This is a genomic window from Antarcticirhabdus aurantiaca, assembly GCF_009765365.1.
GTDB lineage: Bacteria > Pseudomonadota > Alphaproteobacteria > Rhizobiales > Rhizobiaceae > Antarcticirhabdus > Antarcticirhabdus aurantiaca.
The window spans coordinates 107,501-164,716 of the sequence record NZ_VTOM01000008.1 but is presented as its reverse complement, the minus strand read 5'-3'; the positions used below and the strand labels follow the sequence as shown (position 1 = coordinate 164,716).

Here is a 57,216-nt window from a genome sequence, read left to right as displayed (position 1 = left end):
TCGACACGCCGCCGATGCCGGGTTTCGACATGTCGGGCACGGGCTTCCTCGTCTCGGAGGACGGCTGGCTCCTGACCAACGCCCACGTCGTTCGGGCCTGCAAGTCGGTGCTCGTCGCCGGCCACGGTGCCGCGGTCGAGACGCGCGTCGACGAAGATCACGACCTCGCGCTGATCCGGGTCGAGGGTGCGCTCGATGCTGCGCCGCTCGCCATCTCCGAGGAAAAGCCGCGCCTCGGCGAGGACATCCTCGCGCTCGGCTTCCCCCTGCGCTCGATCCTGGCCGACTCGCTCAACGTCACCCGCGGCAACGTTTCCTCGCTGCTCGGCCTGATGAACGACGAGCGCTACCTGCAGATCTCGGCCGCCGTGCAGCCCGGCAATTCCGGCGGGCCGCTGGTCGACCTCGCGGGCCGCGTCATCGGCGTCGTGACCGCCAAGCTCAACGCGGTGGCCGTCGCCGACGTCACCGGGGACATCCCGCAGTCGGTCAACTTCGCGATCCGCCCGGATGCGGCCGCCGCCTTCCTCCGCCAGAACGCCGTGTCCTTCACCGTGGCCGATCCGGCAGCGACGCCCGAGAGCGTCCCGGACGCGACGGCCCGGGTCAAGGACGCCATCATGCCGGTCCTGTGCATCAACAATTGAAGTGCCGGGACGAGCGATGACGCGGGGCGCGGCATGGATGCCGCGCCCTTCTTTTTCGTCCATCGGTCAGGGTCTGACCAGCGCCTTGGCGAGCTTTGCGGAATCGACCGGCTTCTCGCAGAGCGGCACGCTCTGATAGGTCGTGGGAATCGACCAGCGCTCGTAGCCCGTCGAGAAGACGAAGGGCACGCCCCGCGTCCGGAGCGCTTCCGCCAGCGGAAACACCATCTCGCCGCGCAGGTTGATGTCCAGAACGGCGCCGTCGAGCGGCTTGTCGTCGCCGAGGAGTTCGAAGGCCTCGGACAGCGAGGGCACCGGCCCGACCACCTCCGCGCCGAAGAACTTGAAATCCAGCGCCATCTCGTCGGCGACGAGAAACTCGTCTTCCGCGATCAGGATGCGCAATCCCTTGAGGTTCGGCGGCTGGACGAAGCGGCGGTCGGCGAAGCCTGTCGTCATTGCGTGTCTCCCCTCTGCCGCGACGACCCGAGCGGGAGGTCGATCGTGCAGCGCACGCCTCCTTCGGACAGTTCGTACGCGACGGCGGCGTGCAGTTGGTAGGGCAGCGAGCGCTCGATCAGCAGCCGCCCGTAGCCGCCGCCGCGCGGCGGCGCGTCGGGCGCTGGCACGTTCGGCACGCCGCTCTCGATCCACTCGACGTGGAGGCGACGGGCCCCCGCCTCGTTCAGGTCCGCACGCCAGCGCACCGACAAGCGGCCGTCCGGCGCGGCGAGCGCGCCGTACTTCACGGCATTGGTGGCAAGCTCGTGGATGGCGAGAGCGAAGGTCTGCACGCTCGCGGAGCGCAGGCGGACGTCGGCCGGTCCGTCCAGGACGATCCGGCCGCCGACGTCCTCCAGCGCGCCGCGCGCGCCGAGTTCGGTGAGGATCAGCGTGTCGAAGGTGACGCGCTCGCCGTGCTCCAGCTTCGACAGGAGCCCGTTGATGCGCGACAAGGCGGCGAGCCGCTCGCGAAAGGGCGGAAGAAAGGCTTCGAGGGAGTTCGCGCCCGCCGCCGTGCGGTCCGCCATCGCGCGGACGACGCCGAGAAGGTTGCGGGTGCGGTGCTGCAGTTCGGCGAGAAGAAGGGTTTGGCGCTCCTGAAGCTGGCGCATGTCGTCGACGTCGGTCGACGTGCCCAGCCACTCGATGATCCGCCCGGTCTCGTCGCGGATCGGCAGAGCGCGCGACTGAAACCAGCGGTAGCGCCCCTCCCCCGCGTCGTAGAGGCGCGTCTCCATGTCGAGGTAGGAGGAGCCGTCGGCGTTGCGCCAGCCCTCAAGGGCCGGCCCGCGGTCGTCGGGATGCAGCGCCGCCAGCCAGCCGAAGCCGTGGCTCAAGGCGCCCTTCTGTCCCGTATACTTGCCCCATTGGGGGCTCGCCCAGGTCCATTCGCCGCCGAGCGCCGCCCGCCAGATGAGCTGCGGAATACCCTCGACAACGCTCCGCAGGCGGCGGCGGTTGTCGCGCAGGCGCTTTTCCGCCTCGCGGCGCTTGGTGACGTCCGCGCCGATCTTGATGAAGCCGTGCCCGTCGCTCGAACCGCTGCTGCGCAGGCGGCGAACCGACCCCTCGATGAAGATCCGGCGTTCGTCCTTGCGCAAGTGCCAGCGCGTGTTGGTCGCGACGCCGTGACGACGCGCCTCGTCCCGCTCGCGCTGCGGCGCCTCATTGGCGCGGTCCTCGGGCGTGAAGGTGATCGCGACGTCCTGCCCGATCATCTCCGCCTCGCTCCAGCCGAACACCGCCTGGGCGCCGGCTGGCCAGGACGTCACGATTCCGTCGGCGTCGATGGTGAAGATCGCGTAATCGAGCGCGCTTTCCAGGATCAGCCGGTGCCGCTCCTCGCTCGCCTCCAGCGCCTGCTCGGTGCGATGGCGAGCCGTGGTGTCGACGCCGAGGCTCAGGAAGCCGCCGACGGCTCCGCTCTCCAGCCGGATCGGTGTCCAGCTCGCCACGACCTCGGGGCGGCTCACACTGTTGCCGGGACCGGCGAGGTCGGGAAGCCGGCCGTCCAAGGCCTGCGTCGCGCCGGACAGGACGGCTTCGATACGGGGCCGAAGCTCCTCGAAGATCTCGGGCCAGACCTCCGCGAAGGGCCGGCCGAGCCCCACGGGATGCCGGTGTCCCATGAGGGTCGCATAGCCGTCATTGTAGAGAAGACGACATGCCGGTCCCCAGGCGACCGCGGCCGGCTCGCGCATTTCGAGCGCCAGCCCCAAGGTCGTCTTCAGGCTCGGCGGCCAGCTTCCGATCGCTCCCAGCGGCGTGTCGCACCAGTCCCGCTCGCGGATATAGCGCGCCATGCCGTTGTCCCCGGGTGGCCAGCGCTCCGAACCGGCCCCTTCGCCAGCATCCATGATACTTGCCCCGCGCGCGGATCCGCCCCGTCATTCATAGGATGGCACTGGCAAGTATTTACAACAAAAGGACGCTTAGCCGCAAAATCGTGCGCGGCTGCCCATATGTTCAGGTTATGCCAAACCGTGCTCCGGACCGCCACGATCGCCCGTGGCGGTCCGCCATGGGCGACGGATCGGGCGCGACGCGGGGCGCGTCCGGGTCGCTTCAGCGCCAGCCGAGCGCGGGCGCCACATGGGTCAGGATCGCTTCGACGACGTGGGCATTGTAGTCGACGCCGAGCTGGTTCGGCACGGTGAGGAGCAGCGTGTCGGCTTCCGCGATCGCCTCGTCGCCGCGCAGCTGCTCGATCAGCCGATCCGGCTCGTCCGCATAGGTCCTGCCGAACACGGCCCGCATGTTGTCGATGACGCCGACCTGATCGCTGTCGTTGCCGCGCCCGAAAAAGGCGCGATCCTGGTCGTTCACCAGGGCGAAGATCGAACGCGACACGGAAACCCGCGGCTCGCGGGCATGTCCGGCTTGCTGCCAGGCCTCGCGGAAGCTGCGGATCTGCTTGGCCTGCTGGACGTGGAACGGCTCGCCCGTCTCGTCCTCCTTGAGGGTCGAACTCTGGAGGTTCATGCCCTGCTTCGCCGCCCAGACGGCTGTCGCGTTGGAAGCCGATCCCCACCAGATCCGGTCGCGCAGGCCATCCGAATGCGGCTCAATGCGCAGGAGACCCGGCGGGTTCGGGAACATCGGGCGCGGATTGGGCTCGGCGAAGCCTTCGCCCTTCAGCACCTGCATGAGGACTTCCGCGTGGCGCCGGCCCATGTCGGCATCGGTTTCGCCCTCGGCCGGCGCGTAGCCGAAGTAGCGCCAGCCGTCGATCACCTGCTCCGGCGAGCCGCGGCTGATGCCGAGCTGCAGCCGGCCGCCGCTGATGAGGTCGGCCGCGCCCGCATCCTCGGCCATGTAGAGCGGGTTCTCGTAGCGCATGTCGATGACGCCGGTACCGATCTCGATGCGCCGGGTGCGCGCGCCCACCGCCGCCAGCAGCGGAAAGGGCGAGGCGAGCTGGCGGGCGAAGTGATGGACGCGGAAATAGGCGCCGTCGAGGCCGAGCTCCTCCGCGGCCACCGCGAGGTCGATGGACTGCAACAGCGTGTCGCCGGCCGAGCGCGTGCCCGACCGCTGCGACGGCGACCAGTGCCCGAAGGACAGAAATCCGATCTTTTTCATGCGGCGTCTCCTGCAAGGCGCACCGGTAGCCGAGCGTTCGGCCCTCGCCTTTCGGCAAGAGATACGTGGCCGGCCACGCCGGCATAACCCTCGGGGATCGCGATGCAGAGTTCGCGATCATCGAACGCTCGCGCAGCGCGCATCCGGATCGGATAGCGTCGCGTCCGCAAACAACGTCCATCGGCCGCATCCGCAGACACGTTCGGCGCCCGCTTCGATCACGCCCAGTCGCTCGCACTACGTCGATTCGGATGAGCATCTCACCAGATCTTATAATTTTATAATTTTCATGCACCCCAATCCGGCACCAAAGACTGCGACCTGGACACTACATGCACGCTGCACGCGACCAACACCGCCTAACTAATCTTGCAGGAACAGCAGCGTCTCCGGACGAATTGTTCGGGATATGCAGGAGGTTTCCAGCGATGACTAGAGACCGATCCAATACGATTCGCGGCGAACAACAGGACGAGAAGCGTCTTCTGAGCACCGAGGAGATCGTCAAGCGTCCCTTCGAGCCCGATCCCGACGCGCTCCCGACGAGGTTCAGGCTCGACGATCTCGGCAGGGCCACCAACTGATGCAGGGCGACCGGCGCCCGCGTCCGGGCTGCGGCAGGCGAGACCGCCCGAGGAGGCCAGGATGACGAGTGTCGACATCGGTTCCGCGAAGGTCACGCTCCCTGGAGCCGACAGAACGGTCCGGGAGCGTCGCTCCCGCGCGGCCCGGCCGCACGTCGTGGTCGTCGGCGCCGGCTTCGGCGGCCTGGAGGTGGCGCGGGCGCTGGGCGCGGCCGGCGTGCCGGTCACGGTGATCGACCGGCGCAACCACCATTTGTTCCAGCCCCTTCTCTACCAGGTGGCGACGGCCGCGCTGTCGGCGCCCGACGTCGCCGAGCCGATCCGCAAGATCCTCGGGCGCTATCCCTCGGTCCAGGTGCTCTTCGGCGAGGTGGAAGCGATCGATCCCGCCGCGCGGACGCTGCGCCTCACCTGCGGCAAGGCGATCGGCTTCGACAGCCTGGTGCTCGCCAGCGGGGCGACCCACAGCTATTTCGGACACGACGAATGGGCGCGCTGGGCTCCCGGCCTCAAGACGATCGAGGACGCGCGCACCATCCGCTCGCGGCTGCTTCTCGCCTTCGAGCGCGCCGAGCGCGAGACCGATCCCGCCGAGCAGCACCGGCTGACGAGCATCGCGATCATCGGCGGCGGCCCGACCGGCGTCGAACTCGCCGGCTCGATCGCCGAACTCAGCCGCTACACGCTCGTGCGCGACTTCCGCAACATCAGCCCGGCGGCGACCCGGATCAGCCTGATCGAAGCCGGGCCGCGGCTTCTCGGCGGCTTCTCGGAAAAGGCGTCCGCCTATGCCCGGGCGCGCCTCGAAAAGCTGGGCGTCACCGTCCGCACCGGCGAGGCCGTTGAGGACATCGGCGAAACCGCGATCACGGTCGGGGGACGGCGCGAGCCGGTCGGCCTCGTGATCTGGGCGGCGGGCGTGCGCGCCTCGCCGCTCGCCCGTCAGCTCGGCGCGGCGACGGACAGGGCCGGGCGCATCGTCGTGGAACCCACCCTCGCCGTGCCCGGCCTTGAGGGGATCTACGCGCTCGGCGACGTCGCGAGTTTCGCGGCCGAGGACGGACGGCCGCTTCCCGGCCTCGCGCAGGTCGCCAAGCAGCAGGGCATCCATCTCGGCCGCGGCCTGGCGCGCCACGCGGAGACGGGCGCGCCGATCGAACCGTTCCGCTACGAGAGCCGGGGAAACGCCGCGATCGTCGGCCGGCACGCCGCCGTCTTCGAGCACGGGCGCCGCAAGATCAAAGGCTTAGCTGCCTGGATCGCCTGGGCGATCGTCCACGTCTACCTGCTGGTCGGCTTCCAGCATCGCCTTCTCGTCTCGATGCAGTGGTTCTGGCGCTATCTGACCTACGAGCGCGGCGCCCGGTTGATCGCCGACGACGTTTCGGAACAGCCGGGTCCCTCGCTGCCCCGCTCCCGCGGCCCGACCGCGCCCGTGACGGCGGCCGGCCCCGGGCCGACACCCGCGCCTCGCCAGCTCGCCTCCTGAGCGCTCGCGACGGCGCGCGGAGAAGCGGCGAGCGCCGAACAGGGCGGCGCAAGGTCCGGGGCGGAACGTCCTTGTCTCGCCCGGCGCGCGCCGCTAGGCGTCGAGACGACCGATCCCAACCGCCTTTCCCGACGAGCTGATGACAACCCTTCCGACGTCGTTCCGCATGGAGCCAGAAGCCGAGGCGGCGCAGGCGCCGGCGGCAAACAACGAACCGCGCGCCGCCACCCGGCACGCGCGGGCGGACGAGCGTTCATCGGCATGAGCCCCGCCTCGGTTCTGCGCCCGGAAGGCTACCGCTCGGCGTCCTGCTCCTGCGGCCAGCTGCGGATTCTCGTGCGCGGCGAGCCGCTCGGCGTCGGGGTCTGTCACTGCCTCTCCTGCCAGCGGCGCACCGGAAGCGTCTTCGCGACGCTCGCGGCCTTCTCCCCGCCCTACCAGGTGAAGGGAACCGCCACCGACTACGTGCGCCTGGGCGACGGCGGCACGGCGTTCCGCTTCCGCTTCTGCCCGGTCTGCGGCACCAACCTCTTCCACACGGAGGACGGCGTCCCGGACTCGGCCGTCCTCATCGCGGTCGGCGGCTTCGCCGATCCGAGCTTCCCGGCGCCCGAGGATTCGATCTACGACTGCCGCCGTCATTCGTGGGTTCGCATGCCCCGGGGCGCCACCGTCTACGACAAGGACCCCGCCTAACGGGAGGGATCGGCGCTCGATCATCGCCGATGTCCCGGCTCTCCGGGCCCGGAGAAGGGACGCAGGAGTTGCGCCGCGTCGGTGCGCGACGTGATAGGAGCGGCGAAGCGCGCCGCCGCGCGGACAAGTCAGGAGTCGAGCGTGACGAACAGGCAGGATCGGCGCTACGCGGCCAAGCTCGCCCGGCAGGCCGCCAAGCGGGGCAAGACGCCCGCGGAGCGCGCTCTGTTCGGGGCGGCGGCGGCCTACTCGGCCGACCGGCCGATGGAACTCGACTTCGCACTTCCCGATCTCGACGAAGCTTGGCGGCGCCTGGAGCCCGAACTGCGCGACCTACTGGAGGACGGCTACGACGAGTTCCGGCGGGACGTCTTCGCGGAGGCCGCCTGGGGGCGGATGGTGGCGACCTCGCCGTCCGGAAACGAGCACGAGTTCGATCTCGAGCCGATCCTCTTCCCCGTCACCGGCACGCGCGGCGACATCCTCACCTTCGCGAACGATCCGGCGAGCCTCGCGGTTCTCGCCGCCTCGCTGCGCGCCTCCGGCATGTTCGCCGAGGAAGCCGCGATCGTCATCCTGCCGACGCTTCTGGCGCCGGACGCCGCGGACCTCCTGGCCGTCGGACCCGCGACCGCCGCGCGCCTGACGACGGACCTTGCCGCGCTGTTCCAGGACACGGCGTCGAGCAAGGCGGACGCTCTTGCCGCGGCCGAGGAGGCGGTGCGCTCCGCGGACCTGCCCCTGATCGCGGCGGGTGCGGACGGGGAGCCGGTATCCTGCCTGCTTCTCGGGATCTGCCTCGCGCCGCCCGAGGACTGGGACGTGTCGGACGAGGAGGCCGAAGCGCGAAGCCTCGCGATATCAGCCACCCGCGCGTCCTGGCTCGACAGCTTCGCCGCGGAACTGCCCTTCCGCCTCGGCGAGCCGGTTCTTTGGCACGAGGCCGGGTCCTCGCTCGCCTGGCACGCCGCGCTCGGGGAGATCGAAACGGCTTCGGCCCGCCGCGGCCTGAGCGAGCCCGCTACCCGGATCCATGCCTGCCTCGTTCCCGAAACGGGCGACGCCGTTCTCGTCGCGCAGAGCTGCGACACCTATCTCGGCCCGTTCCACGCGCCCGGCCCGCTCGTCATGACCGACGTCGACGGCTTCGCCGGTCTGGCCGAGCATTATGCCGGCGAACTGGTCGAATACGAGCGGGTCGAGGAGGTTCTCCGCCTGACCGCGGGCGCGTAACGGCTCCAGAGGCCGCAGCCTCGAACCCGGTCGGTTCGATGGCCGAGACGGCTTCCGGTGCCCGCTCGTCCCCTCGCCTCAGGCGCCCGGCGGCATGGATCGGCCGTGCTGCCGCTCCACTTCGGCATCGATGCGCCTGGCCTGCGCGTCGATCGCCGGGGTCAAAATCTCGGCGAAGTCCTCGATCGTGTAGAACGGGCGGATCTCGACGTCCGAATCCGACAACTGCGGATTCGGGCAGCGCTTCACCCACTCGACGGCCTGTTCCATCGAGTCGACCTCCCAGATCCAGAAGCCGGCGACGAGTTCGCTGATCGCCGCGAACGGTCCCTTGGTGACCGTGCGCCGGCTGCCCGAGAAGTGGACGCGCACGCCCTGCGACGTGGGCTTCAGCCCATCGCCGGAGACGAGGACGCCGGCCTTCGTCAGCTCCTCGTTGAAGTTCATCATCGCTTCGAGCAGTTCGGGCGGCGGCATCCGGCCCGCCTCGCTGTCGGCATCCGCCTTGACCAGCACCATCACGCGCATCGCGTCCCTCCCAGTCGATGTTACGAGCACGGAGGATCAAAGCTCGCCCGGCGCCTGCCAGCAAGAGTTTTCTCCGCGGACCTCCGGACCGCGAGCTGAACTCCTTTTGTTCAGGCGGACACTCGCAAGCGGCAAGTCGGCCGAACGTCCCGATCGCGACGGAGGCCCGACGGAGGAAAAAATGTCCAGCAACGAAGCCGGGAGAACGGCCGCTGTTCTCCCCATGCCCAGGCTTCAAGCATTTCTACGTACCAAGGCGGTGGAAGGGAACGTTAGGAGGAATCCTGGATACTAGAGGCATGATCAGCAGGATTGTGCCCTCCATGTCTTTCCATCCCTCGCGGAGGCGCGCGCTCGGCATCCTCGCGGTCGCCTCGTTCCTAGCGGCCACCTCCCGCGCCGTTGCGGCACCCTCCGTCCTTCCCCGTCCGCTCGGCAAACCGATCCTGCGCGTCGGCGGGAGGATCAAGGTCGTCAACGACGGCATGGAAGCCGTCTTCGACAGGGACATGCTGGAAGCGCTCGGCGCCCGCAGCTTCGCCACCGCCACCCCCTGGACCGAGGGCGTCCCCGTCTGGGAGGGCGTGCCGCTCTCCGTCCTCATGGACCACCTGGGTGCCGAGGGCACGACGATCCGCGCCACGGCCCTCAACGACTACGTCACCGAACTCCCCATGAAGGAATTGGCCTCGGATGGGGCGATCCTCGCCATGCGCCGCGACGGACAGCCGATGCCCGTCTCCGACAAGGGTCCCCTGTTCGTCGTTTATCCGTTCGACCAGCGCCGGGATCTGAAGCGCCAGGACGTTTTCGCGCGCTGCGCCTGGCAGCTCGCGCGCCTCGACGTCTTCTGATCATCCGCCCCATGGCCCGCATGCGTCGCAGATTTCGCTTCCGAAGCGGCTGGGAGATCCCGCTCGTCGGCGCCACATCGGCGATGGCGCTGGCCGCGATCGGCATGCTGTTCGCGGGCGCCCAGCATGTCGGCCGGATCTCGAGGTCGACCGAGAACAACGTCGTCTACCAGGTCATGGCGACCGCGCCCGAACTGACGCGGCTCCAGGCGACGATCGCCGCCCGCTTCATGCCTCACAGCGAGGTGACCGACGAGGACGTCGCCCTTCGCCTCGACATCGTGCTCAACCGCATGGAGGTTCTGGCGGCGAACGACTCCCAGGAATTGAGCCGGGACGATCCCGAAGCGTCGTTCCTGGTGGAGGAGATGCGAAGCGTCGTGCGGTCCGTCACGCCCACGATCGAGACCCTGCGCACCGAAACCGATGCGCTGAAGGCCCTGGCCGCCCTCGAGCCCCTGAACGCCAAGGCGGCGCGCTTGGCATCTCTCACGACGTCGATCGCCTCGCGCCGGGTCGCCGAAGGCGAGTGGCGGCTGAGCTGGATCTTTCGCACCATCACGGCGCAGGTCGTCTGCCTGACCCTGTCGGGCCTGGCCCTGGTCCTGCTCCTGCGCCGGATGCGGCAGCGGGCCCGGCATGCCGCCGAGATCGATCCCCTCACTGGACTGGCGAGCCGCGGCTCCTTCAACGAAGCGCTCGAAGGGGCCGCCGAGGCAAGCCCGCAACTCGGCTCGATCGCCGTGCTCATGCTCGATCTCGATCTGTTCAAGCATGTCAACGATACGCTCGGCCACGCCGCGGGCGACGCGCTGCTGCGCGAGACCGCCGAACGCCTGCGGCCCGTCCTGACGGATGCCGCCTCCCTCGCCCGGCTCGGGGGCGACGAGTTCGCAGCGCTGTTCGTCGGACCGGGCGCCGGAAACCGGGCAACCGAATGCGCCCGGCACGTCATGGGCTGCTTCGACCGGCCGTTTCTTCCCGCGGGCGTGCCCGTCGCGATCTCGGCGAGCATCGGCGTGTCCGTGCTCGGCGCCGACGACAAGGGACCGGCCGATCTCCTCAAGGGGGCGGACCTTGCCCTCTACGCCGCGAAGGACAAGCAGCGCGGCACGCTGCGGATCTGCGATGCCTCGCTCAAGACGGCCTATGCCGCGCGTCGCGCGCTTTCGATGGACCTGGAGCACGCGGTCGAGCGCGGCGAGCTGTTTCTCGCATTCCAGCCGATCGTCAGCCTCGTCACCGGCCGGACGGAGAGCTTCGAAGCGCTGCTGCGCTGGCGGCATCCGTCCCGGGGCGTCGTTTGGCCGGCCGACTTCATCCCGATCGCCGAGGACACCGGCCTCATCCTGCCCATCGGACGATGGGTGATCCGAGAGGCCTGCCGCAGCGTTTCGGACTGGCCCGACGATGTCCGCATCGCCATCAACCTCTCGGCCCGTCAGTTCTCGGACCCGAGCCTCATCGCCAGCATCGCCGACGCGGCGTCCGAACACGGCATCGAGCCGAACCGGCTGACGCTCGAAATCACCGAGTCGACCTTGATCGGCGACGACGGGGCGGCTCTCGCGACCCTCGACGCCCTGCGCCGGACGGGCATCCGCACCGCGCTCGACGACTTCGGGACCGGCTATGCCTCTCTCAGCTATCTGACGCGCTTCCCCTTCGACACCATCAAGATCGATCGCAGCTTCGTGCAGGGCTCGTGCGAAAGCGCCAATCACCAGGTGGTGGTCCGGGCGATCTGCGGCCTCGCCGCCGATCTCGGCGTCGAGACGGTGGCAGAAGGCGTGGAAACGCAGGACCATGCCGAACTCGCTAGCGCCCTCGGATGCGACTTCGGGCAAGGCTTCCTTTTCGACCGCCCCTTGTCCCCGATCGACTGCGCGGCGCGCTTGGCGCGCGAGCGCCTTGGGGAGGTCCAGGCGCGCCGTGGGGCGCGGCCGATGCCGGCTCCCGACGACGCCCGGACGCAGATCGCACGTCCGGCCGGGGCATGACGCGCAGTCCGGAGCGGACGGCGCCTCGGGGAAGAGGATGGGCGATGATGACGCCTGGCGGTGCTGGAAAGGGCCTCGGCAGGCACGCCTCGCATCATCAACCGTTGGGGTCCTTGCCTTTTAGCGATTGACGCTCGGGGTTGCTGCAACACGTTTGGGGCAACGTATCCGAGGGGGAAATCAATGTCGCTTCAACAGGGTGGTGGAGGCGGTTCGGCCGCCGACCTTTTTCCAACGCGCGTGCTGGGCCGCCCCGCCGTGCGGGAGCTTCCGGCACCGCCCGCCAACATGCGCCGGATCATCGGTCCCGGCATCGTCGCCGCCGGCGTCGGTCTCTCCTCCGGCGAGTTCATCCTTTATCCCTACATCGCCAGCCAGGTCGGCATGGCCTTCGTCTGGGCCGCGCTGCTCGGCGTGATGACGCAGTTCTTCCTGAACATGGAGATCGAGCGCTACACGCTCGCCACCGGCGAGACCGTACTCACCGGCTTCAGCCGCTTCTGGCGCCACTGGGGTCTCGTCTTCGCGCTGCTCGCCTATTTCGCCAATCTCTGGCCCGGCTGGGCGACGAGCTCGGCGACCATGCTGTCCTACATCGTCGGCGGCGAGCCGCGCTGGATCGCCATCGGCCTCCTGGTCGCGATCGGGCTCATCCTGACGCTGGCTCCCGTCGTCTACGTCATGCTCGAGCGGCTGCAGATGGTGAAGATCGCGGCGGTCGGCCTGCTGATCGTCATCGCCTCGATCTTCGTCATCAATGCCGAGGACTGGGCGGCGCTGCCGCAGATCGCGACGACCGCCTCGATCCCGGTCGAGGAGCTGGGCTTCGCCCTGCTTCTCGGCGCGCTCGCCTTCGCCGGAGCCGGCGGCGGCCAGAACCTCTGCCAGTCCAACTGGATCCGCGACAAGGGCTTCGGAATGGGCTCCTATGTCCCCCGGATCACCAGTCCCGTCACCGGCCAGCCGGAGGCGGCGCCCTCGATCGGATTCGTGTTCGAGCCGACGGCTGAGAACATGGCACGCTGGCAGCGCTGGTGGCGGTTCGCGAACTGGGAGCAGATGCTCACCTTCGTTCTCATCACCTTCATCACGATCACCTTCACCTCGCTCCTGGCCTATTCCACGGTCTTCGGCGAGGAGGGCCTCGCCAACTCCGTCGCCTTCGTGGAACGCGAGGGACAGGTGCTGGCCGAGCGGGCCGGCGGATGGTTCGGCGTGCTGTTCTGGTTCATCGGCGCCTTCTCGCTGTTCGGCGCGGCGACGGGCATCGTCGACTATACGAGCCGGCTCGCGGCCGACGTCCTGCGGACCTCCTACCTCAAGGACAAGAACGAGAGCCGGCTCTACTTCTGGCTCGTCTGGGGGCTCGTCGCGGTGGGCGTGGTCGTGCTCCTCGCCGGCCTCACGCAGCCGCTGGTGCTGCTCGTGATCTCCGCCTGCGTAGGCGGCCTGATGATGTTCATCTATTCGGGCCTCCTGATCCTCCTCAACCGGAAGGTCCTGGTGCCGGCGATCCGGCCCGGCGCCGGGCGGGTCGCCGCCCTCGTCTGGGCCTTCCTCCTGTTCGGCTTCCTGTCGGTCCTGACCGTTCTCCAACAGTTGCCGAAGCTCTGGGGAGCCGACTGAGGGCCGATTCCACGATCGCGCGGCAAGGGGTCGGCGGCCGAGAGGCCGCCGACCCCTTGCCGCCCGCGGAACAGCCTCGAATTCCGGCAAACGCGCAAGAAGTGACCATATGATCGGCCGATTGACCGGAGTTGTTAACGTAAGCCGGCCAATAGTTGGGTAGCAACGGAGGGCGCGAATCGCCCTGTCCGGCGCCCTTCCAATCATCAACGATCATGGATCACCAATGTCGGGCTCACGGTTTCGGCTCTCGATTCGTGCCAAGGTAGTCGCGCTCGCCCTGTCGGGGCTGGCCGTGGTTTCGGTCGTCAACGTCTGGCAGTCGCGCCAAGCGGCGGTGGACGACGCGCATATAAAGTCGTCCGCGCGGCTCAGCTCGAACATCCGCGTCGCTTGGCGCATGCTCAATCCCGACAACGAGGTCTTCTCGGTCGAGAACGGCGTCCTGAAGCTCGGCTCGCGTCCCCTCAACAACGATACCAAGGCAGTCGACGCGATCCAGTCTCTGGTCGGCGGTGCGGCGACGATCCTCCTCGGCGACACGCGCGTGGCAACCAGCGTGCGCATGCCCGACGGATCGCGGGCGGTCGGCACCAAGCTGACCTCGGCCGAGGTCGAAGCCACCGTTCTCAAGGGCGGTCAGCCGTATCGCGGCGAGGCCGAGATCCTCGGCACCCCCTATTTCACCGCCTACGATCCCATCAAGGATGCGTCCGGCCAGACGATCGGCATGCTTCTCGTCGGGCTCGAACAGGGAATCTATCTCGACGGAATCAGCGCGACTCTGCGCACGATGCTCGTGTCGAACCTGTTGATCGCGGCGATCGCGGGCCTCGCCATCTTCTTCGTCACCGGCCCGATGTTCCGGCCGCTGCAGCTGGTCCGAACCGCCCTCGGCCGCATGTCGCAGGGCGACCTCAGCGTGCCCGTCGAGCGTTCGCGCGCCTCGGACGAGATCGGCGACCTGCAGAACGCCGCCGCCGCCATGTCGTCCAGCCTGTCGTCGATCGTTTCGGACGTGCGCAGCTCGGCCGCGCAGGTCGCCTCCGGCTCGGCCCTGTCGGCGCAGACGGCCGAGCAGCTCTCCTCCGGCTCGACCGAGCAGGCGGCGGCTTCCGAGCAGGCCTCGGCCGCGGTCGAGGAGATGACCGCCAACGTTCGCCAGAACGCCGACAACGCCGCCCAGACCGAGAAGATCGCGACGCAGGCGAACGTCAACGCCGAGAAGACCGGCACCGCCGTCGCCCACTCGGTGGAAGCCATGCGCACCATCGCCGAGAAGATCACGGTGGTGCAGGAGATCGCCCGCCAGACCGACCTCCTGGCCCTCAACGCCGCCATCGAGGCGGCGCGTGCCGGCTCTCACGGCAAGGGCTTTGCCGTCGTCGCGTCGGAAGTGCGCAAGCTCGCCGAGCGCAGCCAACAGGCGGCGGCCGAGATCGGCGAGCTGTCGGTGTCGACGCTGCAGGTGTCGGAGGAAGCGGGCGAGATGCTGCAGCGGCTCGTTCCCGACATTCGCCGCACGGCCGAGCTGGTGGGCGAGATCTCGGCGGCCTGCCGCGAGCAGTCGATCGGCATCGAGCAGATCAACCAGGCCATCCAGCAGCTCGACCAGGTGACGCAGCAGAATGCGGGAGCGGCCAACGAGATGACGGCAACGGCCGAGCAGCTCTCCGGCGAGGCGGCCAGCCTCAACGAGCGCGCGGGGTTCTTCCGGATCGACAATCCCGGCGAAGGCTCGACGTCGTCCGGTGCCCTCACGCAGCCCGCTTCGTCCGCGCGGCCGACGCCCGCAGGCACCGACGTGCGGGCGCTTCAGGAGCGCGCCGCCGCCTTCAAGCCCGCGCCGCGTTCGCGCGGCCGCTCGGATGGGGACGACGCGTTCGAGCCGATGCCGAGCGATCGCCGCATCGCCTCCCGACGCTAGAGCGCGCCCGGCCGCCCGGCTCTGAGCCGGGCGCCGTCAGGCCTCGACGGCGCGAGCGTCGGGGCCGAAATCATCGAGGATCGCCGGCACCATGTCGGCGATCTCTCGGGCGAGGAAGCCGAGCCTTCCGACGCTCTTTGTCAGGCGCCGCCCGGCCTCGGCATGCACGAAGGTGCCCCATTGAAGCGCGAGGAGCGGCGGAGCGCCCCGCGCCAGGAACCCGCCGACGAGACCGGCCAGGACGTCGCCCGATCCCGACGTCGCGAGGCCGATGCCGCCGCCTTCGCAGAGCCGCGGGCTGCCACCGGCCTCGACCACGAGCGTGTCGCCGCCCTTCATCGCGACGGCGCCACCCGTCACGTTCGCGGCTTGGCCGGCGGCATCCGCGGGATCGTCGCAGACCGCCTGCTTCTCCCGGCCGAGAAAGGTCGCCATCTCCCCGGCATGGGGCGTGATCGCGACGCGTCCGCCGAGCGCCCGCAGTGCATGCCCCTCCGCGCGCAGGCCCGTCAGCGCGGCGGCGTCGATCAGGAAACGCGCGTCGCCGTTCATCTCGAACAGGGCAAGGGCGATGCGCCGCGCGCCGTCGTCGTCGATCATGCCGGGGCCTACGACGATGGCGTGCGCCTTCTCGGCGCAGCGACGCAGCGCCGAGGCGGACACGGGATCGATATCGCCCTCGGGCGTTTCCAGCAGGGCGAGGACGCGCGCTTCGGGCAGCGCCAGGGCCAGGCCGGTCGCCGCGGAGGCGACGGTCGCCACCTGGATCTTGCCCGCGCCCGCCCTCAGCGCCGCGATGCCGGCGAGGAGCACCGCGCCGGGCGTTTCCCGGGCGCCGCCGACGATGAGAATCGTGCCGCGCTCGTCCTTCGTCGCGCCCGGCGGCGGGTCCGGCAGGGGCGCCGATCGCAGGAACGCCCCGTCGATCCGTGGCCAGCGCGACGTCACGGCGCCGTCTCCTTCGCGTCCGGCTCGGCGGTGACGGGCGTCCCCTGCCGGCGCAGCGGGGCGGTGAAGTTGTAGCGCTGCAGGACGGGCGCGGATGCAGGCCCCGGCGAGGGGCGGCAGGCATACTCCGTCAGCCCGCAATTGGCGACGTCCCCGTCCCGGTCGATCGCCAGGATCTGCGCCTCATCCATGCCCTCGATGATGTAGCGCAGGCACAGGACGACGACCTGATGGCAGACAATCATCACGCGCTGCCCGCGATGATGGAGAGCGAGCGTTTCGAGGAGGCTGCGCAGCCGGAGGATCACGTCGCACCAGCTCTCGCCGCCCGGCGGGCGGTGGTAGAACTTGCCGAGAAGGCGTCGATGCTCCGCCTGATCGGGAAAGAGCTCGGCGATCCCGCCCGCCGTCAGCCGATCGAGGATCCCGAACTCCTTTTCGCGCAGGCGCTCGTCGAGGCGCGGCCGGGCGACGTCCAGGCGCCCCGCCCGCGCGATGATCTCGGCCGTTTCCCGGGCGCGGGCATAGGGGGAGGACAAAACGACCTCCGGACGCTCCTCTGCCGGCAACTCGGCGAGCCAGAGCCCGACGCTCTCCGCCTGCTCGCGGCCGAGCGGGCTCAAGGGCACGTCCATGTCGCGGTCGGCGATGTCGATGCGAGCCGAGCCGCCGGCGAGCGCGGCGTTGCGCGCGACGTTGCCGAGGCTCTCGCCGTGCCGCACGATCAGGAGGCGGGACGGCCAGAACGCTCCGGTCGGCGGTGCACCGCCGCTTCCCTCGAACTCCCGCTCGCCCGATGCCATCCTTCGCTCCCTAACGCCTCGTGCCGATCGCTGGGGAAGACGCGCCGGCGGCGCCGGTTCCGGGACGCGGCGGCATGGATGCGAAGCCGGCTCTGCATCCTCGCCGAACGGGAAGGCGTCTCGATCAGACCGCGCCGCTGAAGTTCGCCGTCGCCTCGGTGCGGAAGCGGTCGAACACCGCGGCGACGAGCCGGACGAAGGGGCGGCCGGCTCGCGTGACCGCGACCATTCCCTCGCGCACCTCCACGAGCCCGTCGGCGACGAGCGGGCGCAGGAGCGCGATCTCGTCGCCGAAGCGGGGTGCATCGCCGCCGAGTTCGGCGCGGAAGCGGCACATCAGGCTCTCGATGATGGCCGCCCTGACCCGGTCGTCGCCCGTCGCGGCATGGCCGCGGGCGGTCGCGAGATCGCCGGCGGCGATCCGCTCGTGCCAGCCGCTGATCGAGCCGAGGTTCTGCGCGAAGCCGCCCGGCAGTTGCGACACGGCCGACGGCCCGAAGCCGATCAGCGTGCTGCATGCGTCGTCCGTATAGCCCTGGAAGTTGCGCCGCAGGGAACCGCCGCGCACCGCCGCGGCCAGGGGATCGCAGAGCCGCGCGTAGTGATCGATGCCGATGGCCTGGTAGCCGTGGGCCTGGAAGCGCGCGGCGATCGTCGCGGATTGCGCGAACCGCTCGCGCGCGCCTGGCAGCGCCGACGCGTCGACGAGCCGCTGGTTGGCCCGCCGCTGCGGCAGGTGCGCGTAGCCGTAGGCCGCGACGCGGTCCGGCCCAAGGGCGATCACCGCCTCGCAGGTCCGCGCGAGGCTGTTCTCGCTCTGGTGCGGCAGACCGTAGATGAGGTCGAGGTTGAGCCTCCGAATGCCGGCCGAACGGACCAGCCGCACGGCCGCTTCCACTGTCTCGATGGGCTGGACGCGGCCGATCGCGGCCTGGACGCGGGGCTCGACGTCCTGGACGCCGAGGCTCACCCGGTTGAAGCCGAGCCCTGCCAGCCCGTCGCAGAGCGCCGCGTCGACGAAGCGCGGGTCGAGTTCGATCGAGCGCTCCGCTTGAGGATCGACATCGAAGCGCTCGCCGAGCGCGCCGACGACCGCCGCCAGCCCCTCGACGCCGAGGATCGAGGGCGTTCCGCCGCCGAAGGCGAGGCGCCCGATCGTCAGGCGGTTCGGGAGGCGATCGGCGACGAGCCGGATCTCGGCTCCAAGCGCCGCCCGGAGCGCCGCGACCGGCTCGTCCCGGCGCACTGCCTTGGCGTGGCAGCCGCAATAGGCGCAGATCTCGCGGCAGTAAGGGACGTGCAGATAGATCGAGACGGGCTCGGCCGGGTCGAGCGCGCCGAGCCATCGCGCGTGCTCGGCAGGCCCCACGGCAGCGGTGAAGTCCGCAGCCGTTGGATAGGAGGTGTAGCGGGGCGCCGTGCGCGCGCCATAGCGGGCGACGAGATCCTCGCTCATGGCGCGGCGCGCCGCCCCGGTTCGGGATCGCCGCGGCTGTCGATGTCCAGACCCGGCCGAACCGGCGCCAGGGCCGACAGCCGGCGATCCTCCTTCATCTCGAACCACATGGCGTTGAGGATCGCGAAGGCGCAGGCGAGACCGACGCCGAGAACCCAGGAAAAGTACCACATCGCGGCGAGCCTCCTTCAATAGGCGTTGGGGTTGCGGCCGATCGAGTCCGGCGTCACGGGCCCGCTCATCACGCGGTAGACCCAGGTCGTGTAGGCAAGGATCAGCGGCAGGAAGATCACCGTCGCGACCAGCATGACGAAGAGCGTCAGGTGGCTGGACGAGGCGTCCCAGACGGTGAGGCTCGTGTCCGGCGCGATCGAGGACGGCAGGAGGAAGGGAAACAGCGAAAGGCCGGCCGTCGACACGATGCCGACGATCGAGGCGCTGGTGGCGAGGATCGCCGTCGTCGATGCGCCGCGTCCCATGGCGTGCCGGGCGAGGAGCGGCCCGAAAAGGCCGAGCGCCGGGGCGATCAGCATCCAGGGATGGCGGCCGTAGTTGAGGATCCAGGCGCCGGCTTGCGTCGCCACCGTCTTGGCGAGCGGGTTGGAGGGCGCCGCCGCGTCCTGCACGCTCGTGACGACGTAGCCGTCCATGCCGAAGGCGACCCAGAGCCCGCCGAGACCGAAGAGCACCGTCGTCGTCGCCGCCGCCGCCCGGCCATAGCGTCGCGCCCGGACCGCGACCGGTCCCTCGCAGCGCGCCGCGATCACCGCGGCGCCGTGGGCGACGCACATGGACACGCTGACGAGGCCGGCGAGCAGCGCGAAGGGCGACAGGAGGCCGAAGAAGTTGCCCTCGTAGTGGGGCCGCAGCGTCGCGTCGAGGCCGAAGGGCACGCCGAGAAGCACGTTGCCGACCGCCACGCCCGCGATCAGCGCCGGCACGAAGCCGCCGACGAAGAGCGCCCAGTCCCAGGCCTCCCGCCAGCGCGGATCGGCGACCTTGCCGCGGAACTTGAAGCCGACCGGCCGCAGGATCAGCGCCAGGAGGATCGTGATCATGGCGAGATAGAAGCCGGAGAAGCTCGCCGCGTAGAGCGCCGGCCAGGCCGCGAAGATCGCTCCGCCGCCGAGGATCAGCCAGACCTGGTTGCCCTCCCAGGTCGGGCCGACGAGGTTGATGAGAACCCGCCGCTCCTCGTCGGTCCGCCCGACGAAGGGCAGGAGCGCGCCGACGCCGAGGTCGTAGCCGTCCATGATCGCGAAGCCGATGAGGAGGGTGCCGAGCAGCACCCACCAGACGAGACGCATGGTCTCGTAGTCGAGAGGTATGTTGGTCATGTCGCTTCGATCCTTGGGGGTCTGGGTCAGCGCGTTTCGGGCGCGGCGGCGGCGCCGGCCGGCACGGCGGAGCCGCCGGCGACCCCGTCGAGGAGGACGTTCGTCCGGCTCGGCCCCGCCTTAATGACCTTGAGCATCAGGATCACCATGATCACGGCGAGCGCGGTGTAGAGCGTGAGGAAGAAGCCGAGGCTGATCGCGAGGTCCGTCAGCGTCAGGCCGGAGGCGGCGTAGAAGGTCGGCAGGACGCCTTCCACGACCCAGGGCTGGCGGCCGTATTCGGCGATGAACCAGCCGGCCTCGATGGCGATCCACGGTGCCGGCAGGCTGAACAGCGCGATCCAGAGAAGCGTGCGGCTCTCGCCCAGCCGGTGCTTCGAGGCGAGCCAGAAGGCCACCGCGAAGAAGGCGATGAGGTAGAAGCCGAGCGCCACCATCACGCGGAAGCTCCAGAAGAGCGGCGCGACGCCGGGCACGGTGTCGAAGGCGGCCTGCGTGATCTCCTCGGGCGTGGCGTTGGCGACGTCCTCGCGGTAGCGCTTCAGGAGAAGCGCGTAGCCGAGGTCCTTCCAGGTGGCCGAGAAGGTCTCGCGCGCCGCCTGGTCCGAGCTGTCGGCGCGGATGGCCTGCAGCGCCTCGTAGGCGACCATGCCGTTGCGGATGCGATTGCCCGCGAGCTCGACGAGGTCGAGGATGCCGGGGATCTCGCCCGACAGCGAGCGGGTCGCGATGAGGCCGAGCGCATAGGGCACCTGGACCTCGAAGGAGTTCTCCTTGTCGCCGGGAATGGCGAAGAGGTTGAAGCCGGCGGGCGCGGGCTCGGTGTGCCACATGGCCTCCATCGCCGCGATCTTCATCTTCTGGTGCTCGGTCGCGGCGTAACCGCTCTCGTCGCCGAGGACGACCACCGAGAGCGCCGAGGCGAGGCCGAAGCTCGCCGCCACCGCCATGGAGCGTTTGGCGAGGTCGAGATGACGGCCGCGCAGCATGAACCAGGCCGAGATGCTCATCACGAACATCGCGCCCGTGACGTAGCCGGCCGAGACCGTGTGGACGAACTTCGCCTGCGCCACCGGATTGAAGATCACCGCCATGAAGTCGGTGATCTCCATGCGCATCGTGTCAGGATTGAAGGTCGAGCCGACCGGGTTCTGCATCCAGCCGTTGGCGATCAGGATCCAGAGGGCCGAGAAGTTCGCGCCCAGCGCCACGAGCCAGGTGACGCAGAGGTGTCCGATGCGGCTCAGGCGGTCCCAGCCGAAGAAGAAGAGGCCGATAAAGGTCGCTTCGAGGAAGAAGGCCATCAGGCCCTCGATCGCCAGCGGCGCGCCGAAGACGTCGCCGACATAATGCGAATAATAGCTCCAGTTCATGCCGAACTGGAATTCCATGACGATGCCAGTTGCGACGCCCATGGCGAAGTTGATGCCGAAGAGCGTGCCCCAGAAGAGCGTCATGCGCCGCCAGACCTCGCGGCCCGTCATCACGTAGACGCTCTCCATGATGGCCATCAGGAAGGACAGGCCGAGCGTCAGCGGCACGAAAAGGAAATGGTACATCGCCGTCGCCGCGAACTGCAGTCGCGACAGGTCGACGACCGTCATGTCGATCATCGGAAATCACCTCGCCGGGGGAGCGCGACCGGTCGTTCGCCGGCGCCGGACGAGCCCTAGCCCGGGCCGGGGCGGAGCGCCTTGATCAGGATCAATGCTCCTCCCGCTCCCCTGCCCTATCGCCGCTTCGACGCGACAAGAACGGACGGGGCGATGACCGAGGCGACCATGCGGCGCGAGAGCGAGCGCGAAGCCACGCGCTGGATGCGAAGCCTTCGGACGAAGGGCGGCGGGCCGCTGCTCGTCGCCGTCGCGGCGCCGCTCCTGTCCGGCCTGCTCCTTGTCGCGCAGGCGATGGTTCTCGCGAACATTCTCGGCCGGGCCGTGGGCGAGGCGGCACCACTCGACGCGCTTGCGCCGGCGCTGGCCCTTCTCGGCGGCCTTCTCACCCTGCGGGTGCTTCTCGGCCTCATCGGCGAGACCGCGGCGGTCGACGCGGCCGAGCGGATCAAGCTGGCGCTGCGCGGCGCCCTTCTGGCGCGCCTCCTCGCGGCGCAGCCGAACTGGAGCGGCGAGCGCTCGTCCGGCGCGCTGGCCGCGGCCGCGATCGACCGGGTCGAAGCCCTCGACGGCTTCTACGCCCGCTTCCTGCCGGCGAGCATCGCGGCGGCGACGCTGCCGGTGGCCTTTGCCGGCTTCGTTTTGTCCGTCGACTGGGTGGCGGGCCTCCTCTTCCTCGTGACCGCGCCGCTCATCCCCGTATTCATGGCGCTCGTCGGCTGGGGCGCGCAGGCGGCGAGCGACGCGCAGGCCACCGCCTTCTCGCGCCTGTCCGGCCACTTCGCCGACCGGCTGCGCGGCCTCGTGACGCTGACGCTTTTCGGGCGCGGCGAAGCGGAGGCGGAGGCCTGCGAGCGCGCGACCGACGAGCTGCGCCGGCGCACGCTGCGGGTCCTTCGCATCGCCTTCCTGTCCTCGGCGGTGCTGGAGTTCTTCGCGGCGCTCGGCGTCGCGGGCGTCGCGCTCTATGTCGGGCTGACCTATCTCGGCTTCGTCGACCTGCGCGCCGCGCCCTTGTCGCTCGAAGCCGGCCTGTTCTGCCTTCTGATGGCGCCCGAGGTTTATCAGCCCCTGCGCAACATGGCCGCGCACTACCACGACCGGGCGAGCGCCAAGGCCGCGGTGGCGGAGATCGCCCGGTTGTTCGACGGCCTGCCGGCTCTCGACGCCGTTCCTCCCGCCGCGAACGCCGCGACGACACTTGGCCCCTCCGGCATCGAGGCGAGCGGGCTGAGCGTGGCGCTGTCCGACGGTTCGCGGACGATCATCGACCGGGCCGACCTGTCGGTTCCGGCGGGCGGCCGCGTCGCCCTGGTCGGTCCGAGCGGCATCGGCAAATCGACGCTGATCGAGGCGCTCGCGCGACTGCGCGCGGCCGAGGGAACCATCCGCATCGGAGGCCGCCCCCTCGACGCGATCGACGAGGCGACGCTGCGCGAGACGCTGGCCTTCGTGCCCCAGCGCCCGCACCTCGTGTGCGGCACGATCGCGGAAAACATCGGGTTCGGCCGGCCGGGCGCGGATCCCGCCGCCATCCGGGCCGCGGCGGCGCAGGCCTGCGTGACGGACTTCGCCGACGCCCTGCCCGGCGGCCTCGATACGCCGGTCGGCGAGAACGGGCTCGGCCTGTCCGGCGGCGAGGCGCAGCGCGTCGCGCTCGCCCGCCTCTACCTGCGCGATCCAACCGTGATCCTTCTCGACGAGCCGACCGCCCATCTCGACGCCGAAACGGCACGGCGCGTGACGCAGGGCCTCCTCGACTTCGCGCGTGGGCGCACGCTCCTCGTCGCCACCCATTCCGCGGCTCTCGCCGCCCGCATGGACCGGACGCTGCGCCTCGCCGACGGCCGCCTCGTGCCGGTGCCCGCGAGCCGCCCGATCGACGCCAGCAGGGAGGATGCCGCGTGAGCGCGATCCTGTTCTTTCGCCCGCTCTTTCTCGCCGAGCGCGGCCGCTTCGCGGCGACGCTTCTTCTCGCGCTCGTCGCGCTCGGGGCCGGCGTCGCGCTTCTCGGCCTGTCCGGCTGGTTTCTGACCGGCGCGTCGCTCGCGACGGCGGCGTTGTCCTTCAACCTCTTCGCGCCCTCCGCGGCCGTGCGCGGCCTGTCCTTCCTGCGCATCGCGGCGCGCTACGGCGAGAAGCTCGTCGGCCACGACGCGACCCTGCGCGTCCTCGGCACCATCCGCGCCTGGCTGTTCCACCGCCTGATGCCGCGCGTCGGCGCGTTGCGGCCGGGGCTGCGGCGCGGCGACCTCGTGTCGCGCCTGACGGCCGACGTCGACGCCCTCGACACCGCCTTCCTTCTCGCGGTCGGCCCGCTTCTCGGCAGCCTTCTCGTCGGAGCGGCGATGGTGCTGGCGCTCGCGATCCTCCTGCCGGATGCCGCACTGGTCTACGCCGCGGGCTGGACGGCGGCGACGCTCCTCGTTCCCGCCCTCTTCGTGCGCGCCTCGCATCGCGGCGGCGCCGCGGCGGCGAGCGTCGAAGCCGCCGCCATGCTGCGGGTCGCCTGCCTCGATACGATCGACGGTCATGCCGACATCGTCGCCTTCGGCGCCCGTCCGTGGGCCGAGGCGCGATTCACCGAAGAAGCCCGGTGGCTCGGAGCGCTGCGCAAGAGCCAGGGCCGACGCGCCGCCCGCGCCGGCGCAGCGATCCAGGCGCTGGCCGGCGCGACGCTTCTCGGCACTCTCGTTCTCGGTCTTCGCGCCCACGGCGCCGGCGAGATCGAGGGGCCGCTGATGGTCGGCCTGCTTCTCGCGATCCTCGCGAGCTTCGAGGCGAGCGCGGCCGTCATGCGCAGCGTCGCCCGCCTCGCCGAAGCGGAAGCCGCCGCGAGGCGCCTGCGCGAGGCGGCGACGGGCCCGGAGGCGGTGATCGAGCCCGCCGATCCCACGGCGCTCCCGCCGGGCGGCGCAGTCGCCTTCGAGAGCGTTCGCTTCGGCCACCGGGCGGATCGCCCCGTCCTGCGAAACCTCGACCTCTGCGTCCCGGCCGGTGCGCAGGTCGCGATCCGGGGGGCGAGCGGCGCGGGTAAATCGACGCTTCTCCATCTCCTTCTGCGCCTCGCCGAGCCGCAGGCCGGCCGCATCCGCCTCGCCGGCGCCGACATCGCCGCCGTGAGGCTCGCCGACCTTCACGCGCGCGTCGCGCTTCTCGAGCAGAACGCGCCGGTCTTTCTCGACACGGTGCGCGGCAATCTCCTCGTCGGGCGGGCCGATGCCGGCGAGGCGGAGCTGTGGGACGCGCTCGACCGCGCGCGGCTCGGCGACACCGTTCGCGCCATGCCGCGCGGCCTCGACACCGAGCTCGGCGAAGGCGGCCGCACGCTCTCGGCCGGCCAGGCGCGCCGGCTCGGCCTCGCGCGCGTCCTCCTGTCGCGCGCCGCCGTGCTGGCGCTCGACGAGCCGACGAGCGGCCTCGACCGCGAAGCCGAACTCGCCTTCCTGCGCGACCTTCGCTCGGCCTGCGCCGGGCGCACCGTTCTCCTCGTCACCCATGCCGAGACCGAGCCCGGCTTCTTCGACCGGCAGTACCGACTGGTCGACGGCCGGCTGCTGCCCGATCAGTGAGGCGGAAGGCCGGCCACGGCCGCGAGCGCCCGGCGGTCGCAGATCTCGATCGAATGGGGATCGGGCATGGCGACGAGGCCCTGATTGCGGAGCTTGGTGAAGGAGCGGCTGACCGTCTCGACGGTGAGGCCGAGATAGTCGGCGATGTCGGCGCGCGGCATCGGCAGGCTCACGGGACTGGCCGGCAGGCGATGCTCGACGGCCCGGTCGGACAGGAGCACGAGGAAGCTCGCGAGCTTCTCGACCGGCGCGAGGCGGCCGAGGATGAGCTGGTTCTCCCGCGCCTGCCGCAGCGCCGCCCGCGTGAAGCGGTGCAGCCGGTCCTTGAGCTTGGGGAATCGCTCGACGAGGGCGTCCATCTGGCGGACCGGAAAGGCGCAGAGCGCCGCCGCCCCGACCGCCTCAGCGCTCGCCGTATAGATCTCGTCGTCGGCGAGGCCGAGATAATCGCCCGGCAGAAGGAAGCCGGTGATCTGTCGCCGTCCGTCCGGCAGACCGACCGACAGGCGCAGCATGCCGGAGGTCAGCGTGAACACCTTGGAACGCGGATCGCCCTCCTGGACGAGCATCTCGTTGGCCTGAAGGTGCGTCGCCGTCATGATCGATTCGAGCGCCTCGACCTCGTCGTCGGCGAGCGCCGCGCACACCGCCATGGTCCGCACGTCGCAGGTGGCGCAGGCGCCGCACGGAGCCCGGTAGAGCGGTCTGTCGGTTTCGCGCACCGCTCGGATCACGACGGCCATCGGCTCGGCCCCCCTGTTACGAAGTCGACCCACCTATGCCGCTCCCGAACAGGCGAGGCAAACGAAACAGCCGATCGCGAGCCCGCCTGAGGCGTGCCTGCGGACCGGAGATTGGTCTCGGGCGCGGCAACCGCATCCTGGGAGGGAGATGCGGCCGATCGCGCTTGCCCTCAGATCCCGCCTGCGCGACATCGGGAGGCAGGGTGGGCGAGCGTCGTCCCGCCCCTTCCTTCCTGCCGGATGCCGCCTCATGCCGACTCATCAGTCCTGGTCCCACCCCGTGCCGCCCGTCGGTGAGGCCGAGCGCCGCGAGCGGCTCGCCCGCCTGCGCGAGGCCATGGATGCGGCGGGCCATGCGGGGCTGCTTCTCGGCTCCACGGAAAGCCTGCGCTACTTCACCGGCCTCGTCTGGCATCCCAGCGAGCGCTTCTGCGGCGCGCTGGTGACGCGGGACCGGCTGACCTTTGTCGTGCCGGGCTTCGAGGGCTCGCGGGTGGACAGCCTGCCGCACCTGTCCGGCGACGTCGCGCTCTGGCAGGAGGACGAGGAGCCGGCCGAGCTCGTCGCGCGCCTCGTCGGGCCGGCGGGCGTCCTGGCGCTCGACGAGCAGATCCCGCTCTTCCAGTACCACCGCTTCGCGCAGGCGCTCGGGCGCGACCGGCTCGCCGATGCGGGGCCGGTCGTGTCGGCGCTGCGGATGATCAAATCACCGGCCGAGATCGCCCTCATCCGGCACGCCATGGGCATCACGCTGGAGGTGCAGGCGGCGGCGCGGGCCGCCATGCGGCCGGGCGTGCGGGCGTCCGAGATCGTGGCGCTGATCGACGCCGAGCATCGCCGCCGCGGCGCCGACGACGGCTCGACCTTCGCGATCGTGTCCTTCGGCGAGGCGACGGCGCTGCCGCACGGAGCGGACGGGGACCAGATCCTGGCAGTGGGCGACCTCATCCTCGTCGACACCGGCTGCCGCCTCGACGGCTATCATTCCGACCTGACGCGCACCTACACCCTAGAGGAGCCCCCAGCGGAGATCGCGCGGATCTGGGCGATCGAGCGGGAAGCTCAGGAAGCGGCCTTCGCGGCCGCGCGTCCGGGCGCGCCATGCAGCGCCCCGGACGAGGCGGCGCGACGGGTCATCGAGGCCCACGGCCTCGGCCCGGGCTACGCCCTGCCGGGCCTGCCGCACCGCACCGGGCACGGGCTCGGCCTCGAGATCCACGAGCCGCCCTTCATCGTCGGCGGCAGCCGTCAGCTGCTCGCGGCCGGCATGTGCTTCTCGATCGAGCCCATGATCGTCGTGCCCGGGCGATTCGGCGTCCGCCTGGAGGACCACGTCCACGTGACCGAGACCGGGGCCGCCTGGTTCACGCAACCCGCCCGGACACCGTTCGAGGCGCCGTGACCGGCCCGAGCGGCGACGGGTCCATGCGTGAGGCGCCGCGCAGGGCCGGCGCCGCGGCGGCGGCTCGCAGGCTTCGCATCCGGCCGACGGTTGCTTCGACCGATGTCCGGCGGCTGGACACCGCGCCCGCGGATGGACTACCGCAGGGGCCGCCGGAACCGCCCCCCGTCCGGGCGGCTCGGCGCCGACGCCTCCCAAGCCGGATCTCGCCCATGTCCTCTTCCCTGCCCAGGATCGTCGTCGTCGGCTGCGGCCAGTGGGGCCGCAACCACGTGCGCACGCTGCACGGGATCGGCGCGCTGGCCGGCGTCGCCGACCGCTCGCCCGAGCGCGCCGCGGCTCTCGCCGCCGAGTTCGGCGTGCCGGCGCTCTCGCCCGACGCGGCGATCGAGGGCGATGCGGCCGACGCCCTGGTGCTCGCTTTGCCCGCGCAGGCGCACGGCCCCGCCGCCCGCTCTGCCATCGCCGCCGGCAAGGACGTCCTCGTCGAGAAGCCGGTCGCGCTCGATGCCGCCGATGCGCGGCTCACCGCCGAGGCGGCGCGGGCGGCCGGGCGCATCCTGATGGTCGGTCACGTGCTGCGCCACCACCCGATCTTCCGCGCCCTCCAGGCCGAGGTGGAGGCGGGCGCCGTCGGGACGGTGCGCCACGTCGTGTCGAACCGGATGGGCCTCGGGCGCTTCCTCGGCATGGATGCGGTCTGGGACCTCGCGCCGCACGACGTGTCGCTGATCCTCGCGATCGCCGGCCGCTCGCCGGAGCGGGTCGGCGCCGCGCGCCGCACCGTCCTCAGCGACGAGACGGACGAGGCAGACATCGATTTCAACTTTTCCGGCGGGCTGACGGCGGCGATCCGCGTGTCGCGCGTGTCGCCCTATCGCGACCGGCGCTTCTCGGTGGTCGGCAACGAGGGCATGATCACCTTCGACGACCTCGCGCCGGCGGGCGCCAAGCTCGCGCTGTATCGCCACCGGGTCCGGCGGGAGGGCGCACACTTCGCCTTCGCGGAAGCGCAGCCGAGCTTCCTGCCCGAGCCGGCGGGACTGCCGCTGGAAGCGGAACTGCGGCACTTCATCGACTGCGTCGCGACGCGGCGGCCGCCTCTGACCGGCGCGGAGGAAGCGGTCGAGACCGTGCGGATTCTCCAGCTCGCCTCGCCGCTGCGGGGCTGAGGGCGCCCCGCCGGATCAGGCGCGCGCGGCGCGCAGGGCCGGCGCCTCGAAGAGCCGGGTGCGGCCGGGCGCTGCCTCGAAAGCGCGCTCGGCGCGGGCGATGACGCCGCCGCCGAGCAGCTCGGCGCCGGCCCCCTCCCCGTCGAACACGACGCAGGCCTGGCCCGGCGAAACGCCGCTTTCCGGCCCGACGAGCTCGACGACGGCCGAGCCGTCGGCGCCCGCCGAGACGAGCCGCGCCGGCGCCGGGGGGCGCGTCGAGCGCACCTTGACGAAGATCTCGCGCCCTTCGTCCGCCCACGTGGCGGCGGGCTCGGCGCCGAGCCAATTCAGCTCGCGCAGGTCCAGCCGGCGGGTGTCCAGCGCTTCGCGCGGGCCGACGATCACCCGCGCCGTATCCGCCTCGACCTTGACGACGAAGAGCGGCTCGCCGGTCGCGACGCGCAGGCCTCGGCGCTGGCCGATCGTGTAGTGAAGGATGCCCTCGTGGCGGCCGAGCACGCGCCCGTCGAGATGGACGATGTCGCCGGGAACACCGGCACCGGGGCGGAGCGCCTCGATCACGTCGCCGTAGCGCCCCTTGGACACGAAGCAGATGTCCTGGCTGTCCGGCTTCTTGGCGACGGCGAGGCCGTGCCGTTCGGCGAGCGCCCGCGTTTCCGGCTTGGTGAGGCGGCCGAGCGGAAAGCGCAGGAAATCGACCTGCTCGCGCGTCGTCCCGTAAAGAAAATAGCTCTGATCGCGGTCGAGGTCGGAGGGACGGCGCAGCGAGCGGCGGCCGTCCGCCTCGCGGCGGCTCTCGATGTAGTGGCCGGTCGCCAGGGCGTCCGCGCCGAGCTCCCGGGCGGTGGCCAGAAGGTCGCGGAACTTGACGGTCTGGTTGCAGGCGACGCAGGGGATCGGCGTTTCGCCGCGCAGGTAGCTGTCGGCGAAGGGCTCGATCACCGAGGCGCGGAAATTGGTCTCGTAGTCGAGGACGTAATGCGGGATGCCGATCGTCTCGGCCGCGCGCCGCGCGTCGTAGATGTCCTGGCCGGCGCAGCAGGCGCCCGAGCGCCGCGCCGCCTCACCCTGGTCGTAGAGCTGGAGGGTGATGCCGACGACGTCGTAGCCCTTCGCCGCCAGGATCGCCGCGACCACCGAGGAATCGACGCCGCCGGACATGGCGACCACCACGCGCGTGTCGGCGGCGGGCTTGGAAAGGTCGAGGCTGTTGAGGCGTGCGTCGGTCATGGATCGTCGGTTCGGCTCGCGGGCGGCACAAGTCGCGGGATTGGGAGCGCGTCCTTCTAGCCGAACGCGGCCAAAAACGCGAATTCCTGTGGATGAACAGGGGTTGGGAAGCAACGAGGCCTGCGTCAAGCCCCATCACGCAAGTTCGACCGATCTGTTTGACGGATTTTTAAAAGCGGACCGCTAGGGTCTTGTCACGATTGGGTCTTTGATTGTTGTAGAGAGTGCAATGACCGATCATGTGCGACCGCGCGTGAAATACGTCATCGGCCCCGATGGGAGTCCGTTGACGATCGCCGACCTGCCGCCGTCCAACACCCGTCGCTGGGTGATCCGCCGAAAGGCGGAAGTCGTCGCCGCCGTTCGCGGTGGGTTGCTCAGCCTCGACGAGGCCTGCTCCCGCTACACGCTGACGGTGGAGGAGTTCCTGTCCTGGCAGATGTCGATCGACAGCCACGGCTTGGCCGGGCTTCGGACGACGCAGATCCAGGAGTATCGAAAGAAGCTGGATCTGCACTGACCAGACGGAGCTAAAGCGCCCGTCGACCAAAGGAGCCGGCCTCGCGCCGGCTTTTTTGTTGCCTCGCAAAGGAGCCGGGTGCAGCCGCCCTCACGAAAAAGGGCGGCTCGAAGGAGCCGCCCTTGCTTGTTCGTGCCAGGCCCTGGGATGCCCGCGGCTCAGCCGGCGGCGGCGCGGCGCTCCTCGCCGGCATCGCGGGCGCTGTCGCGCTGCTCGAGCTTCTCGGCATTGCCGAGTTCGGCCTCGGCCTCTTCGAGCGCGATCCGGGCGGCGTTCACCTGCACCCGAAGATCCTTCATCGAATTCAGAAGGTTGTCGTGGCGGCCGCGAGCCGCCTTGGCGAAGGTCGGATAGGCGAAGTGGGTCACGTCGGTGATGCCCGACTTCTTCTCTTCCTGCGCGATCTGCGCCTTGAGCTCCTCGGCCATGCGGCCGAACTCGTTCATCATCAGTTCGAGCTGCTCGAGCTGCCGGCGCTTCTCGACGCTTTTGAACCGCGCCAGGCGGACAAGGTTGTCGCGCTTCATACTCCACGTCCTTCGCTCACAAGGGGTCCCGTCGGGACCATCCGGCGCGAGCGCAGGCGGGCTTCGGACAAGGCTCTCGCTTTATCACCTTAACCGCCTGTTTACGCGCACCGTTAATCATAGGGGTCAGGATTTAAGGCGGGGTAAATCGAGGGGAGCAGACTGGCGGCATCGGCGGGAAAAGGCGGCATCCCCTGTTTGGGGCGGTGCCGAACCGGCTTTGCTTCTCGCGTCGCTCGCCCGATCAGCATCCGCCGCCTCGGGACCCTGAGTAATTGTTAACCAATCCGTGCCATGTTTCGGTCGGATTTTAGACAAGATCGACCCTCGCCGATCGTGCCCGTCGGCCGGGTTAGAAAAGGAACTTTGGATGCGCGTTCTTTTGATCGAAGACGACAGCGCGGTGGCGCAGAGCATCGAGCTGATGCTCAAGTCGGAAAGTTTCAACGTCTATACGACGGACCTTGGCGAGGAGGGCGTCGACCTCGGCAAGCTGTACGACTACGACATCATCCTGCTCGACCTGAACCTTCCCGACATGTCGGGCTACGAGGTGCTGCGCACGCTGCGGCTCTCGAAGGTGAAGACCCCGATCCTGATCCTGTCGGGCATGGCGGGCATCGAGGACAAGGTTCGGGGTCTGGGCTTCGGCGCCGACGACTACATGACCAAGCCCTTCCACAAGGACGAGCTGGTGGCGCGCATCCACGCCATCGTCCGGCGGTCGAAGGGTCACGCCCAGTCGGTCATCCACACCGGCGACCTGACGGTGAACCTCGACGCCAAGACGGTCGAGGTCAACGGCCAGCGCGTTCACCTGACCGGCAAGGAATACGCCATGCTGGAGCTCCTTTCGCTCCGCAAGGGCACGACGCTCACCAAGGAGATGTTCCTCAACCATCTCTACGGCGGCATGGACGAGCCGGAGCTGAAGATCATCGACGTCTTCATCTGCAAGCTGCGCAAGAAGCTCGCCAACGCCACCGACGGCAAGAACTACATCGAAACGGTCTGGGGCCGCGGCTACGTGCTGCGCGAGCCGGACGAGGCCCGCGCCGGCGCCGCCTGATCGGGCGCCCGGCGTCCCGCGGCGCCAGCCGCAGGGTCGGACCCGGCGCCCACTCCCCCGGCCGCGACGGCCGGAAAGACCACCAAAGCGCGGCCGTCGGCGGGTGACACCTCCGGCGGCCGTTTCGCGTGCGGATCGAGAGCGTTGGAGCGCCGGCGTCCGGCGGCGCGCACGAGGCCGCGCTTCATGCCGCCTCCGACGCGACGGCGCCGATGAAGGGCGACAGGCCGGCGGCCATCTCGGCGCGGGTGAAGGGCTTGAACAGGAAGCCGTCGACGCCCGCGCGCTTGAGGCGGGTCATGAGGCCGAGATTGGCCTCGACGAGCAAAGCGAGGATCGAGGCGGAGCGCGCATCGGGCCGGGCGCGGCACGCGCGCACGAAGGCCAGGACCTCGTCGGCCGAGGCGGTGGTGGCGGCCACGATCAGGAGGCTGGGCAAACCATCCTTGGCGATCACCGGCTGAGCGTCGGCGACGCAAGGCTGGGCATCGACCTCGAAGCCGAGCTGGAAGACGATTCGCGCCGCGACCTTTCGAACAACGCTCGACTCGTCGACGATCAAACACGTCTTCATGAACCGCTCCCGCATGCCGGCGCCCGCCCTCCGCACGGGAGGATGGGTCGCAGGCTAGGCTGCCCGCCTTTGCGGCGGGTTGAGGAACACGCTCAAAAAAGAATGAAAGGCCTCAGGCCGGCGCCACGGCGTCGGACGCGGCGACCGGCGCCGGCTCGACGATGAAGGTCGCGCTCTCCTCGTCCTGGGACAGCGTGACGGACAGGCCGGTCTCGCGCGCGAGGAGCACGGTATAGAAGGGCTGGATCGCCTGGGCGTCGATCGGCTCCTCGTCGACCTCGTCGTTCAGCCAGCGCACGAGGCGGGCATGGACGCGCAGCGGCTTGCCGACCGCCTTCACCACGAAGCGCGGCTCGGGATCGACCCGTTCCACCGCGATCGAGACCTCGCGCCCGCGCGGAATCGCGGCGTTGGCGACGAGAAGCAGGTTGAGGAGGAGCTTGGCCTGGTTCTTCGGGACGTAGGCCCGCTCGCCCGACCAGACGAGGTTGGCGCGCTCGAAATCCATGAAGCCCTCGGCGACGCTCTTCGCCTCGCCGAGGTCGATCTGCGCCGTGGTGGAGCCGGACGCGCCGAAGGCGATGCGCGAGAACTGCAGCTTGGCGACGGCGCTCTTCAGCGACTTGCGGACCAGCGCCATCGACTCGGCGTCGTCAGGCATCTCGTCGAGAAGCTCGAGCCCGCTCTGGATGCCGAACACAGGCGAGATGATGTCGTGGCAGAGGCGGCTGGCAAGCAGCGACGCCAGATCCGGAGCGGCGAGGTTCGGGAGCTTCATCGTCTTCGCAAGTATGAGGGTCGGCGGGCCGGCGATCGCGTCGTCCCGATCTGAAACGGACAATGAGTCGGGAGCCCGCCCTGCGTCAACATTCCGGCGGGCGCCGCGGCAAGCTTCGGATCGTTCGCGCCGGGCACGGCGCGTCGACGCGTTAGCAACTCGGAAACCATGTTCTGCGCAGGATTGCGAGCCGCACCGCGCGGCGGCGCCGGTCCCGGCGCTCCGCCTCGGCGCATTCCGACGGAACCGAAAAGGACCGGACATGCTGCGCATATGCAACAGACGCTGTGGCCCCCTGGCCGCACTCTTCGGCGCTTTCGCCGTGCTTCTCGCCCTTCTCCCCTCGACCTCGACGGCCAGCGCCCAGCAGGCCGGCTACACGATGGACGAGGTGATCAATTCGGGGCAGCGCTTCTTCGGCACGACGTCCGGCGGGCTCGCCCAGCTCGTCGAGCAGGCCTTCCAGTCCTACGGCGTGCCGAACGGCTACATCCTCGGCGAGGAAGGGGCCGGCGCCTTCATCGGCGGCCTGCGCTTCGGCGAGGGCACGCTGTTCACCAAGAACGCGGGCGAGCACCGCCTCTTCTGGCAGGGCCCCTCGCTCGGCTTCGACGTCGGCGGCGACGGCGCCCGCGTGATGATGCTCGTCTACAACCTTCCGTCGGTGAATGCGGTCTACGGCCGCTTCGGCGGCGTGACCGGCTCGGCCTATCTCGTGGGCGGCGTCGGCATGACCGTGCTCAAGCGCGGCGACGTGGTCATGGTGCCGGTGAAGACCGGCGTCGGGGCGCGGCTCGGGCTGAACGTCGGCTACCTCAAGGTCACGCCCATGCCGACCTGGAATCCCTTCTGACGCGCCCCATCTCGACACCCGGATGACCTTGAGAAACGGCCGCGCTTCGAGCGGCCGTTTTCGCAATGGCGAAGGGCCGAGGTTTCGGGCATAGAAATCGCATGATCCAGACCGGCCTGTTCTTTATTCTCGGGCTCCTCACGGCGAGCTTCGTGGCCCTGCTTCTCGCGCCCCTCGTCTGGCGCAAGGCCCAGCGGCTCGCTTTCCGCGAGTACAGGGCCGAGATCCCCGCCTCGGCCCGCGAAATCCGAGCCGAGATCGACGCCGTGCGCGCCGAAGCGGCCGTGGAGATCCGGCGCCAGGACGTCCTCGCCGCCAAGATTCGTGAAAAGGCCGCGCGCGAGCGGGCCGAAGCCGGGCGCGTCCTGTCGGAGAACGGCGAGCTGCGCGCCCGCCTGCGCCTCGTCGACGACCGCGTCGCGCTTCTGGAGGACGAGGTCGCGCAGGAGCGCGAGCGCCTGCGCCTCGCCGCAGAGGACATCGCCCGCCTGGAGGACGCGCTCGCCGCCGCACGCAGCGAGGCCGACGCGGAGGCCGAGGAGCGCGCGATCCTGACGGAGCGCTACCGGGACCTCGCGGCCCTGGCCGACGAGCGCGAAGCGGCGCTCGAGGCGATGCGGACGCGCAAGGAGCGCTCCGGCTCGCTCTTCACCGCCCGCAGCGAAGCGGATGCGCCGGCTCGGCGCGCCCTCCCCGACCGCGGCACCTTTTCGCGCGCCGGGGCCGACGCCCGTCTGAAGGAGCGCGTTTCGGCCGTCGTGCGCCGCGACGTGCCGCAAGGCGCCGCGACGCCCGCTTCGAAGCCGGAGGCGGGTCCGGCCGCCGCGCTCGCCTCCTTGAAGGCGGACCTGTCCGCCCGCGACATGACCGCCGCTGAACTCGCCGAGAACGGCATCCGCGCGCGCATCGACGACATCGCCGCCCACGTCGTTCGGCTGACCGCCGAGCGCGAGGGCACGGCTTCGCCGGTGAGGAAGATCCTCGATGGCCAAGAGGGCGACGGCGGCTCGGCGCTCGCCGACCGCATCCGCGGCGGCCGCTAGGCTTCAGCGCCGCCCGGCATAAAGGTGGTGGAGAACGATCGCCGCGGCGGTCGACACGTTGAGGCTGTCGAGGCCCGGCGCCATCTCGATCGCGATGCTCTCCATGGCCCCGATCACCGTCTCCGGCAGGCCCTCGCCCTCCGCGCCGAGAAACAGGGCGGACGGCACGGCCGGCTCCAGCGCGGCCAGGAGCCGGGCGCCGCGCGGGGTCAGCGCCAGGCAGCGGACGCCCGCCCTTCGCAGCGTTTCAGCCGCGTCGGCGGCCGAGGCGACCCGCGCGAAGGGCACGGAGAACACCGCACCGACCGAGACGCGGATCGCCTTGCGGTAGAAGGGGTCGCAGGAGCCGGCATCGAGCGCCACGAAGCGGGCGCCGAAGGCGCTCGCATTGCGGAACAGCGCGCCGACATTGTCGTGGTTCGACAAGCCGATGCCGACCACGCCGACGCCGCCCGTGCGGCCGAGCTCGGCGGCGAGCGCCGCGAAGTCCGGCAGCGCCTCGGCGCGGCGGCGGGCGTGGAGAAGCACGCCGCGATGGACCGCGAAGCCGGCGACGGCGTCCATCACCGCGCCTTCCGCGACAAAGACGGGGCAGTCGGGCGGCAGGCGATCCAGGACAGGTTCGAGGCCCGCCAGACGATTGCGCAGGACGAGCAGCGAGACGGGCGCGAAGGCCGCCGCCGCGCCGAGAAGATGGTCGAGAACGACCCGCCCTTCGGCGACGAGCTCGCCCGCCCGGGTCAGATCGCGCTCGCGCACGTCGCGATAGGGCGCGAGGCGCGGGTCGGCCGGGTCGGACACGGGCACGAGCCGGCTCATCGCGGAGAGGGTCCGAGATCGGCGGTGCGGGCGGCTCTCGGCATGTCCGGGCGCTTCCTGTGTCGAGGTGGCGTTTGCGGAGGTTTTCCCCGAGCGGATCCGCCGTGGCAAGTCAGCGCGCCGCGCGACTTGTCCCCGCCCCTTGCGGCCGCGCCTAGGGTCCGGCGCATCGTCGCGCGAGGATATCACATGGACACGACCGCCCACCTGAAGCTGCCCCTGATCATGCCGGCCCAGGCGCAGAAGCACCTGACCCACAACGAGGCGATCGAGGCGATCGACGCCCTCGTCCAGCTCGCCGTGTCGGACGCCGCCGCCTCCGCGCCGCCGGCCGCCCCGACCGAGGGCGCGCGCGTGATCGTCGCGCCCGGCGCCACCGGGAGCTTCGCGGGCCAGGACGGCGCCCTCGCCGCGTTCCAGGCCGGCGCCTGGCGGTTCCACGCGCCGAAAGCCGGCTGGATCGCCTTCGTCGCGAGCGAGAACCGCTTCCTCGCCCATGACGGCGCGGGCTGGGTGCCGCTCGCAGCCAGCGTGCTCAAGGGCATCGAGCGGCTCGGCATCGGAGCGGATGCCGACATCACCAACCGCTTCGCCGTGAAGAGCGCGGCCGCCCTGTTCGATCACCGCGGCGCCGGCCACCAGATGAAGATCAACAAGGCGGCGGCCGGCGACACGGCGAGCCTCGTCTTCCAGACCGGCTATTCCGGCCGGGCGGAAATGGGCCTGTCGGGCGACGAGTCCTTCCGCATCAAGACCAGCGCCGACGGCGCGAGCTGGCGCGAGGCGCTGCGCGTCGACGCGGCGACGGGTGAGACCGTCATCGGCGCCTGCCGCGTGTCGCGCGAGATGCAGATGAACCTCCTGCCGGACAGCGGCCGCTTCAACGGCAACGCCAACAACGCGGCGGTCGCCAACATCACCTACGGCGCGCCGACCTATCTCTCCGCTCCCGCTGGAGGGTCCCTCGCCGGTCACGCCAAGTTCGTCGCCGACAGCGCCGACTATGGCGGCGCCGGTCCGGCCCTCAACGCCGACGTCAAAGCGCTGGTGGACACGATTCGCGCGCCGGCTGCGCGACGCTTCGGCCCGGAATGGTTCGTGCTGCGCGTGAGCCTCGGTGCGACGCTCGCCGAACCCGTCGCGATCGCCGGCGAGAACTTCGGACTTGCCGTCCGGCTGGCCGCGGCGGCCCTGCCCGGCCGCTACACCGCGGCCTATCACCTGAAGGTGCTGTCGGGACGCGCGGCGATCGCCGCCGACGCGCCCACGGCGCAGCGAACCGCCATCGACGGCGCGCCCGTTCCCCGTCAGCCCGCCCTTCTCCAGCCGAGCGACGGCTGGCGCCACGTCGCGATCGAAGGCCTGCCGGGCGCGACCGGAACCGACGAGCGCGCCCTCCAGCTTCTCGGCACGGCCGGCGCGCAGATCCTCCTCGCCCTGCCGAAGCTCATCGCCGGCCACGTCGACCTCCCCCCGACCCTCGGCCTCCTGATGAACCCGCGGCTTTTCGGATAGGGCATGCCGGCCGATGACCACTGCCATTCCTAAGGGACGCAGTGCTCCTCGACCGAGCCAACAGGATCGAGCGGGCGGGAATCGCCGCCCGCTGCCTTGAGTCAGCAGCGGGCCCCTTGTTCCTGGAGATCCCCGAGGCAGATCGTTGCGGAGCATGGTGCCGCGACGTCTGGCCACCACGTGACCAAAGCCTGACGCGCTCCGCCCGGATCAGGCCAGCGTCGGATAGCCAATTTCCTGCGAAACGCCGAACCGGCAGATATCAAAGTAGATGGGAAAATCCGGTGGCACGCCCAAGGGGAATCGAACCCCTGTTTGCGCCGTGAGAGGGCGCATTTGCAACCAATAGGTTAGCCTGTACGAGCCCGCGCTTGCTTGCCATAGCTTTCTAAGCCCCTGTTAAATCTCGGCGTGTCGACCGCGCAAGCTAAACCCTAGCTTGCAGTCGCTTGCCCCGGTATATTAGGTGGGCATTAGGTCGCCTAACACGGAGAGCGGGCATGGCTAGGGCAGTGAGGGACGCGAAGATGGAGACGAGGGCGGCGCGGGCCCGCCTGCCGGTGCAGAACAAGCCGCACTGGCGCTGCCTCGTGCCGGGGGCGCTGCACCTCGGCTACACGCGGCGGCGGGCGGACCAGCCGGGCGCATGGTCGGCGCGGCGCTACCTGGGCAAGGACGCCAGGGGCGTCGGCCGGTACAGCGAGGAGCGGCTGGGGCTGGCCGACGACTACCAGGACGCCGACGGCACGCTCTACCTGAGCTTCGCCGACGCGCAGCGCGCCGCCCACGAGAGAGTCGCCGCGGCGCGGGCAGAGGTCGCGGCCGTGGCGGATGAGGCCTCCCGGCCGCCAACAGTTGCCGAGGCCGTCGCCGACTACGTCGCGCACCTTCGGCTGGAGCGGCCGGGGGCGCTGCGGGAGGTCGAGGGCCGCGCCCGCACGCACATCCTCCCGGCCTTCGGCGAGAGGCGCGTCGACGCCCTTACGACCGACGCCCTGGTCCGCTGGCGCGACGCCATGGCCGCGGCCCCTGCTCGGCTGCGCACCCGCCCCGGCGAGCAGCAGCGCCACAAGACCGCCGCTGTGGGCGACGCCCTGCGCAGCCGGCGGGCCACCGTGAACCGCACCGTGACGGTGCTGAAGGCCGTGCTGAACCACGCCTTCCGCCTGGGCCGGGTGGCGGACGACACGGCTTGGCGCCGCGTGAAGCCCTTCGGACGGGTGGACGCCGCCCGCCCCGGCCACCTGTCGGAGGAGGAGGCCGCCCGCCTGCTGAACGCCGCCAACGCCGCCTCTGGCTTCCGCGACCTCGTTCACGCTGCCCTTATGACGGGCTGCCGGTACGGCGAGCTCTGCGCCCTGGAGGTCCGCGACTTCGCCCGCGGGCGCATAACCATCCGCATGTCCAAGTCCGGCAAGGCGCGGCAGGTCCGCCTGTCGGACGAGGGCGCCGAGTTCTTCCGCAGCCTGACCGCCGGCCGCCCCGCCGACGAGCGAATGCTGCTGCGAGGCGACGGCGCGCCCTGGGGCCCCTCGCACCAGTCGCGGCCCATGCTCGTCGCCTGTCGGGCCGCGCGGGTGGAGCCCATCGGCTTCCACCAGCTGCGCCACACCTGGGCGAGCCTGTCCGTGATGAACAGTATGCCGCTGATGGTCGTTGCGGAGAACCTGGGCCATGCCGACACGCGCATGGTCGAGAAGCACTACGGCCACCTGACGGAGGACTACATGGACGAGGCGGTTCGGGCGGCGGCGCCGCGCTTCGGTGTCGCGCGGCAGAGCAGCGTGGTCCCGCTGCGGCGGGCGCCTTGACGACGGGTCCAGGCGAGGGCCCGCCATGGGCGGACCGGGAGGGCCAGCACCACTGGCTCTCCGCCAACTTCGCCGCTCTGGAGCTACGAACAGCCGACCGCTGGGACAGGGATTACGGCAGAGACCAGGAGCGCTTCCTGGAAATGCACGACGAGGCGGAGGCCGCGATGCAGGCACTTCCGCCGCCGTCGCAGCCCCCTCCCCGGAAGCTCGCCCCCGGCGAGCGCGAGGCGCTTCTCGCTGCTCTTGGCGGCTTGGCCGAGAGGGACGCCGCGCCGCTGGCCGCCATCCTGCGCGCCGGAGCGCCCTCGCCAATGCTCCTGAGCCTCCTGGCCGATGCCCTGGAGGCTGATGTCGTGAACCCGGCCGCCGCGGCGAAGGTGTCGGCGTCGGGCACTGCTACCGAGCAGGGTCTTATATCCCGCTTTGTGGACCTGCGCGGCCGGGTGGACGTCTATGCTCACGGCCTCGGACGCCTGTCTCCCACGATACCGAAGGGGCGTCGGACCGAGCGCGCGATGGAGTTCGTCGCCGCCGAGGAGGGCATGTCCGGCGCACAGCTGGAGCGGTTTCTGCACGACTACCGCGAGGAGCTGAGGCGCGACCGCAGCCCACTGCGCCAAATACTGCGCGCCATCGACTCTGCTCCGATCTCCTCCAGTAAATAAAAACCCCCGCGGTCAGACCGCGACCTATACGTGCAGGCTAGTAAGGGCTTACGCTTATAGCTGTAAGTATTTACTAGGAGATTGCAGCATGACTGCTGTAGAGAAGATGGCATTCGGCATTCGAGAGTTCTGTGAGAGGAACAGTATCTCGACACCGACCTACTACAAGATGAAGGCGCAGGGGCTCGGCCCGAGCGAGATGCGCTTCGGCTCGGTCGTCCGCGTCTCCGTGGAGGCCGAGGCGGCGTGGCGCGCCGCGCGCTCCGCTCCCGGCGAGGCCGAGCGCGAGCAGGTGGCTCGGCAGGCGGCGGCGCTGAAGCGGCGGTCGGAGCGGGCGCTCGGCGCCCTCGGACGCGGGGAGGCCTGAGCGATGCCCCGCAAGAGAAGAGACGCCGCGCCTGGGCAGCGCGGCGTCGCGAGCAGGGAGTGGCCGTCGTCTCTCTCGACCACCACCGAGTATAGCCTCAGGTCCGCCGCGGGCCTATCGAGCTTCGGCGCGCTGGTCTGCTACATCCTTCGGCGAGACAAGTGCCAGAGGAGGAGCCGATGAGCGCCGCTCTGGAGATGCCGGCGCCGGACTACGCGGCGCTGCTCCACGCCATCTTCGCCGGAAACGAGCGATATCATGCCACCGCGGCCATGCGCGACTCCTACGAGCCGGGCGAGAAGGTTGTACCTGCCTATGCCGCTCGCAGGGAACCGGTGACACTGTCTGCATGGCAGCGCCATCTCGACGGCGGCGACGGCCTCGTAGTCGCGCCCATTCGCGACGACGACACCTGCATATTCGGCTGCCTCGACGTCGACTCCTACGACGTGAACCACGCCGATCTGGTCGCTAAGATCGAGCACCAGAAGCTTCCTCTTGTCGTCTGCAAGTCGAAGTCCGGCGGGGCACACATATATCTCTTTGCCAGTGAGCCGGTCTCGGCTCGCAACATGCGCGCAGTTCTAGATAACATGCGGGCAACTCTTGGCCTACCCTCTGCTACTGAGGTGTTTCCGAAGCAGGAGATCCTGAGCGAGGGCACCGACAACCCCAGCGTTCTGAACATGCCGTATCACGGGGGCGACCACACCTCGCGCTATGGCGTGCGCTCCGGCGGCATGCCGATGGACCTGGAGCAGTTCGTCGCGGCCGTCGAGAAGTCCCGCGTCTCGGCAGCACAGGTCGCGGCACTCGCCGCCGCCCGCCCTGCCTCCTCCCCCGCCAGCAGCAGGCAGGCTCCGGCCGAGCGCGCCGATGTCGATGCCCGCGATGTGGCCGACCGGCTCGTGCGCTGGGCGGCGACCATTGCGGCGGCGCCGGTTCGGGGCGCGAACAACGTCCTCGCCAGTGTGCTCTTTGCCGCTGGACGCTGGACTCGGGACACCGACCTGACCGAGGCAGCGGTTCGAGCTGCACTTCTGCCGGCCTGGGTGGAGCGACACAGGCGAAGCCAGGATCCCGAGGGCGATCGACAGGCAGAGCGCGTCTTCGACGACATCTTCCGCAGGCAGATTGCCAAGGGGCGGGCCAAGGGGCGCCCGGTGGAGAAGGGCGAGGCCGACGTTCCGGTCGTTACCAGCCTGTCGGACGTGACGCCGCAGCCGATCGAATGGCTCTGGCCGGGGCGCTTCGCCATGGGCAAGGTCTCCATGCTCGCGGGACAGCCCGGCTTGGGCAAGTCGAACCTCGCCCTCTGGATCGGTGCCCAGGTTACGCGCGGAGGCCGCTGGCCCGAGGGCGAGGGCACGGCGCCAGAGGGCGACGTGATCCTGCTGTCGGCGGAGGACGACCCGACCGACACCATCCGTCCGCGCTGGGATGCGGCCGGCGGCGATCCTGCCCGTGCCCGCGTGGTCGAGGCAGTGCGCACCGGCAAGGGACAGCGCGGCTTCGATCTCGGCAGAGACGTGGCCATGCTGGGCGACATCCTCGCGCAGCAGCCCGACACCCGCCTCGTGATCATAGACCCTGTGTCGGCATACCTTGGCAGCATCGACTCCCACAGGAACACCGACGTTCGCGGCATCCTCGCGCCGGTCCAGAAGCTGGCGGAGGAGCACCGCGTCGCCGTTCTTCTAGTGTCGCATCTTCGTAAGGCCGGAGGCGAGGCCATAAACGCCATCCAGGGCAGTGGCGCCTTCGTGGCGGCGGTGCGCACGGCCTGCATTGTGACCAAGGAGGTCGAGGTTACCGAGGGCGAGGACGGGCACAAGCAGAAGGAGGAGACCGGCCGCCGCATCCTCTCGGTCGCGAAGAACAATCTTGGGCCGGATGGCGACGAACAGAGTCTCGCATACAGGATCGTGGTCCGCGACAACGGCGACGGCATCACAGCCCCGGCCGTCTCCTGGGATGGCCGCGTGAAGATAAGCGCGGACGAGGCGCTGAATCCCTCCGTGAGGGAGGAGAGGCGCGGGAAGAAGATCGACGAGGCAAGGGCTCTGCTTAGGAGACTTCTTAAGGAGGGCGCCATGCCGGCAATCGAGGTGAAGACGCGCGCCGGGGAGCTCGGCATCGGCGAGCGCACACTTGAGGCGGCGAAGGCCGACGTCGGCGTGATCGCGAAGAAGGAACAGGGACGCGGGGGCCGGTGGATGTGGCACCTACCCGGCGTAGAGCAGGAGCTGCCGATCTAGGCGGAAGGCCGCGGGTAAGGCCGTAAGCGCCGGGGGCCGCGGGACCTTACGGGGTTACGGCCTTACGGCCTTGGCCGGGGGGCTGCCTTGCCCAGGGTAGGGCCCCGGCAAGCACGTAAGGCCGTAAGGCCGTAGAGATATTTTGTTCGGGGCCTTTACGGCCTTACCCGCGGCCTTCCCCCCCGGCGCTCTGCCTCGATGGCGGCGATGGCCGCCATCCCGGCCCTTCCGGCCAGCGCCGGGCGCTCCCGGCCATCCGGCCCGACGATGCGGTCGCCGATGCCAGCCGCGGCCTCCTCCTCCGTGGCGGGAACGAACCGCTCGTCCGCCATGAGCGGGACCACGGCGTCCATGTCGACAACGAATCTGTCCGTGCGCGCGGGGCGCGCCCTGTGCTCTGCCAATGCAGCCTCCTGTGATGTGGATGCACAACCATAGCGCGATGCAGAGACGTGCGAAAGGAGGCCTGCGCAGCGGCCCCGGCCGCCGCCCCGGCCGCTTCGATTGGCGGAGGCGCCACAGCATCGCCTGGAGCGTCGCAGGCGGCTCGCGCCGGCGCCGGGGGCTACGCGCCGTTGGGCGGGCGTCTCGCGAGCGCTGGAGGGGCCTCCAGCGTGCCGATGTCGCCAGCAGCTCGTCCAGCGGCGAAAATTGCCGCAGCCCCTCCCCGGCATCTCCGGCAGAGGGCCCGCGCCGTAGCCCGGCGCAAACCTCAACAGACCTTTCGTCAAAAAACCTATAGACCCCGGCGGAACGGATTGTCGCATCTGGATGCCAACCTAGCATCCGCCTAATAAAAGAACCGAACGACTAGATATTCGACGCGCTATTGGAGATATATCCTTATTAGCGTTGCGCGCCCGCGGGTGCACCATACGAGCACGCGCGCGCACGTGGATCGGCATTGAGGTTAGATGCCAGTCATCCTACTTTGCAGTTGAGCTTGAAGTCTATTGAGAATCATGACGAGCGTTCAAGGCAGAGTGTAAGGAACATAACAGAGGCGGCATAGAGGCTGGCTGTGGCGGAGGCGAGCATTGCCTCTGCATCCTTCCAGTCCGTATCGAGCATAGCCTGCCGCTTGCGGCTCTTGATCTTCCTGCTGGCGTTGTAGCCGCACGGCCCGCCAGTTTCCATGATCTCGACGCGTCTTCCTGCCGATCACGCCGCCGCTGGGCAAAGCCTCACGACCCACTCGCTCGCGATTGAACATGATGAGGCGATGGTTAATGCAGGCGCAAGCGCCCTCGTCAAAGAGGCGGCAGAAGTGGTCAAGCACCGCACTCCTGAGCGCCGAGTCCTTCGGGAGGAAGCGACAGGGAATGCCGCCACACGGAACATAGAAGATCGCGATGACAATCTCGCACATCCGCCACGCCAGACGACGAACGGGCGGGCAGCCCGCCGACAGCATGGGCTCAGCGATCGCCCATCTGGAGTCGGTTAAATCGGTGCCGTATCAAAGGTGATCGCGGCTATGCTGCCGCGGGTAGTTTGGGTCCACATGGTGCTTCCCGGCTAGACGTCAGACACCTCCTGGAACACGCCTCGCCTCAATCACTCAACCCGTTTTCGGACATACTCTTACTACGATCAGACATATCAACCAGCGACAGCGGCTACCAATACGTAAGACCCGCCTGAAATTCGCGCACAGCCTCGACGCAAAAATTTTGCCAGATTTTATCGAAAATTGCGAACACAAGCTGGTCCATGTGCGATGTCGGTCGGCAGCGTTTCCGCTACCACGCTCATCCCAACATATCACGCTCATCGGATCCCCACTTCGTTGATCAAGCTCAGCAAGAGCGCTAATGGTGGCAGAAGGGCTATTCCAATCGCAGGCCGGTGCAACCACGCTTCTAAGTTGCATTGAAGAGACTCATCCAGACCAATCGAGCGCCGGGGCAGCAACGTGCATTATAGAACTATAAAAGACCTCCATGACACGATAGCACGAAGTGGCCTCAGACTCCCGCACGACATTGATCTTGTTGTCGGGATCCCTCGAAGTGGAATGCTGCCAGCAACAATTATCAGCTTGCTCAGGAACATAAAACTCACCGATCTTGATAGCTTCGTGAGAGGAGATGTATACGGCACAGGTTCGACAAAACAATATGAAGGCCTTTTGAATACAAAAGATGCTTACGAGCACATCCTAATTGTTGATGACAGCATCCTCAACGGTAGGGCAATGGAGAATGCAAGGAGCCGAGTAGGCACTTCGACAATTGAAGGAAGAAGGATAACATATTGCGCTGTATACGGGCCCAAAGAACGACATCCTCAAGCCGACCTTGTTCTTGAAGCAGTTCCGACACCAAGAGTTTTCCAGTGGAACTTCATGCACCACGCCGTTTTGGAGAACTCCTGCGTAGATATCGATGGCGTATTGTGCGATGATCCACTTCCACACCAGAATGACGATGGGGATCAATACGTCGATTTTCTACAATCCGCAGCAAAATACATCAGCCCCACTCGTCCGATTCATAGCCTGGTTACTAATCGGTTGGAGAAGTATCGTGGCGAGACTGAAACTTGGCTGCAGGCCTCTGGAATATCTTACGGCAAATTGCACATGCTCGATCTGCCAACCAAAGAGGACCGCATCTCAAAAGAAGTGAATGGTGCATTCAAAGCAGACGTCTATAGGGAAAGTAAGGCTGAATTATTTATAGAAAGCGAACTTCGACAAGCTATCGAGATTGCTCAGCTTTCTGGCAAGCCAGTTTTGTGCATCGAAACACATGAAATGGTGATGCCCCACGGCGTAACCACTCGCTACCTGGCTGAAGCTATACGTCGCAAAGGCAATAGTTCAAGAGGTAAGCTCATGCTCAAAATGCGGCGATTAGCGCGGGGAGCGCTCGGTTCGCGATATAACACTCTTGCTAGATGGTGGAAGTCTAGAGATGAAACAACAAAGTGAGACAAAACTATTCGTCTTGCCCCCCCATCTCGCGCGATGTTTCATCGAAAATTGAATGAATGTGCGCATCTAGAGTCCGGACCTTCAGCACAGAGACAGAACAGGACGGTGGCTGCGAGTGCGATGGTGGAGAAGAAGACGGCTGGGCATCGGTCGTAGCGGGTCGCGACGCGCCGCCAGTCCTTGAGGCGGTCGATCATGATCTCAATGCGGTTGCGGCGTCTGTAACGGCGCTTGTCGTGGCGGACTTTGGACTGCCCCCGTTAGGTGGCCCGGTTCAAATCTAATGCATGGTTGGCTTGTCGGCGACGTTTGAGGTGGCCGGCGAAGCGGGTTGGGGCGGCGCTTGCGGCCACGGCATGACGGCTGGAGCGGCTGGACGGTGGTAGCTCAGGCTCGAGTGTGGGCGCTTGGTGTTATAGTGCTGGCGCCAGTTCTCGATGACAATGCGGGCCTCGGCCAAGCTGTAGAAGATCTCACCGTTCAGGAACACGCTCATCGCCGCCGTCGAGACGTGCGGGATGACCAGGGCGAAGGCCTCGCCCGTGGCGGGTCGCACCGCGCCGAAGAGGTAGGCCGAGGCGAAGCGCTTGTCGCAAAGGCCGGGCGGGCGCGGGCCGCGCAGCCACCAGCGATGGCCCGTGCGCCCTTTCTGCCCGACCCTCGCCTCGTCCTGGAACCACAGCTCGACCTGGGCGCCGGGATGGGCGGCACGAGCAGCCTCTACGGCAGCGAAGAGCCCCCTTTTGCGAAGGCTTCCGCCGCCTTGGCGCTGCGCTGCGGATGCACGGGCCGCGGCTTTTGCCGCGACAGGCCGAGGCGGCGCACGACGCGCGACATCGACTGCGGGCACATGGTCTTGTTGAACCGCGCCTCAATGAAGCGGCACAGATCCGGCAGCGTCCAAGTCGACAGTTCGCCGCGCTCGGGATCGGGCCCGCGCAGAACGTGCCCAACCAGCGCGGCCTGCTCGCCGTCCGTCAAACGCTCGGGCCGGCGGCCGTAAGGGCGGTCCACCAGCCCGGCCAGCCCTGCGGCGTTGAAGCGCAGCACCGCGTCGCGCAAGGACTGGCACTCAATGCCCGCCGTTCGGGCCGCGTCCGCCCGGCTCATGCCTTCCAGCGCGCTGGCGATGGCCAGCATCCGCTGCGCCGTGCGCCGCCGCGGGTCCTTCCTGGCCAGACGTCGCAGCTCAGACGGGCTCGCCACGTCCGTTCGGATCGGCAAACCGTGGGCCATCACCACCTCCCGCCCATGCAGATCGGCAGTGAATCACTGCCACCAGATACCGGGAAAGCCTGATCGAGTCCTCTCGAAGGCGCGCTGGTATAACAGTCCAATCGGACCCGTCCGTGGGGCAGGTCACAGCAGGAACCCTCAACACCCGATTTTTCAAACGGGCTCTTATACCGCCGATCGGATGATCTGACTCGGACGTGATTTGGCTTTTGGAGCGTGCGGCGCCTTTCTGGGTCCGAAAGGAGGCTCGGGATGGCGTTGGAGATCAGGACCGATCGGTCAGCAGTTGAGCTGAGGCGATTGGCGCGGCGCGAGACGAACGGGCGCGTGGCCTCGCGCCTCCACGCTCTGGCGAACGCGCTGTCGGGCATGAGCCGGGCGCAGGCGGCGGAAGCTGCTGGCATGGACCGACAGACGCTTCGGGACTGGGTGGTGCGCTACAATGCCGAGGGGCTGGCCGGCCTTCGCGATCGGCCCAAGGGGCACCCGAAGCCAAGGCTCAGCGAGGGCGAACAGGCCAGCCTAGCCGCCGCGATCTTCCGCGGTTCCGATCCGGACCGGGACGGGCTGTCGGCCCGGACGCTGCCGACCCTTTGCGAGCTGATCGAGGCACGCTTCGGCAAGCGCCTGCATCCGGCGAGCTTGTCACGCATCCTGCGCGCCAACGGCTTCTCGCGCCAGAAGGCCCGCCCCTCCCATCCGCGCAAAGATGAGAAGGCGCAGGAGCGCTTCAAAAAAGGGGGCTCGCCCAGGCCTTGAGGGCGGCACGCGAGGCCCATCCCGACAAGCGGATCGCGCTCTGGTTCCAGGACGAGGCCAGGGTCGGGCAGAAGGGGCGTACGTGCCATCGCTGGTGGGCGAAGGGACAGCGGCCGCCGGGCCCTTGCGATCAGCGCTTCGAGTGGGCCTATATCTTTGGCGCCGTCGAGCCCGCGACGGGCAAGGCCTTCTCGCTGGTCCTGCCCTATGCCGACGCCGCGATGATGAACCTCTTCCTCGCCCAATTCGCCGAGACGATCGAGCAGGGCGTCCACATCGTCATGGTGCTCGACGGGGCCGGCTGGCATGGCGAGAAGGCGCTCGCCCTGCCGGCCAACATCACCCTCGTCACCCTGCCGCCCTACAGCCCCGAACTGAACCCGGTCGAGCGTCTCTGGCTGTACCTGCGCGAGCGCTTCCTGAGCCTGCGGGTCTTTTGCGACCGTGAGCACATCATCGACGCCTGCTGCCAAGCCTGGAACGCTGCAACCGCGGCCCCAGACCGCATCCGATCCCTGTGTCTCTATCCCTGGATAGAAGAGGTCAGTTCATAGGCTGGGCGGTATAAGCTCGACTTTGGCCAACCCAATGGGCTGACGAGCGGAGCGGTATGACGAAGCGGGCATGACGGATAGGCTTGGGGCGTCCCGACCAAGAGACGTCCGATGCCCGATCTGCCCACCCGCTTCGCCGGCCTCATCCTGGCGTTCATGCCGCTGTTCGTCCACCGCTCGTGGCGGCATGCGCAAGTCCTGCTGATCGGCGCGATCCTGACACCGGGGCAGCGCACGGTGACGAGCGTCCTGCGCATCATGGGTCGGTCGCAGGATCGGCGGTTCGTGAACCTCCACCGCATCCTCAACCGCGCCGCTTGGTGCCCCCGCACCGGCGGGCACATCCTGCTCCGGCTGCTGATCGACGCCTTCGTTCCGCGCGGCCCGGTCGTGCTCGGGATCGACGACACGATCGAGCGCCGTGGCGGTAAGCGCATTGCGGCCAAGGGCATCTACCGCGATCCGGTGCGCTCGTCCGATAGCCATTTCGTCAAGGCAAGCGGCCTGCGCTGGATGAGCCTGATGTTGCTCGCGCCGATCCCCTGGGCGCAACGCATCTGGGCGCTGCCGTTCCTGACCGCCCTGGTGCCCTCCGAACGCGCCTGCCGCGAGCAGGGCCGTCGGCACAAGCCCCTGCTCGATGTTGGACGCCAGCTCGCCCTGCAGGCGCGCCGCTGGCTGCCGGGACGCGACCTCGTGCTGGTGGGGGACAGCGGCTTCTCGGCCCTCAACTTCCTCGACGCCATGCGGCGAGGCCGCATCACGGCCATCACCCGCCTTCGGCTCGACGCAGCCCTCTACGAGCCCGCCCCGCCGCGGCCGCCAGGCACGATCGGACGTCCGCGCACCAAGGGGGCGCGACTGCCCACGCTCGCCGCGACCCTCGCGGCTCAGGACACGCTCTGGCATCGGCTCACCGTGCCGGGCTGGTACGGGTCAGCCCCGTGCAGCATCGAGGTCACCTCCGGCACCGCGGTGTGGCGGCATGGCGGCCTGCCCGTCGTGCCGATCCGGGGGGTGCTCGTGCGCGATCCCGAGAACCGCTTCCCGCCGCAGGCCCTGCTGTGCACAGACCTCACCCGCGACGCATCTCAGATCCTGTCGTGGTTCGTGCGACGCTGGAGCGTCGAGGTCACCTTTCAGGATGTCCGCGCCCATCTGGGCGTCGAGACCCAGCGCCAGTGGTCGGACACGGCAATCGCCCGCACAACGCCTTGCCTGCTCGCCCTGTTCTCGATCGTCACGCTGCTGGCCGCGCGTCTCCCGGCCCGCCAACGGCGATCGCTCGCCACGGCGGCATGGTATCCCAAACCGCGCCCGACCTTCGCAGACAAACTGGCCGCTGTGCGTTGCGCGACCCCGCGCGAGAGGTCTTCGGCGACATTCCGCGCAGACGCTTCCGTACAAAGCCCTGCTTACGCCCGCTAGGCGCCTGGACCTACGCCCTCTGAAACGCCGCGCATGTGGCCAGAGTCGAGCTCAGCCGCTGGCCGTCCTGTTGCCCCAACGTCACAGGCTGATACCGCACTGCAGCAGCGGCCTGATTATTAGTAGCGCCTTCGAACTGCAACCTTGCTTCATCGTGGCGTCTGATCGATGGTATAACACTCTTTGAGCGAGATGACTCCGATCCTGTAGCCTGGCAATGATCAGGTTTGACAATGCTTAAACGAAAGGCTGCAAGCTTGCGTGTGACGATATTTGGAACTGGCTATGTAGGTCTGGTGCATGCTGCAGTTCTAGCTGAAACAGGGAATGAAGTTGTCTGTGTCGATACGAACGAACACAAGATCAATCGCCTTACCAACGGAGATATACCGATCTATGAGCCGGGATTGCAGCCGCTTGTGCAGGCTCATTCTCTATCGCGCAAGCTGATTTTCACTACGGACGCTGCTTATGGCGTTGAGCATGCGGAGCTTATATTCATCGCTGTAGGCACGCCCTCCGGAGAAGATGGATCGGCAGACCTTTCACACGTTATGGCTGTTGGCCGATCAATCGCAACTCACATGACCTCCGACAAGATTGTTGTGGTGAAATCGACAGTTCCTGTTGGAACCTGCGATGGCGTTTATGCAACTATGCGCGAAATACTGGTCCAGAGAGGATTGGATGAGCTAGATGTTCATATGGCTTCCAATCCAGAGTTCCTGAAAGAGGGATCTGCCATCCTTGATAGCATGAAGCCAGATCGAATCATCATCGGAACTGACAATCGAGAAGCCGAAAATAAATTGCGGGAACTGTACGCCCCATTCAACCGTAACCATGAAAAAATCATAACGATGGACATGCGCAGTTCGGAATTGACTAAGTACGCTGCCAACTGCCTGCTAGCTACCAAGATCACCTTCATGAATGAAGTGGCTGGAATTGCAGACCGCCTGGGTGCTGACATCGAAAGCGTACGGCGTGGCATCGGTTCTGATCCCAGGATCGGCTACCACTTCATCTATGCCGGGATGGGCTACGGGGGCTCTTGCTTCCCGAAAGATATTCGAGCGCTGATACATACTTCTATCGAGCATAGCTATCATGCTGGCATACTTGAGGCTGTAGAAAGTCGTAATTCTGCTCAAAAGAGAGTTCTATTTGAGAAGATCAAAAAACACTTTGGAGACAGACTTCACGGCCGCATCTTCGCGGTTTGGGGCTTAGCTTTTAAGCCAAATACCGATGATATGCGAGAAGCGCCTGCCAGCGAAATAATGACAATGCTCTGGCAGGCTGGTGCAAAGATACAAGCTTTCGATCCTGTCGCGATGCCGGAATGCAAGCGGCTTCATGCTGAACATCTTGCCTCGAGAGATTTGCTGTTGTCAGACAGCAAAGAGGATGCTCTCGATGGTTCTGACGCACTGATAATTTGCACGGAGTGGAAAGCATTTCTGTCGCCTGACTTCGATCTAATCAAAGGAACTCTAAAGGAGAAGATTATTTTCGATGGCAGAAATATCTATGATCCCGTGGTAGTTAAAAGATACGGAATTGAATACGTGGGTATTGGACGAAGATCCGCCTAGAGCCTATGCTGCGACCTGCAGCGTTCATTATGTTCAATTAATCCTGTTTCGCGCGCAGCTGGTTAGTGCTTAGTGAGATGATGGCCGTCGTAAAAAGAGATTGGTAACGCCTATGTCGAAGATCGCTCTCAGTTTAGTCACCGATCTTAATGGAAGTAAACTCGCAAATTTCGCTATAGCTTCGTTCATACTGTCACAATCAAAGCCTGTTGATATTCACTTATACCAAGACGGCTATAAGCGTCAGCCGCATGAAAGGCTGGCAGAGCTAGCTACAAGCCGAGGTTTCAAGATCCAAACTCATGAACTATCTAGCGATCAGTTCAATGGGTACCGCTCTGCTAAGCATATAACCAAAACGCAATTTCTAAAATTTATCGCTGTAAAGGATTTACTGGGCGAATATGAACGGGTGTTGTACTCGGATACAGACATTCTGTTCATGCGTGATCTAGACTTAAATAGTGTGGATTTCGGCGGTTGTCCCCTGGCGGCATGCTTCGATGTTGCAGAGGTTTCTGGGATCACTAATGACCAGTTTGCCGCGAATTGCGAGCGTAATGGGTTGTCCAAGGATTATTTCAACAGCGGCCTCATGTTTTTCAATAGCCGCCTGATTGATGAGGCAGCATTGCATATCAATTATCAGCGTCTACTCGCGGAGCATCAGAAGGCCTGTAGTTATAAGACACCTTGTAACACTAATGACCAATGCGTATGGAATCTCCTATTCAGTGGACGATGGAAATTCCTGCCAATTGGCTGGAACGTACAATCGTCTATGCGGTTCACTAAAACTTGGCGACAAGCTTCTGTGAGACATTATACAGGTCCTAAAAAGTTCTTGCCACTTGCCGCATGGAGAAGTGACATGATCGAGTTGAAGCTAGTTAGGAAAATCGCAGCCGAGCTTGGAGAGAGTATTTACAATCCAACAAGTCCGCTCGGATCCATATACATGCTTAACTCGCTGCGCTGGAGAGGCAATATATCTAGAATAGACAAGGCCGTAGAGGTTGTCAACCAAAGGTTGACTTAGGAGCAGAGAGTAAGTCCCCTGACATCTTGATAGTCCTGCCTTTGTGCTTGGCCGTACATCATCGAATTCTTCCGGCGTGTCGCAGTGCAAATACTGCAATGATGGTACTCGAAGAGTGTGGCAAATGTTGGCTTCGACTATGTGTCGGTGAAGTAGATGATCGGTTATTTCATAGCGATAAAGCGGCATCATTTTCTTAGATCGTAGATCATGACCGCCACTTCGGGCAGGCCGGTGCTGCGGTGCGGACTAGCGCGACCGCTTCTACGAATCGGATCGAAAGGTCGTGAGCTTCGAGTGACACAGCGTACGTGGACCATGATCGAGGCTGCGTAGAGGAAGACTGTGGCAGATACGGTCGTGCCTCCGGCCCCAATACAGAGCTGTCGCTTACAAATGATCTATGAAAATATGCGTTACATGACTTTACGCTTGAAATGGAAAACTGAGCTAACGTGTTCTGGCGGTTGGCTTGCTATCTTGATGTAGATCAGAGTGGCAGTGCATGTTTGCGTTCATGTAGAACCAGCATCCGAATAGGCATTTGACAGCAAAGGATGGCGATTACGTAGGAGACACGAAATGGGCACGCCACCGTAACGATGCTGGACGCTGTCGGCTTCAGGATCGACAACGAGAGGCACCATTCCGATCAAATCACACCCTGACGCTCGCAGCCTTCCAAGCTCTTGTCGGCGTCATGGTCACAATGCCGGGTGATTTCTGTGATGTCGACGCATCGGATGTCGAACACGGGTACCGCGGGAGAGATCTCGCCGTTGGTGTGCCTGCTGTCCATCATGACAAAGCAATGATTGATCATCACAAAAATGCTTTAGCGAGTGACACCGAAGTAGCAAGGCGTCGTGCTATTGAGCAGCTGGCCGTTAGGGATCAGGCAGAGAATGCTTCCCGGCAGGACTTAGAAGTCGGCGTTGACGATGTCGAAGTCGCCGGTGACGATGTTGCGCGAAGGCCACGTCGCTGGGTCACCTCCTTCCAGCCGAGCCGGGAAGAAGGTCCACTAGCCGCTTGTTCCGAGTCGACTTGCTCGGTTCCGTTTCGCAGGCGATCGTGGCTATGGTGCCGTTGAAACGTCAGAAAAAAATTCGATGCGCACATCTGATTTATCGCATATCTGCTGAAAGCAACCGCACTTCGCTCATTCGGGCCGTTTCGGACAACCTCTAAGCCGAAGGCCCAGTGGATGATGGACAGCTACTGAGTATCGAGTAGTCGGCCTTGTCGACACTCGGTAGGACATGTCTTGCAATCTTGCCGCGAGAAAGTCATAAAGTGAAATTGTTGACTCGTCTGAAGCCGCTGCACAGCATAATAGCTGGGATAGTGTCCCGCAGTTCAGGTCAGCTGGTGGCTCTCGCGGTAACCCTCGCGAGCGTATCACAGCTGAGTCCTGCGACGTTCGGAATATTTGCTATAGCCTCAGCAGTCATCTCCATGATTAGAGCACTGATGTACGTTGGGACCTTCCAGCTCATCATCCAGGCTGAAAACGCGGCCTTGGTCAGCCGCGGAGCACTTTACGTCAATCTACTTGTTTCTGCACTCCTATCCGCATTAGCTCTAACTATAATCAGCGCTCTTCCTGGAGAGTCTAACGCTGAGATCAGAGATTTTGTCTCGCTTTTGGTCCCGACTGTCTTTCTATCTGCTGTGGCTGCTTGGCAAGAGGCTCAGATCATCCGGTCGAAGCGGATATATGCCTACTACTATGCGACCATCGTTGTTGAAGTGATCTCAGGAGCGACGGCTATAATTCTTTTGTTGATGGGGTATGGCTTGCATGCCTTAGTTGCGCAAATCTACATCAGGTCGACAATGATTATCATCGCTTATCGCGTTCTGCATCGTCCGCAGTTTGCGAGAGGCAACCAACACCGTACGTTGACTGACATCTTCCGCTGGTGTTCCCCCCAGTATATATCTGCAGTCATTGGTCAAGTGACAAGCTACGCCCCGGAGTTCCTGATCGGAGCGTTGATTTCCCCGGCTGCCACTGGCATTTACCGAGCAGCGAATCGCGTAGTGTCGGCCGCTGGCGATGTTTGCGGGCAACCGTTGAAGATCATTGCGCTATCAAAATTCGGATCTCTGGTCGCGCGGAATGAAGATCCATCACGAGCCTACCATGATGTCCTTGCCGTAACGCTCTTGCTCACCAGTACGTTTCTATCTGCGCTCGCTGTAGTGAGTGAACCGTTAGTGGCTCTAATCGCGGATGATGCTTGGAGTGGTGTCACAGGTGTGACTGCAGCATTGTGCATCGGTCGATTTTTTTCTGTTGTGAGCGCGGTTAGTAGCCCGCTACTTGTCGCTCAGGGTAAGCAGAAGGTTCTCGTTCCACTTCAATTTATTGCGACGAGTTCGCTAGTCCTGGGTCTCATTGTGTTCGCAGGCTTAGGAATAGAATGGGCAACGACGGTCGTTGTATTCTCGTCGATAGTCGGTGCTTCGCTGACTGTGTTTGCGTGTTTGAAATTCGGCGGCGAAACTTCAATGAATGCGATGCTAGACGTTGTGTATTTTATCTTACCTGCGAGTGCAGCGTCGATCGCTGCCGTTCTTTCGACCTTAACAACTGTCGAATCGGTCGAACTAGTTCTTCGTTTGGTCACCCAGCTCGTCATCTTCACTTTGGTCTGGATAGCAGGCGCCTTTGTCCTGCGGAAGCGAATTTTGTCAGTTATCGGTGTGCTGCGATGAGATCTAGGATGATAAGAAGTCGACGTTTGCATTATCCACGTGGAGAGGATCAACACCAAGTCAAAATGCCCGCCTCAAGCTATAGCAATGAGACGCTACTGATGTGCGCAGTACAGCTAGTTCATCGACACCTCACACGTTGGCCATCAAATTTTGGGCAGAAAAGCTCGCAAATATGCCATAGATCGGGTCTCGTTCTGTCCTAAGACGCAAACCGTTCCGGATTCTAGATGTCCAAATCGAACGACAAGCCTTTGGCGCTCGCGGGTAGCTCCCCCGATGACGGGTCCGGTTTCGAGCCGATCGCGCTCAACCATATCCTTGCGGCGCTCCGCCGCCAGGCCTGGATCATCGGCCTGTGGACGCTCGCCAGCATCGTTCTGAGCGTGGCCTACGTTTCGATGGCCGTTCCGCTCTACACCGCTTCCACCGACATCATGATCGACAAGGGGACCTCCAACGTCATCGGCACCCTGACCGTGCCCACCGATGTCTTCCAGGACGACTCGGACATGATGACCCAGGTCGAGGTCCTCCGATCGGAACAGCTCGCCCGGTCCGTGGCCGAGAGCATCGGGCTGGTCGACGATCCCACCTTCATGGCCAGCAACCCCTCGATGCTCGGCCGCATCATAGGCGGGGTGACGAGCGTCGCGCAGAGCGTCCTGCCGGTGTCCCGCAGCCAGGCGGCCGACGGTCCCAACCGCGAGGCGAAGCTCATCGCCGCCGCCGCCATCCTTCGCGGCAATCTCGAGGTCGAGCGCGTCGAGAAGACCTACGTCCTGCGCCTGAGTTACACCGCCGCGGACCGCCATATGGCCAACCGGATCGCGCAGGCCTATGGCGAGGCCTACCTGAACGACCAGCTGGAAGCCAAGTACAGCGCGACCCGCCGCGCCAGCGAATGGCTCGAGGAGCGTCTCGCACAGCTCCGGCAGCAGTCCTACGACGCCGATCTGGCGGTGCAGAACTACAGGAACGAGAACAGCCTCCTGTCTTCCAACAACCAGCTGATCTCCGAACAGCAGCTGGGCGAGCTGAACACGCAGCTGGTGGCGACGCGCGCGAGCACCGCCGAAGCCAAGGCGCGGCTGGACCAGATCCGCGACATCATCAAGAATGGGCGCACCGACGCCGTGGTCGACGACGCGCTCGGCAACGCGACGATCGTGAACCTTCGCCAGCGCTACCTCGACGCGTCCCGCCGCTTGAGCGAGGTCGAGCGCTCCTTCGGTCCCGAGCACGTCCAGGCCGTGCGCCTGCGCGCCGAGATGGCCGAGTATCAGAGCCAGATCTTCGACGAGCTTGGGCGCATCGCGGAAAGCTACGAAAGCTCCTACAACGTTGCCCTGCGCCGGGAGGAGTCGCTGACAGAGAGCCTGAGGAGCGTCGCTGGCGAGAACGTCGAGGCCAACACGTCGAGCGTCCAGCTGCGCGAGCTCGAGCGCGAGGCCGACGCCTTCCGCAACCTCTACAACGTCTTCCTCCAGCGCTACCACGAGACGCTCCAGCAGCAGTCCTTCCCGATCACCGAGGCGCGCGTCATCACGCCGGCCAAGCCGCCGTCGCGCCCCAGCTACCCGCGGGTGCCGATCATCCTGGCGCTTGCGACCGTGCTCGGAGCGGCGTCGGGCGTCGGAGCCGCTGCGCTCCGCGAGCATCGCGACCGCTTCTTCCGCACTGGTAGCCAGGTGCGCAGCGAGCTGGGCGTCGAGTTCCTCGGCTCGGTCGGCAATCTCGCGCAGTCCGACCCGCAGGTCGACGGCGCGACCTCGGCCGACATCTGGCGCGCCGGCAGCCTCAACAATCGGGCCGCGACGGCCCCGCTCTCGCCGTTCACCGAAACCCTGCGCAATGCACGGTTCGCGGCAAACACCTATCTCGCCGACCGTCAGGCCAAAGTCATCGGGATGGTCTCGTGCCTGCCGCGGGAGGGCAAGACCACCCTGTCCGCGAACTTCGCGTCCCTGCTCGCGTCGCAGGACAGCCGTGTCCTCTTGATCGACGGCGACCTTCGCAATCCCAACCTGTCGCGGTCTTTGAACTCGAAGCCGACGGTCGGCCTCGTCGAGGCCGCCTACGGCACCAGCCCCATCGAGGACTGCCTCGTCTGGAGCCCGAACGGCAAGCTCGCGGTACTTCCGGTCTCGCTGACCCAGAGGGTCTACCATTCGAGCGAGATCCTGACCTCGTCCGGAATGGCGAACCTGATCGAGCGTCTGCGGGGCAGCTTCGACTACATCGTCATCGACCTGCCGCCGCTCGGCCCCGTCATCGACGCGCGAGCCATGGCGAACCGCATCGACGGCTTCATCATGGTGGTCGAATGGGGCCGCACGTCGCGCAAGCTCGTGCGCAACATCATGGCGGACAATCCGGCCCTGTACGAGAAGTGCCTCGGCACGATCTTCAACAAGGGCGACGAAGCCCGCATGAAGCTCTACAAGACCATGGACTCGGCCGACTACTACATCTCGCAGTACAAGGACTATTATCATCTTCCGTGACGCAATAGCGCAACGTCCGCTGCCTCGAGGCTGCTGGAGCAGATCCGGTTCACGTTGCCTCGTATCCGGCGGCTTGGAAGCAGTTGGCGCATTCAGCTGGTGTGAACGTCGGGACGAGGTCGCCGACGGCTCGCCATAGCGAGTCGACGGTTCGCTCGGCCCTGGCGCGCAGCAGCGCCTTGA

General features: G+C 67.2%; 47 protein-coding genes, 1 tRNA gene and 3 pseudogenes (2 of these 51 only partly in view). 30 read left to right on the top strand and 21 right to left on the bottom strand.

The annotated features are described in order from the left end of the window. Positions 1–647, top strand: the 3' portion of a protein-coding gene (locus FZN60_RS11845; RefSeq protein WP_158873686.1) for a serine protease. The gene continues 931 nt to the left of window position 1, outside the view; 647 of the gene's 1,578 nt are visible here — the last part of the coding sequence; the start codon falls outside the window, past its left edge; its stop codon occupies positions 645–647. Positions 648–713: 66 nt separating this feature from the next. On the opposite strand, the gene FZN60_RS11840 is transcribed toward FZN60_RS11845, so the two are convergent. From FZN60_RS11840 to FZN60_RS11830, 3 genes are all read right to left on the bottom strand, one after another. Next, positions 714–1,106 (bottom strand): response regulator, encoded by a 393-nt coding sequence (locus FZN60_RS11840; RefSeq protein WP_158873685.1) that lies wholly within the window; start codon positions 1,104–1,106, stop codon positions 714–716. Then, positions 1,103–2,953 carry a PAS domain-containing HWE histidine kinase family protein gene (locus FZN60_RS11835; protein ID WP_158873684.1) on the bottom strand — a complete coding sequence of 617 codons (1,851 nt, stop codon included), beginning with the start codon at positions 2,951–2,953 and terminating at the stop codon, positions 1,103–1,105. The genes FZN60_RS11840 and FZN60_RS11835 overlap by 4 nt, the downstream gene beginning before the upstream one ends. Positions 2,954–3,215: 262 nt before the next feature. Continuing rightward, positions 3,216–4,232, bottom strand: coding sequence for an LLM class flavin-dependent oxidoreductase (locus FZN60_RS11830; RefSeq protein ID WP_158873683.1), 1,017 nt, complete (start codon positions 4,230–4,232; stop codon positions 3,216–3,218). Between the two features lie 428 nt (positions 4,233–4,660). Between FZN60_RS11830 and FZN60_RS11825 the strand changes: the two genes are divergently transcribed. The 4 genes from FZN60_RS11825 (at position 4,661) to FZN60_RS11810 (ending at position 8,234) form a co-directional block, all read left to right on the top strand. Further along, entirely contained in the window at positions 4,661–4,816 is a 156-nt protein-coding gene (locus FZN60_RS11825) for a hypothetical protein (protein ID WP_158873682.1), read from the top strand. Between the two features lie 61 nt (positions 4,817–4,877). Continuing rightward, the gene (locus FZN60_RS11820) at positions 4,878–6,305 is read left to right on the top strand and encodes an NAD(P)/FAD-dependent oxidoreductase (RefSeq protein ID WP_158873681.1); all 1,428 of its coding nucleotides are present in this window, start codon (positions 4,878–4,880) and stop codon (positions 6,303–6,305) included. Between the two features lie 261 nt (positions 6,306–6,566). After that, complete coding sequence (locus FZN60_RS11815) at positions 6,567–7,001, top strand: GFA family protein (protein ID WP_158873680.1); 435 nt, start codon at positions 6,567–6,569, stop codon at positions 6,999–7,001. A 141-nt stretch (positions 7,002–7,142) separates the two neighbouring features. Beyond that, the gene (locus tag FZN60_RS11810) at positions 7,143–8,234 is read left to right on the top strand and encodes a hypothetical protein (RefSeq protein WP_158873679.1); all 1,092 of its coding nucleotides are present in this window, start codon (positions 7,143–7,145) and stop codon (positions 8,232–8,234) included. Between the two features lie 78 nt (positions 8,235–8,312). Here the strand turns inward: FZN60_RS11810 and FZN60_RS11805 are convergent, their stop codons facing one another. After that, positions 8,313–8,762, bottom strand: coding sequence for a YciI family protein (locus FZN60_RS11805; RefSeq protein WP_158873678.1), 450 nt, complete (start codon positions 8,760–8,762; stop codon positions 8,313–8,315). Between the two features lie 323 nt (positions 8,763–9,085). Between FZN60_RS11805 and FZN60_RS11800 the strand changes: the two genes are divergently transcribed. From FZN60_RS11800 to FZN60_RS11785, 4 genes are all read left to right on the top strand, one after another. After that, positions 9,086–9,616 carry a putative pterin-binding protein gene (locus tag FZN60_RS11800; protein ID WP_158873677.1) on the top strand — a complete coding sequence of 177 codons (531 nt, stop codon included), beginning with the start codon at positions 9,086–9,088 and terminating at the stop codon, positions 9,614–9,616. 20 nt (positions 9,617–9,636) lie between these two features. Continuing rightward, positions 9,637–11,616, top strand: coding sequence for a putative bifunctional diguanylate cyclase/phosphodiesterase (locus tag FZN60_RS11795; RefSeq protein WP_158873676.1), 1,980 nt, complete (start codon positions 9,637–9,639; stop codon positions 11,614–11,616). Positions 11,617–11,799: 183 nt separating this feature from the next. After that, complete coding sequence (locus tag FZN60_RS11790) at positions 11,800–13,242, top strand: Nramp family divalent metal transporter (RefSeq protein ID WP_158873675.1); 1,443 nt, start codon at positions 11,800–11,802, stop codon at positions 13,240–13,242. Between the two features lie 226 nt (positions 13,243–13,468). After that, positions 13,469–15,169 (top strand): methyl-accepting chemotaxis protein, encoded by a 1,701-nt coding sequence (locus tag FZN60_RS11785; protein ID WP_158873674.1) that lies wholly within the window; start codon positions 13,469–13,471, stop codon positions 15,167–15,169. 36 nt (positions 15,170–15,205) lie between these two features. Here FZN60_RS11785 and FZN60_RS11780 read toward each other — a convergent pair whose 3' ends face one another. The 6 genes from FZN60_RS11780 to FZN60_RS11755 form a co-directional block, all read right to left on the bottom strand. Further along, complete coding sequence (locus FZN60_RS11780; RefSeq protein ID WP_246726724.1) at positions 15,206–16,117, bottom strand: NAD(P)H-hydrate dehydratase; 912 nt, start codon at positions 16,115–16,117, stop codon at positions 15,206–15,208. Continuing rightward, complete coding sequence (locus FZN60_RS11775) at positions 16,114–16,920, bottom strand: histidine phosphatase family protein (protein ID WP_158873673.1); 807 nt, start codon at positions 16,918–16,920, stop codon at positions 16,114–16,116. The genes FZN60_RS11780 and FZN60_RS11775 overlap by 4 nt, the downstream gene beginning before the upstream one ends. A gap of 124 nt (positions 16,921–17,044) precedes the next feature. Beyond that, positions 17,045–18,376, bottom strand: a complete 1,332-nt coding sequence (gene hemN, locus FZN60_RS11770; protein WP_158873672.1) for an oxygen-independent coproporphyrinogen III oxidase — start codon at positions 18,374–18,376, stop codon at positions 17,045–17,047. Then, the gene (gene cydX, locus FZN60_RS28905; RefSeq protein WP_246726723.1) at positions 18,373–18,549 is read right to left on the bottom strand and encodes a cytochrome bd-I oxidase subunit CydX; all 177 of its coding nucleotides are present in this window, start codon (positions 18,547–18,549) and stop codon (positions 18,373–18,375) included. The genes hemN and cydX overlap by 4 nt, the downstream gene beginning before the upstream one ends. A 15-nt stretch (positions 18,550–18,564) precedes the next feature. After that, positions 18,565–19,713 (bottom strand): cytochrome d ubiquinol oxidase subunit II, encoded by a 1,149-nt coding sequence (gene cydB / locus FZN60_RS11760; RefSeq protein ID WP_158873671.1) that lies wholly within the window; start codon positions 19,711–19,713, stop codon positions 18,565–18,567. Positions 19,714–19,739: 26 nt separating this feature from the next. Beyond that, positions 19,740–21,326 (bottom strand): cytochrome ubiquinol oxidase subunit I, encoded by a 1,587-nt coding sequence (locus tag FZN60_RS11755; protein ID WP_158873670.1) that lies wholly within the window; start codon positions 21,324–21,326, stop codon positions 19,740–19,742. 81 nt (positions 21,327–21,407) lie between these two features. On the opposite strand from FZN60_RS11755, the gene cydD reads away from it, so the two are divergent. Next, the gene (cydD, locus tag FZN60_RS11750) at positions 21,408–23,234 is read left to right on the top strand and encodes a thiol reductant ABC exporter subunit CydD (protein WP_246726722.1); all 1,827 of its coding nucleotides are present in this window, start codon (positions 21,408–21,410) and stop codon (positions 23,232–23,234) included. After that, entirely contained in the window at positions 23,231–24,898 is a 1,668-nt protein-coding gene (cydC, locus tag FZN60_RS11745; protein WP_158873668.1) for a thiol reductant ABC exporter subunit CydC, read from the top strand. Before cydD ends, cydC begins: the two co-directional genes overlap by 4 nt. Here the strand turns inward: cydC and FZN60_RS11740 are convergent. Further along, entirely contained in the window at positions 24,892–25,641 is a 750-nt protein-coding gene (locus tag FZN60_RS11740; RefSeq protein ID WP_158873667.1) for a Crp/Fnr family transcriptional regulator, read from the bottom strand. The two genes, cydC and FZN60_RS11740, sit on opposite strands and share 7 nt — an antisense overlap. A 250-nt stretch (positions 25,642–25,891) precedes the next feature. On the opposite strand from FZN60_RS11740, the gene FZN60_RS11735 reads away from it, so the two are divergent. Continuing rightward, on the top strand, positions 25,892–27,043 hold the full coding sequence (locus FZN60_RS11735) for a M24 family metallopeptidase (RefSeq protein ID WP_158873666.1): 1,152 nt from the start codon (positions 25,892–25,894) through the stop codon (positions 27,041–27,043). Between the two features lie 212 nt (positions 27,044–27,255). Then, the gene (locus tag FZN60_RS11730; protein WP_158873665.1) at positions 27,256–28,215 is read left to right on the top strand and encodes a Gfo/Idh/MocA family protein; all 960 of its coding nucleotides are present in this window, start codon (positions 27,256–27,258) and stop codon (positions 28,213–28,215) included. Between the two features lie 15 nt (positions 28,216–28,230). Here the strand turns inward: FZN60_RS11730 and mnmA are convergent, their stop codons facing one another. After that, entirely contained in the window at positions 28,231–29,448 is a 1,218-nt protein-coding gene (gene mnmA / locus FZN60_RS11725; RefSeq protein WP_158873664.1) for a tRNA 2-thiouridine(34) synthase MnmA, read from the bottom strand. Positions 29,449–29,677: 229 nt separating this feature from the next. Between mnmA and sciP the strand changes: the two genes are divergently transcribed. After that, entirely contained in the window at positions 29,678–29,968 is a 291-nt protein-coding gene (gene sciP / locus FZN60_RS11720; protein ID WP_158873663.1) for a CtrA inhibitor SciP, read from the top strand. A gap of 158 nt (positions 29,969–30,126) precedes the next feature. Here sciP and FZN60_RS11715 read toward each other — a convergent pair whose 3' ends face one another. Continuing rightward, positions 30,127–30,495 carry a flagellar export protein FliJ gene (locus tag FZN60_RS11715; RefSeq protein WP_158873662.1) on the bottom strand — a complete coding sequence of 123 codons (369 nt, stop codon included), beginning with the start codon at positions 30,493–30,495 and terminating at the stop codon, positions 30,127–30,129. A 370-nt stretch (positions 30,496–30,865) separates the two neighbouring features. On the opposite strand from FZN60_RS11715, the gene ctrA reads away from it, so the two are divergent. Continuing rightward, positions 30,866–31,564 (top strand): response regulator transcription factor CtrA, encoded by a 699-nt coding sequence (gene ctrA, locus FZN60_RS11710; RefSeq protein ID WP_158873661.1) that lies wholly within the window; start codon positions 30,866–30,868, stop codon positions 31,562–31,564. A 184-nt stretch (positions 31,565–31,748) separates the two neighbouring features. On the opposite strand, the gene FZN60_RS11705 is transcribed toward ctrA, so the two are convergent. Then, positions 31,749–32,138: a response regulator gene (locus FZN60_RS11705; RefSeq protein WP_158873660.1), complete on the bottom strand. Its 390-nt coding sequence runs from the start codon at positions 32,136–32,138 to the stop codon at positions 31,749–31,751. 112 nt (positions 32,139–32,250) lie between these two features. Beyond that, positions 32,251–32,916 carry a histidine phosphotransferase ChpT gene (chpT, locus tag FZN60_RS11700; RefSeq protein ID WP_158873659.1) on the bottom strand — a complete coding sequence of 222 codons (666 nt, stop codon included), beginning with the start codon at positions 32,914–32,916 and terminating at the stop codon, positions 32,251–32,253. A gap of 262 nt (positions 32,917–33,178) precedes the next feature. Here chpT and FZN60_RS11695 point away from each other — a divergent pair, with 262 nt between their 5' ends. Continuing rightward, the gene (locus FZN60_RS11695) at positions 33,179–33,769 is read left to right on the top strand and encodes a DUF1134 domain-containing protein (RefSeq protein ID WP_158873658.1); all 591 of its coding nucleotides are present in this window, start codon (positions 33,179–33,181) and stop codon (positions 33,767–33,769) included. A 101-nt stretch (positions 33,770–33,870) separates the two neighbouring features. After that, entirely contained in the window at positions 33,871–34,812 is a 942-nt protein-coding gene (locus FZN60_RS11690) for a coiled-coil domain-containing protein (RefSeq protein ID WP_158873657.1), read from the top strand. Between the two features lie 3 nt (positions 34,813–34,815). Here the strand turns inward: FZN60_RS11690 and FZN60_RS11685 are convergent, their stop codons facing one another. Then, a complete protein-coding gene (locus FZN60_RS11685) occupies positions 34,816–35,631 on the bottom strand; it encodes a TrmH family RNA methyltransferase (RefSeq protein WP_158873656.1) in 816 nt (271 codons plus the stop codon). A gap of 189 nt (positions 35,632–35,820) precedes the next feature. On the opposite strand from FZN60_RS11685, the gene FZN60_RS11680 reads away from it, so the two are divergent. Beyond that, positions 35,821–37,146: a DUF2793 domain-containing protein gene (locus tag FZN60_RS11680; protein ID WP_158873655.1), complete on the top strand. Its 1,326-nt coding sequence runs from the start codon at positions 35,821–35,823 to the stop codon at positions 37,144–37,146. 285 nt (positions 37,147–37,431) lie between these two features. On the opposite strand, the gene FZN60_RS11675 is transcribed toward FZN60_RS11680, so the two are convergent. After that, positions 37,432–37,513, bottom strand: a tRNA-Glu gene (locus FZN60_RS11675). Between the two features lie 133 nt (positions 37,514–37,646). Here FZN60_RS11675 and FZN60_RS11670 point away from each other — a divergent pair. The 5 genes from FZN60_RS11670 (at position 37,647) to FZN60_RS11650 (ending at position 45,185) form a co-directional block, all read left to right on the top strand. Continuing rightward, complete coding sequence (locus FZN60_RS11670) at positions 37,647–38,957, top strand: tyrosine-type recombinase/integrase (RefSeq protein ID WP_158873654.1); 1,311 nt, start codon at positions 37,647–37,649, stop codon at positions 38,955–38,957. After that, positions 38,954–39,625: a hypothetical protein gene (locus tag FZN60_RS11665; RefSeq protein ID WP_158873653.1), complete on the top strand. Its 672-nt coding sequence runs from the start codon at positions 38,954–38,956 to the stop codon at positions 39,623–39,625. The genes FZN60_RS11670 and FZN60_RS11665 overlap by 4 nt, the downstream gene beginning before the upstream one ends. An 88-nt stretch (positions 39,626–39,713) precedes the next feature. Beyond that, complete coding sequence (locus tag FZN60_RS28650) at positions 39,714–39,992, top strand: hypothetical protein (RefSeq protein WP_199266546.1); 279 nt, start codon at positions 39,714–39,716, stop codon at positions 39,990–39,992. Positions 39,993–40,171: 179 nt separating this feature from the next. Beyond that, positions 40,172–42,250 (top strand): AAA family ATPase, encoded by a 2,079-nt coding sequence (locus FZN60_RS11655; RefSeq protein ID WP_158873652.1) that lies wholly within the window; start codon positions 40,172–40,174, stop codon positions 42,248–42,250. 2,017 nt (positions 42,251–44,267) lie between these two features. Beyond that, entirely contained in the window at positions 44,268–45,185 is a 918-nt protein-coding gene (locus FZN60_RS11650; RefSeq protein WP_246726720.1) for an HAD family hydrolase, read from the top strand. Between the two features lie 41 nt (positions 45,186–45,226). Here FZN60_RS11650 and FZN60_RS11645 read toward each other — a convergent pair. The 3 genes and pseudogenes from FZN60_RS11645 to FZN60_RS11635 all read right to left on the bottom strand — a co-directional run. Further along, a pseudogene (locus tag FZN60_RS11645) lies at positions 45,227–45,433 on the bottom strand (hypothetical protein); the annotation flags it as partial. 35 nt (positions 45,434–45,468) lie between these two features. Beyond that, a pseudogene (locus FZN60_RS11640) lies at positions 45,469–45,672 on the bottom strand (integrase core domain-containing protein); the annotation flags it as partial. A 236-nt stretch (positions 45,673–45,908) separates the two neighbouring features. Next, complete coding sequence (locus FZN60_RS11635; protein ID WP_158873650.1) at positions 45,909–46,328, bottom strand: winged helix-turn-helix domain-containing protein; 420 nt, start codon at positions 46,326–46,328, stop codon at positions 45,909–45,911. 423 nt (positions 46,329–46,751) lie between these two features. Here FZN60_RS11635 and FZN60_RS29140 point away from each other — a divergent pair, with 423 nt between their 5' ends. The 7 genes from FZN60_RS29140 (at position 46,752) to FZN60_RS11600 (ending at position 57,033) form a co-directional block, all read left to right on the top strand. After that, positions 46,752–47,183, top strand: coding sequence for an IS630 family transposase (locus FZN60_RS29140; protein ID WP_158873649.1), 432 nt, complete (start codon positions 46,752–46,754; stop codon positions 47,181–47,183). After that, entirely contained in the window at positions 47,180–47,737 is a 558-nt protein-coding gene (locus FZN60_RS29135) for an IS630 family transposase (protein WP_158873648.1), read from the top strand. The genes FZN60_RS29140 and FZN60_RS29135 overlap by 4 nt, the downstream gene beginning before the upstream one ends. 111 nt (positions 47,738–47,848) lie before the next feature. Then, positions 47,849–49,165: an IS701 family transposase gene (locus FZN60_RS11620; protein WP_246726718.1), complete on the top strand. Its 1,317-nt coding sequence runs from the start codon at positions 47,849–47,851 to the stop codon at positions 49,163–49,165. A 257-nt stretch (positions 49,166–49,422) separates the two neighbouring features. Then, on the top strand, positions 49,423–50,763 hold the full coding sequence (locus FZN60_RS11615; RefSeq protein WP_158873647.1) for a UDP-glucose dehydrogenase family protein: 1,341 nt from the start codon (positions 49,423–49,425) through the stop codon (positions 50,761–50,763). Between the two features lie 112 nt (positions 50,764–50,875). Then, positions 50,876–51,802 (top strand): glycosyltransferase family 8 protein, encoded by a 927-nt coding sequence (locus FZN60_RS11610; RefSeq protein ID WP_158873646.1) that lies wholly within the window; start codon positions 50,876–50,878, stop codon positions 51,800–51,802. A gap of 1,296 nt (positions 51,803–53,098) precedes the next feature. Next, positions 53,099–54,526 (top strand): oligosaccharide flippase family protein, encoded by a 1,428-nt coding sequence (locus FZN60_RS11605; protein ID WP_158873645.1) that lies wholly within the window; start codon positions 53,099–53,101, stop codon positions 54,524–54,526. A 230-nt stretch (positions 54,527–54,756) separates the two neighbouring features. Then, entirely contained in the window at positions 54,757–57,033 is a 2,277-nt protein-coding gene (locus FZN60_RS11600; protein ID WP_158873644.1) for a polysaccharide biosynthesis tyrosine autokinase, read from the top strand. A gap of 49 nt (positions 57,034–57,082) precedes the next feature. Here FZN60_RS11600 and FZN60_RS11595 read toward each other — a convergent pair. Beyond that, positions 57,083–57,216: pseudogene (locus FZN60_RS11595) on the bottom strand (transposase) (its annotated part continues 239 nt past the right edge of the window); the annotation flags it as partial.

Coding starts and splice junctions, on each gene's coding strand:
- FZN60_RS28650 (WP_199266546.1), top strand. CDS start 39,714: ATGACTGCTGTAGAGAAGATGGCATTCGGCATTCGAGAGTTCTGTGAG.
- FZN60_RS11825 (WP_158873682.1), top strand. CDS start 4,661: ATGACTAGAGACCGATCCAATACGATTCGCGGCGAACAACAGGACGAG.
- FZN60_RS11635 (WP_158873650.1), bottom strand. CDS start 46,328: ATGCTGGCCATCGCCAGCGCGCTGGAAGGCATGAGCCGGGCGGACGCG.
- FZN60_RS11755 (WP_158873670.1), bottom strand. CDS start 21,326: ATGATCGACATGACGGTCGTCGACCTGTCGCGACTGCAGTTCGCGGCG.
- mnmA (WP_158873664.1), bottom strand. CDS start 29,448: ATGACCGACGCACGCCTCAACAGCCTCGACCTTTCCAAGCCCGCCGCC.
- FZN60_RS11820 (WP_158873681.1), top strand. CDS start 4,878: ATGACGAGTGTCGACATCGGTTCCGCGAAGGTCACGCTCCCTGGAGCC.
- cydB (WP_158873671.1), bottom strand. CDS start 19,713: ATGACCAACATACCTCTCGACTACGAGACCATGCGTCTCGTCTGGTGG.
- FZN60_RS11655 (WP_158873652.1), top strand. CDS start 40,172: ATGAGCGCCGCTCTGGAGATGCCGGCGCCGGACTACGCGGCGCTGCTC.
- ctrA (WP_158873661.1), top strand. CDS start 30,866: ATGCGCGTTCTTTTGATCGAAGACGACAGCGCGGTGGCGCAGAGCATC.
- FZN60_RS11835 (WP_158873684.1), bottom strand. CDS start 2,953: ATGGCGCGCTATATCCGCGAGCGGGACTGGTGCGACACGCCGCTGGGA.
- FZN60_RS11730 (WP_158873665.1), top strand. CDS start 27,256: ATGTCCTCTTCCCTGCCCAGGATCGTCGTCGTCGGCTGCGGCCAGTGG.
- FZN60_RS11610 (WP_158873646.1), top strand. CDS start 50,876: ATGTCGAAGATCGCTCTCAGTTTAGTCACCGATCTTAATGGAAGTAAA.
- FZN60_RS11705 (WP_158873660.1), bottom strand. CDS start 32,138: ATGAAGACGTGTTTGATCGTCGACGAGTCGAGCGTTGTTCGAAAGGTC.
- FZN60_RS11650 (WP_246726720.1), top strand. CDS start 44,268: ATGCTGCCAGCAACAATTATCAGCTTGCTCAGGAACATAAAACTCACC.
- FZN60_RS11680 (WP_158873655.1), top strand. CDS start 35,821: ATGGACACGACCGCCCACCTGAAGCTGCCCCTGATCATGCCGGCCCAG.
- FZN60_RS11740 (WP_158873667.1), bottom strand. CDS start 25,641: ATGGCCGTCGTGATCCGAGCGGTGCGCGAAACCGACAGACCGCTCTAC.
- FZN60_RS11775 (WP_158873673.1), bottom strand. CDS start 16,920: ATGGCATCGGGCGAGCGGGAGTTCGAGGGAAGCGGCGGTGCACCGCCG.
- FZN60_RS11830 (WP_158873683.1), bottom strand. CDS start 4,232: ATGAAAAAGATCGGATTTCTGTCCTTCGGGCACTGGTCGCCGTCGCAG.
- FZN60_RS11695 (WP_158873658.1), top strand. CDS start 33,179: ATGCTGCGCATATGCAACAGACGCTGTGGCCCCCTGGCCGCACTCTTC.
- FZN60_RS11620 (WP_246726718.1), top strand. CDS start 47,849: ATGCCCGATCTGCCCACCCGCTTCGCCGGCCTCATCCTGGCGTTCATG.
- cydX (WP_246726723.1), bottom strand. CDS start 18,549: ATGTGGTACTTTTCCTGGGTTCTCGGCGTCGGTCTCGCCTGCGCCTTC.
- chpT (WP_158873659.1), bottom strand. CDS start 32,916: ATGAAGCTCCCGAACCTCGCCGCTCCGGATCTGGCGTCGCTGCTTGCC.
- FZN60_RS11600 (WP_158873644.1), top strand. CDS start 54,757: ATGTCCAAATCGAACGACAAGCCTTTGGCGCTCGCGGGTAGCTCCCCC.
- sciP (WP_158873663.1), top strand. CDS start 29,678: ATGACCGATCATGTGCGACCGCGCGTGAAATACGTCATCGGCCCCGAT.
- FZN60_RS11685 (WP_158873656.1), bottom strand. CDS start 35,631: ATGAGCCGGCTCGTGCCCGTGTCCGACCCGGCCGACCCGCGCCTCGCG.
- FZN60_RS11690 (WP_158873657.1), top strand. CDS start 33,871: ATGATCCAGACCGGCCTGTTCTTTATTCTCGGGCTCCTCACGGCGAGC.
- FZN60_RS11785 (WP_158873674.1), top strand. CDS start 13,469: ATGTCGGGCTCACGGTTTCGGCTCTCGATTCGTGCCAAGGTAGTCGCG.
- FZN60_RS11715 (WP_158873662.1), bottom strand. CDS start 30,495: ATGAAGCGCGACAACCTTGTCCGCCTGGCGCGGTTCAAAAGCGTCGAG.
- FZN60_RS11795 (WP_158873676.1), top strand. CDS start 9,637: ATGCGTCGCAGATTTCGCTTCCGAAGCGGCTGGGAGATCCCGCTCGTC.
- FZN60_RS11735 (WP_158873666.1), top strand. CDS start 25,892: ATGCCGACTCATCAGTCCTGGTCCCACCCCGTGCCGCCCGTCGGTGAG.
- FZN60_RS11800 (WP_158873677.1), top strand. CDS start 9,086: ATGTCTTTCCATCCCTCGCGGAGGCGCGCGCTCGGCATCCTCGCGGTC.
- FZN60_RS11805 (WP_158873678.1), bottom strand. CDS start 8,762: ATGCGCGTGATGGTGCTGGTCAAGGCGGATGCCGACAGCGAGGCGGGC.
- FZN60_RS11670 (WP_158873654.1), top strand. CDS start 37,647: ATGGCTAGGGCAGTGAGGGACGCGAAGATGGAGACGAGGGCGGCGCGG.
- FZN60_RS11790 (WP_158873675.1), top strand. CDS start 11,800: ATGTCGCTTCAACAGGGTGGTGGAGGCGGTTCGGCCGCCGACCTTTTT.
- hemN (WP_158873672.1), bottom strand. CDS start 18,376: ATGAGCGAGGATCTCGTCGCCCGCTATGGCGCGCGCACGGCGCCCCGC.
- FZN60_RS11840 (WP_158873685.1), bottom strand. CDS start 1,106: ATGACGACAGGCTTCGCCGACCGCCGCTTCGTCCAGCCGCCGAACCTC.
- FZN60_RS11815 (WP_158873680.1), top strand. CDS start 6,567: ATGAGCCCCGCCTCGGTTCTGCGCCCGGAAGGCTACCGCTCGGCGTCC.